General features: G+C 60.9%; 53 protein-coding genes and 1 pseudogene (1 of these 54 only partly in view). 18 read left to right on the top strand and 36 right to left on the bottom strand.

The window, feature by feature from the left end; all coding sequences use genetic code 11:
* Positions 1-145: 145 nt before the first annotated feature.
* Both dcd and ACZ0AZ_RS15210 read left to right on the top strand, forming a co-directional pair.
* Positions 146-712, top strand: coding sequence for a dCTP deaminase (gene dcd / locus ACZ0AZ_RS15205; protein ID WP_007940589.1), 567 nt, complete (start codon positions 146-148; stop codon positions 710-712).
* A gap of 107 nt (positions 713-819) precedes the next feature.
* Positions 820-1,026 (top strand): hypothetical protein, encoded by a 207-nt coding sequence (locus ACZ0AZ_RS15210; RefSeq protein ID WP_039762600.1) that lies wholly within the window; start codon positions 820-822, stop codon positions 1,024-1,026.
* 44 nt (positions 1,027-1,070) lie between these two features.
* Here ACZ0AZ_RS15210 and pdeM read toward each other — a convergent pair whose 3' ends face one another.
* The 10 genes from pdeM to ACZ0AZ_RS15260 all read right to left on the bottom strand — a co-directional run bounded on the left by pdeM (position 1,071) and on the right by ACZ0AZ_RS15260 (position 14,330).
* On the bottom strand, positions 1,071-1,727 hold the full coding sequence (gene pdeM / locus ACZ0AZ_RS15215; protein ID WP_463571025.1) for a ligase-associated DNA damage response endonuclease PdeM: 657 nt from the start codon (positions 1,725-1,727) through the stop codon (positions 1,071-1,073).
* A complete protein-coding gene (locus ACZ0AZ_RS15220) occupies positions 1,721-4,210 on the bottom strand; it encodes a ligase-associated DNA damage response DEXH box helicase (protein ID WP_463570791.1) in 2,490 nt (829 codons plus the stop codon). Before ACZ0AZ_RS15220 ends, pdeM begins: the two co-directional genes overlap by 7 nt.
* 193 nt (positions 4,211-4,403) lie before the next feature.
* On the bottom strand, positions 4,404-5,168 hold the full coding sequence (locus ACZ0AZ_RS15225; protein ID WP_039762605.1) for an ABC transporter ATP-binding protein: 765 nt from the start codon (positions 5,166-5,168) through the stop codon (positions 4,404-4,406).
* Between the two features lie 12 nt (positions 5,169-5,180).
* A complete protein-coding gene (locus tag ACZ0AZ_RS15230; protein ID WP_463570789.1) occupies positions 5,181-6,299 on the bottom strand; it encodes a succinylglutamate desuccinylase/aspartoacylase family protein in 1,119 nt (372 codons plus the stop codon).
* Between the two features lie 28 nt (positions 6,300-6,327).
* Complete coding sequence (locus ACZ0AZ_RS15235; RefSeq protein ID WP_039762607.1) at positions 6,328-7,038, bottom strand: ABC transporter permease; 711 nt, start codon at positions 7,036-7,038, stop codon at positions 6,328-6,330.
* The gene (locus tag ACZ0AZ_RS15240) at positions 7,035-7,763 is read right to left on the bottom strand and encodes an ABC transporter permease (protein ID WP_039762608.1); all 729 of its coding nucleotides are present in this window, start codon (positions 7,761-7,763) and stop codon (positions 7,035-7,037) included. The genes ACZ0AZ_RS15235 and ACZ0AZ_RS15240 overlap by 4 nt, the downstream gene beginning before the upstream one ends.
* 56 nt (positions 7,764-7,819) lie before the next feature.
* Entirely contained in the window at positions 7,820-8,602 is a 783-nt protein-coding gene (locus tag ACZ0AZ_RS15245; RefSeq protein WP_039762609.1) for a transporter substrate-binding domain-containing protein, read from the bottom strand.
* A gap of 369 nt (positions 8,603-8,971) precedes the next feature.
* Entirely contained in the window at positions 8,972-10,660 is a 1,689-nt protein-coding gene (locus ACZ0AZ_RS15250) for an ATP-dependent DNA ligase (protein WP_463537666.1), read from the bottom strand.
* The gene (locus ACZ0AZ_RS15255) at positions 10,657-11,691 is read right to left on the bottom strand and encodes a ligase-associated DNA damage response exonuclease (protein WP_024011903.1); all 1,035 of its coding nucleotides are present in this window, start codon (positions 11,689-11,691) and stop codon (positions 10,657-10,659) included. Before ACZ0AZ_RS15255 ends, ACZ0AZ_RS15250 begins: the two co-directional genes overlap by 4 nt.
* A 188-nt stretch (positions 11,692-11,879) precedes the next feature.
* Positions 11,880-14,330, bottom strand: a complete 2,451-nt coding sequence (locus ACZ0AZ_RS15260; RefSeq protein WP_463537667.1) for a penicillin acylase family protein — start codon at positions 14,328-14,330, stop codon at positions 11,880-11,882.
* Positions 14,331-14,530: 200 nt separating this feature from the next.
* Between ACZ0AZ_RS15260 and ACZ0AZ_RS15265 the strand changes: the two genes are divergently transcribed.
* Positions 14,531-15,088 (top strand): cysteine hydrolase family protein, encoded by a 558-nt coding sequence (locus ACZ0AZ_RS15265; RefSeq protein WP_463537668.1) that lies wholly within the window; start codon positions 14,531-14,533, stop codon positions 15,086-15,088.
* A 145-nt stretch (positions 15,089-15,233) separates the two neighbouring features.
* Here the strand turns inward: ACZ0AZ_RS15265 and ACZ0AZ_RS15270 are convergent, their stop codons facing one another.
* The 4 genes from ACZ0AZ_RS15270 to ACZ0AZ_RS15285 all read right to left on the bottom strand — a co-directional run bounded on the left by ACZ0AZ_RS15270 (position 15,234) and on the right by ACZ0AZ_RS15285 (position 17,028).
* Complete coding sequence (locus ACZ0AZ_RS15270) at positions 15,234-15,437, bottom strand: SEC-C metal-binding domain-containing protein (protein ID WP_003198420.1); 204 nt, start codon at positions 15,435-15,437, stop codon at positions 15,234-15,236.
* A gap of 5 nt (positions 15,438-15,442) precedes the next feature.
* Positions 15,443-15,928: an LEA/WHy family protein gene (locus tag ACZ0AZ_RS15275; RefSeq protein ID WP_463537669.1), complete on the bottom strand. Its 486-nt coding sequence runs from the start codon at positions 15,926-15,928 to the stop codon at positions 15,443-15,445.
* A gap of 121 nt (positions 15,929-16,049) precedes the next feature.
* Entirely contained in the window at positions 16,050-16,526 is a 477-nt protein-coding gene (locus tag ACZ0AZ_RS15280; RefSeq protein WP_116658542.1) for a YchJ family protein, read from the bottom strand.
* Positions 16,527-16,530: 4 nt separating this feature from the next.
* Positions 16,531-17,028 (bottom strand): DUF6231 family protein, encoded by a 498-nt coding sequence (locus ACZ0AZ_RS15285; RefSeq protein WP_463537670.1) that lies wholly within the window; start codon positions 17,026-17,028, stop codon positions 16,531-16,533.
* A 199-nt stretch (positions 17,029-17,227) separates the two neighbouring features.
* Here ACZ0AZ_RS15285 and ACZ0AZ_RS15290 point away from each other — a divergent pair, with 199 nt between their 5' ends.
* The 4 genes from ACZ0AZ_RS15290 to ACZ0AZ_RS15305 all read left to right on the top strand — a co-directional run bounded on the left by ACZ0AZ_RS15290 (position 17,228) and on the right by ACZ0AZ_RS15305 (position 19,929).
* A complete protein-coding gene (locus tag ACZ0AZ_RS15290; protein ID WP_024011908.1) occupies positions 17,228-17,923 on the top strand; it encodes a PA1041 family peptidoglycan-binding anchor lipoprotein in 696 nt (231 codons plus the stop codon).
* A 90-nt stretch (positions 17,924-18,013) separates the two neighbouring features.
* Positions 18,014-18,736, top strand: a complete 723-nt coding sequence (locus tag ACZ0AZ_RS15295) for an OmpA family protein (RefSeq protein WP_463570787.1) — start codon at positions 18,014-18,016, stop codon at positions 18,734-18,736.
* Positions 18,737-18,896: 160 nt separating this feature from the next.
* The gene (locus tag ACZ0AZ_RS15300) at positions 18,897-19,178 is read left to right on the top strand and encodes a DUF1145 domain-containing protein (protein WP_016771375.1); all 282 of its coding nucleotides are present in this window, start codon (positions 18,897-18,899) and stop codon (positions 19,176-19,178) included.
* Positions 19,171-19,929, top strand: a complete 759-nt coding sequence (locus tag ACZ0AZ_RS15305) for a collagen-like triple helix repeat-containing protein (RefSeq protein ID WP_129998832.1) — start codon at positions 19,171-19,173, stop codon at positions 19,927-19,929. Before ACZ0AZ_RS15300 ends, ACZ0AZ_RS15305 begins: the two co-directional genes overlap by 8 nt.
* Positions 19,930-20,129: 200 nt before the next feature.
* Here ACZ0AZ_RS15305 and ACZ0AZ_RS15310 read toward each other — a convergent pair whose 3' ends face one another.
* Complete coding sequence (locus ACZ0AZ_RS15310; RefSeq protein WP_129998833.1) at positions 20,130-20,594, bottom strand: CopD family protein; 465 nt, start codon at positions 20,592-20,594, stop codon at positions 20,130-20,132.
* A gap of 98 nt (positions 20,595-20,692) precedes the next feature.
* Here ACZ0AZ_RS15310 and dinG point away from each other — a divergent pair, with 98 nt between their 5' ends.
* The 6 genes from dinG to ACZ0AZ_RS15340 all read left to right on the top strand — a co-directional run bounded on the left by dinG (position 20,693) and on the right by ACZ0AZ_RS15340 (position 29,291).
* Positions 20,693-22,837 (top strand): ATP-dependent DNA helicase DinG, encoded by a 2,145-nt coding sequence (dinG, locus tag ACZ0AZ_RS15315; RefSeq protein WP_024011911.1) that lies wholly within the window; start codon positions 20,693-20,695, stop codon positions 22,835-22,837.
* A gap of 95 nt (positions 22,838-22,932) precedes the next feature.
* Positions 22,933-25,401: a beta-galactosidase gene (locus tag ACZ0AZ_RS15320; protein WP_463537671.1), complete on the top strand. Its 2,469-nt coding sequence runs from the start codon at positions 22,933-22,935 to the stop codon at positions 25,399-25,401.
* Between the two features lie 210 nt (positions 25,402-25,611).
* Positions 25,612-26,757 (top strand): serine hydrolase domain-containing protein, encoded by a 1,146-nt coding sequence (locus ACZ0AZ_RS15325; RefSeq protein ID WP_463537672.1) that lies wholly within the window; start codon positions 25,612-25,614, stop codon positions 26,755-26,757.
* A 113-nt stretch (positions 26,758-26,870) separates the two neighbouring features.
* On the top strand, positions 26,871-27,974 hold the full coding sequence (locus tag ACZ0AZ_RS15330; protein ID WP_039762626.1) for an OmpA family protein: 1,104 nt from the start codon (positions 26,871-26,873) through the stop codon (positions 27,972-27,974).
* Between the two features lie 24 nt (positions 27,975-27,998).
* Positions 27,999-28,646 (top strand): pyridoxamine 5'-phosphate oxidase, encoded by a 648-nt coding sequence (gene pdxH / locus ACZ0AZ_RS15335; RefSeq protein ID WP_076566258.1) that lies wholly within the window; start codon positions 27,999-28,001, stop codon positions 28,644-28,646.
* 180 nt (positions 28,647-28,826) lie between these two features.
* On the top strand, positions 28,827-29,291 hold the full coding sequence (locus ACZ0AZ_RS15340; RefSeq protein WP_016771369.1) for an outer membrane lipoprotein: 465 nt from the start codon (positions 28,827-28,829) through the stop codon (positions 29,289-29,291).
* 71 nt (positions 29,292-29,362) lie between these two features.
* Here ACZ0AZ_RS15340 and ACZ0AZ_RS15345 read toward each other — a convergent pair whose 3' ends face one another.
* From ACZ0AZ_RS15345 to nhaA, 5 genes and pseudogenes are all read right to left on the bottom strand, one after another.
* Positions 29,363-29,614, bottom strand: a complete 252-nt coding sequence (locus ACZ0AZ_RS15345; RefSeq protein WP_310406850.1) for a pyocin S6 family toxin immunity protein — start codon at positions 29,612-29,614, stop codon at positions 29,363-29,365.
* A 20-nt stretch (positions 29,615-29,634) separates the two neighbouring features.
* The gene (locus ACZ0AZ_RS15350; protein ID WP_129998836.1) at positions 29,635-29,880 is read right to left on the bottom strand and encodes a colicin E3-like toxin immunity protein; all 246 of its coding nucleotides are present in this window, start codon (positions 29,878-29,880) and stop codon (positions 29,635-29,637) included.
* Positions 29,881-29,929: 49 nt separating this feature from the next.
* Positions 29,930-30,166, bottom strand: a complete 237-nt coding sequence (locus ACZ0AZ_RS15355) for a DUF7683 domain-containing protein (RefSeq protein ID WP_463537673.1) — start codon at positions 30,164-30,166, stop codon at positions 29,930-29,932.
* Positions 30,163-31,369 (bottom strand): annotated as a pseudogene (locus ACZ0AZ_RS15360) (S-type pyocin domain-containing protein). The gene ACZ0AZ_RS15355 and the pseudogene ACZ0AZ_RS15360 overlap by 4 nt, the downstream one beginning before the upstream one ends.
* A gap of 172 nt (positions 31,370-31,541) precedes the next feature.
* Positions 31,542-32,726 carry a Na+/H+ antiporter NhaA gene (gene nhaA / locus ACZ0AZ_RS15365; protein ID WP_463537674.1) on the bottom strand — a complete coding sequence of 395 codons (1,185 nt, stop codon included), beginning with the start codon at positions 32,724-32,726 and terminating at the stop codon, positions 31,542-31,544.
* 250 nt (positions 32,727-32,976) lie between these two features.
* On the opposite strand from nhaA, the gene ACZ0AZ_RS15370 reads away from it, so the two are divergent.
* Entirely contained in the window at positions 32,977-34,071 is a 1,095-nt protein-coding gene (locus ACZ0AZ_RS15370) for a PLP-dependent cysteine synthase family protein (protein WP_129998837.1), read from the top strand.
* Between the two features lie 133 nt (positions 34,072-34,204).
* Here ACZ0AZ_RS15370 and ACZ0AZ_RS15375 read toward each other — a convergent pair whose 3' ends face one another.
* From ACZ0AZ_RS15375 to ACZ0AZ_RS15385, 3 genes are all read right to left on the bottom strand, one after another.
* Positions 34,205-35,818: an NAD(P)/FAD-dependent oxidoreductase gene (locus ACZ0AZ_RS15375; RefSeq protein ID WP_310406856.1), complete on the bottom strand. Its 1,614-nt coding sequence runs from the start codon at positions 35,816-35,818 to the stop codon at positions 34,205-34,207.
* Between the two features lie 96 nt (positions 35,819-35,914).
* Positions 35,915-36,568, bottom strand: a complete 654-nt coding sequence (locus tag ACZ0AZ_RS15380; RefSeq protein ID WP_463537675.1) for a COG3650 family protein — start codon at positions 36,566-36,568, stop codon at positions 35,915-35,917.
* Positions 36,569-36,628: 60 nt separating this feature from the next.
* Complete coding sequence (locus tag ACZ0AZ_RS15385) at positions 36,629-37,228, bottom strand: short chain dehydrogenase (RefSeq protein WP_039762641.1); 600 nt, start codon at positions 37,226-37,228, stop codon at positions 36,629-36,631.
* Positions 37,229-37,332: 104 nt separating this feature from the next.
* Here ACZ0AZ_RS15385 and ACZ0AZ_RS15390 point away from each other — a divergent pair, with 104 nt between their 5' ends.
* A complete protein-coding gene (locus ACZ0AZ_RS15390) occupies positions 37,333-38,247 on the top strand; it encodes a LysR family transcriptional regulator (protein WP_463537676.1) in 915 nt (304 codons plus the stop codon).
* A 110-nt stretch (positions 38,248-38,357) separates the two neighbouring features.
* Here ACZ0AZ_RS15390 and ACZ0AZ_RS15395 read toward each other — a convergent pair whose 3' ends face one another.
* The 9 genes from ACZ0AZ_RS15395 to ACZ0AZ_RS15435 form a co-directional block, all read right to left on the bottom strand.
* Positions 38,358-38,834 carry a DoxX family protein gene (locus ACZ0AZ_RS15395; RefSeq protein WP_129998841.1) on the bottom strand — a complete coding sequence of 159 codons (477 nt, stop codon included), beginning with the start codon at positions 38,832-38,834 and terminating at the stop codon, positions 38,358-38,360.
* The gene (locus ACZ0AZ_RS15400) at positions 38,831-39,589 is read right to left on the bottom strand and encodes an HvfC/BufC N-terminal domain-containing protein (protein ID WP_463537677.1); all 759 of its coding nucleotides are present in this window, start codon (positions 39,587-39,589) and stop codon (positions 38,831-38,833) included. Before ACZ0AZ_RS15400 ends, ACZ0AZ_RS15395 begins: the two co-directional genes overlap by 4 nt.
* Complete coding sequence (gene bufB / locus ACZ0AZ_RS15405; RefSeq protein ID WP_463537678.1) at positions 39,586-40,473, bottom strand: MNIO family bufferin maturase; 888 nt, start codon at positions 40,471-40,473, stop codon at positions 39,586-39,588. Before bufB ends, ACZ0AZ_RS15400 begins: the two co-directional genes overlap by 4 nt.
* A 25-nt stretch (positions 40,474-40,498) precedes the next feature.
* Positions 40,499-40,804: a BufA1 family periplasmic bufferin-type metallophore gene (locus ACZ0AZ_RS15410; protein ID WP_016771358.1), complete on the bottom strand. Its 306-nt coding sequence runs from the start codon at positions 40,802-40,804 to the stop codon at positions 40,499-40,501.
* Between the two features lie 291 nt (positions 40,805-41,095).
* Positions 41,096-41,797 (bottom strand): ABC transporter ATP-binding protein, encoded by a 702-nt coding sequence (locus ACZ0AZ_RS15415; protein WP_003222380.1) that lies wholly within the window; start codon positions 41,795-41,797, stop codon positions 41,096-41,098.
* Positions 41,798-42,565 (bottom strand): high-affinity branched-chain amino acid ABC transporter ATP-binding protein LivG, encoded by a 768-nt coding sequence (gene livG / locus ACZ0AZ_RS15420; RefSeq protein ID WP_016771357.1) that lies wholly within the window; start codon positions 42,563-42,565, stop codon positions 41,798-41,800.
* On the bottom strand, positions 42,562-43,818 hold the full coding sequence (locus ACZ0AZ_RS15425) for a high-affinity branched-chain amino acid ABC transporter permease LivM (protein ID WP_016771356.1): 1,257 nt from the start codon (positions 43,816-43,818) through the stop codon (positions 42,562-42,564). Before ACZ0AZ_RS15425 ends, livG begins: the two co-directional genes overlap by 4 nt.
* Positions 43,815-44,738 carry a high-affinity branched-chain amino acid ABC transporter permease LivH gene (gene livH, locus ACZ0AZ_RS15430; protein WP_016771355.1) on the bottom strand — a complete coding sequence of 308 codons (924 nt, stop codon included), beginning with the start codon at positions 44,736-44,738 and terminating at the stop codon, positions 43,815-43,817. The genes ACZ0AZ_RS15425 and livH overlap by 4 nt, the downstream gene beginning before the upstream one ends.
* Positions 44,739-44,967: 229 nt before the next feature.
* Positions 44,968-46,095 (bottom strand): branched-chain amino acid ABC transporter substrate-binding protein, encoded by a 1,128-nt coding sequence (locus ACZ0AZ_RS15435; protein WP_016771354.1) that lies wholly within the window; start codon positions 46,093-46,095, stop codon positions 44,968-44,970.
* 351 nt (positions 46,096-46,446) lie between these two features.
* Between ACZ0AZ_RS15435 and ACZ0AZ_RS15440 the strand changes: the two genes are divergently transcribed.
* On the top strand, positions 46,447-46,752 hold the full coding sequence (locus ACZ0AZ_RS15440) for a DUF2288 domain-containing protein (protein WP_016771353.1): 306 nt from the start codon (positions 46,447-46,449) through the stop codon (positions 46,750-46,752).
* Between the two features lie 284 nt (positions 46,753-47,036).
* Here ACZ0AZ_RS15440 and ACZ0AZ_RS15445 read toward each other — a convergent pair whose 3' ends face one another.
* On the bottom strand, positions 47,037-49,235 hold the full coding sequence (locus tag ACZ0AZ_RS15445; RefSeq protein WP_236168012.1) for a hypothetical protein: 2,199 nt from the start codon (positions 49,233-49,235) through the stop codon (positions 47,037-47,039).
* 196 nt (positions 49,236-49,431) lie between these two features.
* Between ACZ0AZ_RS15445 and ACZ0AZ_RS15450 the strand changes: the two genes are divergently transcribed.
* Positions 49,432-50,328: an NAD(P)-dependent oxidoreductase gene (locus ACZ0AZ_RS15450; protein ID WP_463537679.1), complete on the top strand. Its 897-nt coding sequence runs from the start codon at positions 49,432-49,434 to the stop codon at positions 50,326-50,328.
* Here ACZ0AZ_RS15450 and ACZ0AZ_RS15455 read toward each other — a convergent pair.
* Entirely contained in the window at positions 50,219-52,501 is a 2,283-nt protein-coding gene (locus ACZ0AZ_RS15455) for a putative bifunctional diguanylate cyclase/phosphodiesterase (protein WP_463537680.1), read from the bottom strand. The two genes, ACZ0AZ_RS15450 and ACZ0AZ_RS15455, sit on opposite strands and share 110 nt — an antisense overlap.
* Before the next feature lie 150 nt (positions 52,502-52,651).
* The gene (locus ACZ0AZ_RS15460) at positions 52,652-53,020 is read right to left on the bottom strand and encodes a YkgJ family cysteine cluster protein (RefSeq protein ID WP_016771350.1); all 369 of its coding nucleotides are present in this window, start codon (positions 53,018-53,020) and stop codon (positions 52,652-52,654) included.
* Between the two features lie 301 nt (positions 53,021-53,321).
* On the opposite strand from ACZ0AZ_RS15460, the gene ACZ0AZ_RS15465 reads away from it, so the two are divergent.
* Positions 53,322-54,671 carry a spinster family MFS transporter gene (locus ACZ0AZ_RS15465; protein ID WP_463537681.1) on the top strand — a complete coding sequence of 450 codons (1,350 nt, stop codon included), beginning with the start codon at positions 53,322-53,324 and terminating at the stop codon, positions 54,669-54,671.
* A gap of 162 nt (positions 54,672-54,833) precedes the next feature.
* Here the strand turns inward: ACZ0AZ_RS15465 and rapA are convergent, their stop codons facing one another.
* Positions 54,834-55,597: the 3' end of an RNA polymerase-associated protein RapA gene (gene rapA / locus ACZ0AZ_RS15470; protein ID WP_415763440.1), read on the bottom strand. The gene runs 2,083 nt beyond the window's last position; 764 of the gene's 2,847 nt are visible here — the last part of the coding sequence; its start codon lies off the right edge, out of view; the stop codon is at positions 54,834-54,836.

Consider the following 55,597-nt stretch of genomic DNA (forward strand, 5'->3'; position numbering starts at 1 on the left):
GGATCGGCGGTGCGACGGTTCGTCGCCACATCGCGTAAATACGGGGTGTTCGCCGAGAATTGCGTTGCGCACTTTGAACGAGACGACGCGCCCGGTAAGATGCCGGACAGAATTTTTCCACCTCGCTATTCAGGACAAACCCGCCATGAGCATCAAATCGGACAAGTGGATTCGCCGCATGGCGCAGGAACACGGCATGATCGAACCGTTCGTCGAGCGCCAGATGCGCGGCAGCGACGACAGCCGGGTGATTTCCTACGGCGTGTCGAGCTACGGCTACGACGTGCGTTGCACCAACCACTTCAAGGTGTTCACCAACATCAACTCGGCCATCGTCGACCCGAAGAACTTCGACGCCGGCAGCTTCGTCGACATCCACAGCGACGTTTGCATCATTCCGCCGAACTCCTTCGCCCTGGCCAGCACCGTCGAGTACTTCCGCATTCCGCGCAACGTGCTGACCATCTGCCTGGGTAAAAGCACCTACGCGCGCTGCGGCATCATCGTCAACGTCACTCCGCTCGAGCCTGAGTGGGAAGGCCACGTGACGCTGGAGTTCTCCAACACCACCAACCTGCCGGCGAAAATCTACGCCAACGAAGGTGTGGCGCAGATGCTCTTCCTCGAATCCGATGAAGAGTGTGAAGTTTCCTACAAGGATCGTGGCGGCAAATATCAGGGCCAGCGTGGCGTAACCTTGCCGCGTACCTGATCGACCATCCGACGGATGTCGGGAATTCTTTGGCGGGCAGACACTCTATGGGGTGTACTGCCCGTTTTTGTTACACACGAATTCGGGCCTTCACTGAGGAGTGCCCTATGAAGATCGACCCGCGAATCAGCGCTGAACTGGCAAGGCTTGAGCCCAATCAGATAGGCGTTCTGGCCTGGTCGCTATTGGCGAATCCGTCTTTGAGCCTGTCCGGCGTGCCCGGCCAGCCCGATCCCGATACTCCCAACGAACAACCGACCGAACCAGGCGAGCCTACGCTGCCGGACGAACCGCCTCCGGCGCCTGTCGCCTGATCCATTGACATGAATATGGCCCGTCAGTCTGATCGATTTGCGATCTAGCTGACGGGCCATATTTCGTTGTCGCCGATCACGAAGACCTTGCAGCTATCGTCGCGCTCGACCTCATAGCCGCCGGTAAACGCACCGAAGGCCGGCATCAGGCTGATGCGCTCCCCCAACCTGAAGCAGACCAGGCGCAAGCTCTGCCGACCTCTTCCGTGCAATCGATAAACCGGATGCACGTGGCCCGCGAGCACGTGCCGCTCGGGGTGCGCATCGGGCTCATGCTGCAGGGCGAATGGCCCGAGCAATAGCGGCTCGGGCACCACGCGGATATTCAACGAGGCCGGTGGGTCACCTGCGCGTTTATCGTGGTTGCCGCGAATCAGCGTCATCGGCAGATCCGCGTGCCGTGCTCGCCACTCTGCCAGCGCATTGAGTGTGGTTGGGACATGTGAGCCAGGCCCATGCAGGAAATCGCCCAGGAAGATCAACTGGCGACACGGCAACCGCGCCAGCAACGCGTCAATCGCCTCGATGTTGCTCGCGGTCGTGCCATGTGGCACTGGCTGGCCGAGGCTGCGATAGGCCGCCGCTTTGCCGAAATGCACGTCGGCTATCAGCAGTGCCTCCTGCGCTGGCCAGTAAAGAGCTTTCTCCGGCAGTAACCACAACTCTTCGCCGGCCAAGCGCACCGGGTACGCGCTCACGATGATTTACCGTGGTCAGCGGTTTTTTCCAGGTCACCGACCATTCTTCTGATCCTGTCAGCCAGTTTTTCCGAACTCATGCTTTCGCGCATCCGCTCCACCAGCAGCGGAAAGCCTAGTGGTGTAGGACGTTTAACCTGATGCACGTCCAGTTTCATTTGATTGATGCGCTCCAATGTCTGTTCCAAACGGCGAATATCCAGTTCTTCGCGAAGGACCTCTTCCCCGGCCTGGGCCAGCAGCAGGTTGTCGGCGTCGTATTGTTTGAATACCTGGAAAAACAAGCCACTCGACGCCTGCACCTGGCGGGTACTCTTCGGTGCGCCCGGATACCCGGCGAACACCAGCCCGGCGATGCGCGCAATTTCGCGGAAGCGGCGCAACGCCAGTTCACCGGCATTGAGGCTGGCCAGCACGTCCAGCAACAGGTCATCGGCGTTGAACAGGTGCGCGTCGAGATGCGCGGCCCAATCCACCGGCGTGGCGCTGAGCAATTCCAGGCCGTAATCGTTGACCGCGATCGAGAAGGTCACCGGTTGGCGCTGACTGACGCGCCATGCCAGTAAGCTCGCCAGTCCCAGATGCACCTGACGCCCGGCGAACGGATAAAGGAAAAGATGCCAGCCTTCGCGGGATTTCAGCACTTCGGCGAGCAGATTCTCGCTGGTGGGCAAGCCGGACCAGCGTATCTGCGTCTCCAGCAGCGGCCGCAACGCGTGCATTTCCGGGCCGTTGAATTGCCCCTGAGCAGCGGCGCTGAAGCGCGCCACCACCGCTTCGGCCAATTCGTTGGATAACGGCATGCGTCCGCCATTCCAACGTGGCACAGCGGCTTTTTTTGCGGTGCTGCGTTTGACGTAGGCGGTCATGTTTTCCACCCGCACCAGCTCGAGCAAGCGGCCGGCGAAGAGGAAACCGTCGCCAGGTTTCAGTCGCGCGATAAAGCCCTCCTCGACGCTGCCCAGTTGTTTGCCACCGCCGCCCTTGCTCCAGAATTTCAGGTTGATGCTCGCGTCGCTGACAATGGTGCCGATGCTCATGCGATGGCGCCGCGCCAGTCGCGCATCCGGCACACGCCAGACGCCGTGTTCGTCCGGTTCGACCCGGCGGTAATCCGGATAAGCTGTAAGAGACATCCCGCCATGGCGTACGAACGCCAGCGCCCAGGCCCAGTCCGCCGCTGTCAGGTCACGATAAGCCCAGGCACCGCGGACTTCTTCGTACAAGTCTTCAGGAATAAAGCCACCGCCGAGGGCCATGCTGACCAAATGCTGGACCAGTACATCCAGCGGCTTGTGCGGTGACAGGCGCGGCTCGATGCGCCGTTGCTCGACGGCGTCGCGTGCGGCGACCGCCTCGATCAGTTCCAGGCTGTGGGTCGGCACCAGCGTTACCCGCGAGGTGCGCCCCGGCGCGTGGCCGGAACGCCCGGCACGTTGCATCAACCGCGCTACGCCTTTCGCCGAGCCGATCTGCAGCACGCGCTCGACCGGCAAGAAATCCACGCCCAAGTCCAGGCTTGAGGTACACACCACCGCTTTCAGTTGACCATTCTTCAATGCCTGCTCGACCCAGTCGCGGGTGTCGCGTGACAGTGAGCTGTGGTGCAACGCAATCAGCCCGGCCCAGTCCGGCCGCGCTTCCAGCAGTGCCTGATACCAGATTTCCGATTGCGCGCGAGTGTTGGTAAACACCAGGCTGCTGGCGCAGTCATCGAGTTCGGCCACCACTTGCGGCAGCATCTTCAGACCGATGTGGCCGGCCCAGGGAAAACGCTCGATGGCCGGTGGGAGCAGGGTGTCGACCTTCAGCGTTTTTTCGCTTTGCCCCTGAACGCTGACGCCGCCGCCCTGTGGGATCAGCACTTGCTCTGCGTGGGATTGATTACCGAGGGTGGCGGACACGCCCCAAACGATCAGTTCCGGCTGCCAATGACGCAGCCGGGCGAGGGCCAGTTGCAGTTGCACGCCGCGTTTGTTGCCGAGCAACTCGTGCCATTCATCGACGACGATCATGCGCAGGCTCGACAGCGCCGTGCGCGCATCGGCGCGGGCCAGGAGCAGGGTCAGGCTTTCCGGGGTGGTGATCAGCGTTGTCGGCAAGCGCCGCCCCTGACGGGCGCGTTCGCTACTGCTGGTGTCGCCGGTGCGCAGGCCGATGGTCCATGGAATCTGCAAATCATCGACCGGGCTTTGCAGTGCGCGGGCAGTGTCGGCGGCGAGGGCGCGCATCGGCGTAATCCACAGCACTGTCAGCGGTTCGGCCGGCGGTTTGCGTTTGCTCGGTGTAGCCACGGGCGGATGCAGGCGGGCGAAGCGGTTGAGAGCAGCAAACCACACCGCGTAGGTTTTGCCGGCGCCGGTGCTGGCGTGGAGCAATCCGGATTCGCCGCTTTTCACCGCCGCCCACACCTGTTTCTGAAAGGCAAACGGCTTCCAGTCGCGAGCGCTGAACCAGGTTTTTGCAAAGTCGGGGGATTTCGCCATGCCGGCTGCGTGCGCTCTGGAGGTGTTGTTTCAGAGACAGCGAAGCGGGGGGACAAGTTTAACTTTGTCGGTCGGTGGATTCCCCCTGTGGGAGCGAGCCTGCTCGCGAATGCGATGTCACATTCAACATTGATGTTGACTGATAAACCGCTTTCGCGAGCAGGCTCGCTCCCACACAGGGTTGGGTGCCAACTTATTTAAGATTGCCGCTGAGGAACTGCTTCAGCCGTTCGCTTTTCGGGTTGCCCAGCACTTCTTCCGGCGCGCCTTCTTCCTCCACCAGACCCTGATGCAGAAACAGCACCTGATTCGACACCTTGCGCGCAAAACTCATTTCGTGAGTGACCATGATCATCGTCCGGCCTTCTTCGGCCAGACCCTGAATCACTTTTAACACTTCGCCAACGAGTTCCGGATCGAGCGCCGAAGTCGGTTCGTCGAACAGCATCACCTCCGGCTCCATCGCCAGTGCCCGGGCGATCGCCACGCGCTGTTGCTGGCCGCCGGAGAGAAACGCCGGATATTGATCGGCAACCCGCGCCGGCAAACCGACCTTGTCCAGATAACGCCGGGCGCGATCGTCGGCCTCCTGTTTGCTGCAGCCCAGCACCCGGCGCGGGGCCATGGTGATGTTTTCCAGCACGGTCATGTGGCTCCACAGGTTGAAATGCTGGAACACCATCGCCAGCCGCGTGCGCAGGCGTTGCAGTTCATCGGCGTCGGCGACGTGCATGCCGTGGCGGTCGGTGACCATGCGGATCGATTGGCCATCAAGGCTCATGGCGCCATCATTGGGCTGTTCGAGAAAATTGATGCAGCGCAAAAAGGTGCTTTTGCCCGAGCCACTGGCACCGATCAGGCTGATCACGTCGCCGGTCTTGGCCTTGAGCGAAACGCCTTTGAGCACCTGATGATCGCCATAGCTTTTATGCAGGCCTTCAACGGTCAGTTTGTACATGGACGAGCATCCTCAAGGCGAAAGTAGGTAGCCGCTGCGATAGGCTTCGGCGCCCGCGACGTGGGCGATGACCATGCCGGCAGTGGCCATGCGCCGCAGCGAGCGCGCGTACAGCAGGCCGGCGGCAGTGCAATGAACAGGGGTGACCTTGTCGTGGATCGGGTCGATGATTTCGGCGATCTGCTGCCCGGCCTGCAGGTATTGGCCGGGGGTGGCGCAGTACACCAGCAGGCCGCCGACGGGCGTGGTCACCGGTTCGACACCGGCCAGCGGCGTGGCCGGGTACGGCAGCGGCGGTTGCGGTTTGGTCTCGCCGACGATGGCGTCGAATTGGATCAGGTAATCGATCAGCGCCTGACAGTCGCGGCTGGCCAGCGGGTGATTGACGTCGCCCTGGCCGCGCAACTCGACGGTCACCGAGAAACTGCCCAGCGGAATCTCGAACTGCTCGCCGAAGCGCTCGCGCAATTGCCACCAGAGCAGGGTGAAGCATTCATCGAATGACTGGCCGCCGGAATCGGTAGCGAGCAGGCTGGCCTGCGCTTCGATATAGCGCGCCAGCGGCTCGACCTGCGGCCACGCCTCGGGCGTGGTGTAGAGGTGCACCACCGATTCGAAGTCGCAGTGCAAGTCCAGCACCATGTCTGCATCGCAGGCCAGGCGTTGCAGGGTCAGGCGCTGGGATTGCAGTTGCGTGGTCGGCGTCTGGCGGGCGAGGGCGCTGCGCAGGCTGGCGCGGATCAGTTCGAGGTTGTGCTGCGCATCATCATTGAGTTGGCCTTCGATGGCGTTGCCGATTTCCTCGCTGAGGTCGACGAACCAGCGATTGAAGTTCTGCCCGCTCTCCAGTTCGTAACGGCCCAGCGGCACGTCCATCAGCACCTGTTCGAGGCCGACCGGGTTGGCCACCGGCACGAGGACGATTTCGCTGCGCAGGCGGCCGGCGGCTTCCAGCTCGGCCAGGCGCTGCTTGAGGTGCCAGGCGACCAGCATGCCCGGCAGTTCATCGGCGTGCAGCGACGCCTGAATGTAAACCTTGCCCTTGGCCTGCTGTGGGCCGAAGTGGAAGCTGTGAATCTGCCGTGCGGTCCCCGGCAGCGGGGCCAGCAAGTCATGGATCTGGTGGCGCATTGTTATCTCTTTATTTTTGAAGCCAGTGCTAGTGAGTCGGCCCGAGGAAGGCCAGCCAGCGGCGTTCGGCGAGGCGGAACAGGCCGACCAGCGCAAACGTAATGGTCAGATAGATCAGCGCGGCGATGCCGAATGACTGGAAGGTCAGGAAGGTCGCCGAGTTGGCATCCCGCGCGACTTTCAGGATATCGGGAATGGTCGCGGTGAACGCCACGGTGGTCGAGTGCAGCATCAGGATCACTTCGTTGCTGTAGTAAGGCAACGAGCGGCGCAGTGCCGACGGCATGATCACGTAGGCGTACAACTTCCAGCCGGTCAGGCCATAAGCCTTGGCCGCTTCGACTTCGCCGTGGTTCATGCTGCGAATCGCCCCGGCGAAAATCTCCGTGGTGTACGCGCAGGTATTGAGCGCGAAAGCGAGGATCGTGCAGTTCATCGCGTCGCGAAAGAAACTGTCGAGGATCGGCTGTTCGCGCACGGCGGCGAGGCTGTAGATGCCCGTGTAGCAGATCAGCAACTGGATATACAGCGGCGTGCCACGGAACAGGTAGGTGTAGAACTGCACCGGCCAGCGAATGTAGAAGTGCGGCGAAACCCGCGCGATCGACAGCGGAATCGAGACGATGAAGCCGATGCAGATCGAGGCGGTCAGCAGCCACATCGTCATCGCCAGCCCGGTGATGTTCTGGCCGTCGGTATAAAGGAAGGCTTTCCAGTATTCCTGCAGGAGTTCGATCATCGTACGGCCTCCCGGGCACCGGCGGCGTAGCGGCGTTCGAGCCAGCGCAGGATGAAGTTCGAAGCACTGGTGATCAGCAAATAGATCAAGGCGGCAAGGACCAGAAAGTAGAACAGTTGATAGGTGCTTTTACCGGCGTCCTGCGCTGCCTTGACCAGATCGGCGAGGCCAATGATCGACACCAGCGCGGTGGCCTTGAGCATGACCATCCAGTTGTTGCCGATGCCTGGCAAGGCAAAACGCATCATTTGCGGAAACACCACGAAGCGAAAACGCTGGCCACGTTTGAGGCCATACGCGGTGGCGGCTTCGACTTGGCCACGCGGCACCGCGAGGATCGCGCCACGGAAGGTCTCGGTGAAATAAGCGCCATAAATGAAGCCCAGCGTCAGCACGCCGGCACTGAACGGGTCGATTTCGATGTATTCCCATTCCATGTAGTCGGTCAGCGACGTCAACCAGGTTTGCAGGCTGTAGAAGATCAAGAGCATCAGCACCAGATCCGGCACGCCGCGAATCAGCGTGGTGTAGAGCTGTGCGGGCAGGCGCAGCAGTTTGACTTTCGACAGTTTGGCACTGGCGCCGAGCAGGCCGAGCAACACGGCGACCAGCAGCGACATCGCCGATAATTTGATGGTCATCCAGGTGCCTTGCAGCAGCAACGGGCCGAAGCCCTGCAGACTGAAGGAGGCCAGCCCCAGATTTTGCAGAAGGGTTTCAAACATAAATCAGCAACCTGAACGGATGGAAAAGGCGCCCATCGAGGATGGGCGCCGGGGCATTATTTGCCGCTGTACAGATTCAGATCGCCAAAGTGTTTCTTTTGAATTTCGGCGTATTTGCCGTCGTCGTGTAACGCTTTGATACCTTTATCCAAAAGTGCTTTCAGCTCAGTGTTACCTTTCTTGATACCGACAGCCGTTTTGGCTGGCAGCAACTCGCTGTCGACCGGCTGGCTGATTTCATACTCGGCGCCTTTTGGCGACTTCAGAAAACCCAATTCGGCTTGCAGCATGTCCTGGATACCGGCGTCGAGACGACCGGAAGTCAGGTCGGAATACACCTGATCCTGGTTCTGATAGGCCTGGGTTTTCACGCCGGCCTTGTCCAGTACGGCTTTGGCGTAGGCTTCCTGAATGGTGCCTTGCTCATAGCCAACGGTTTTGCCCTTGAGCGAAGCGACATCGGCGGTGATGCCGGAGCCTTTCTTGAACACGTAAGCGGTCGGGCCGGAAAACAGTTCGCTGGAGAAGTCGATGACTTTCTCGCGGGCCGGGGTCACGGTCATCGACGAGATCACACCGTCGAACTTGTTGGCCTTGAGGCCCGGAATCATGCCGTCGAAATCGCTTTCGACCCACTTGCACTTGACCTTCAGTTCGGCGCAGATCGCGTTGCCCAGGTCGATATCGAACCCGACCAGGCTGCCGTCGGCCGCTTTCGACTCGAACGGTGCGTACGAAGGGTCAACGCCAAAGCGCAGCTCTTTGTATTCCTTGGCCAGCGCGGAGCCGGCGGAAATGCACAACGCCAGTGCAGAAAGGGTCAGCAATGCTTTTTTCATTATTCAATCCCTAAGAACCAATATGAGCGCTTGTGGCGCAGAATTATTGTTACTGCAACGCTTACGACCTGTAGAAAGTAGCAATTTCCGAACCAGAGTGCCGAACAGGTGTTTTAAAAGGTCGAGTGCAGAGAGGCAAGGGTAGTTGAATGCACGGAAACGGGCATTGCTGTTTGCATGCACTGTTTTGGATCAAACGCGTAGCTCGGAGCAGTTGAAACTGTGGCGAGGGGCTTTATCCCGATCGGCTGCGCAGCAGGCGCAAAAACCTGAGTGCACGATTTCAGGGGGAAATTGCTGGGGGCCGCTGCGCCGCCCAGCGGGGATAAATCCCCTCGCCACAGGGTTCTGCGATGTGTCGAGAATGAATCAGGCGAGCAAGTCTTGCAGGGTAGCGAGACTGTCCGCTTCTTCGACGGTCTTGTCCTTGCGCCAGCGCAGCATGCGCGGAAAACGCACGGCGATGCCGCTCTTGTGCCGGCGCGACAGGGCGATGCCTTCGAAGCCGAGTTCAAAGACCAGACTCGGCTTCACACTGCTCACCGGGCCGAATTTTTCCACCGTGGTTTTGCGCACGATGCTGTCGACCTGGCGCATCTCTTCATCGGTCAGCCCCGAATACGCCTTGGCGAACGGCACCAGCGAGCGCTGGCTGGATTCCGGCGGGCCGTCCCACACGGCGAAGGTGTAATCGCTGTACAGACTGGCGCGGCGGCCGTGTCCACGCTGGGCATAAATCAACACGGCATCGACGCTGAACGGGTCGACCTTCCACTTCCACCACACGCCCATGTCCTTGGTGCGGCCGACGCCATATAGCGAATCGCGGGCCTTGAGCATCATGCCTTCAACGCCGAGTTTGCGTGACGCTTCGCGCTGGCGGCCAAGGTCGAGCCAGTCTTCGCCGGTCAATACCGGCGAGGGCAGCAGCACCGGGCTGTTGCAGCGCGCGATCACTTCCTCGAGTTGCGCCCGGCGCTTGACCTGCGGCTGGTTGCGCCAGTCTTCGCCCTGCCATTCCAGCAGGTCGTAGGCGAGCACCACCACCGGCACTTCTTCGAGAATCTTCTTGTCGAGCGTCTTGCGACCGATGCGTTGTTGCAGCAGGGCGAACGGTTGCACGGCCGGCGGCTCATCGGATTGCGGATCGAAGGCATCTTCGGTGGTTGGATGGGTGCTCTTCCACACGACGATTTCGCCGTCGATCACCGTGCCGTCGGGCAAGCCGTGCACCAGCACATCGAATTCAGGGAAGCGCTCGGTCACCAGTTCCTCGCCGCGCGACCACACCCACAGCTTGCCGTCGCGTTTGACCACTTGCGCACGGATGCCGTCCCACTTCCACTCCACCTGCCAGTCGCTGGCCGGGCCGAGCAATGCTTCGAATTCCTCCACCGGTTGCGCCAAGGCATGGGCGAGAAAAAACGGGTAGGGCTGACCGCCGCGCTGGGCATGTTCGTCGGCGGATTCCGGGGCGATGAGTTTCAGGTAACTGGCGGCGTTGGGACGGTTCGACAGATCGGTGTAACCGACCAGACGCTGGGCCACGCGCTTGCTGTCGAGGCCGGCCATCGACGCCAGAGCGCGGGTGACCAGCAACTTCGACACGCCGACGCGGAAACTCCCTGTGATCAGCTTGATGCACAGCATCAGGCTCGGCCGATCCAGTTGCGCCCACAACATTGGCAATTGCCGCGCCAGATATTCCGGGGTTTCACCGCGCAGTGGCAGCAGCTTGTCTTCGATCCATTCGGCAAGACCGGCCTCGGAGCTGTGCGAATTTTCCGGCAGCACCAAAGAAATGGTCTCAGCCAGATCGCCGACGGCCTGATAGCTTTCTTCGAACAACCACGGCTCCAGTCCCGAAACTTCGACCGCCAACTCTCGGAGGATGCGCACCGGTACCAGTTGTCGCGGCCGGCCACCGGAGAGGAAATACACCGCCCATGCGGCATCTTGTGGCGCGGCCTGCGCGAAGTACGCCTGCATCGCCGCCAGTTTGGCGTTGCTCGACGTGGTGGCGTCGAGTTCGGCATATAACTCGGCGAAGGCTTTCATGGGGAGGTCTCGGCGACGGTGGGTTCGGTGGCGATGTTGTCGTCTTCGTCATCGCCGTATTCGGTGGTGAAGCCTTGTGCATCGAGGCCCTGTTCGCGCAAATGGCGCACGAGCACACCGATCGAGCCGTGGGTGACCATCACCCGTTCCGCGCCGGTCTGGTTGATCGCCCACAGCAGACCGGGCCAATCGGCGTGGTCGGAAAGGACGAAACCGCGATCGACGCCGCGCCGCCGCCGGGTTCCGCGCAGGCGCATCCAGCCGCTGGCAAAGGCATCGCTGAACTCGCCGAAACGGCGCATCCAGGTACTGCCGCCCGCTGACGGCGGCGCAATGACCAGCGCCTGACGCATGATCGGATCGCTTTTCTTCACGTCGCCGGCGTAGATCGTCGGTGGCAGGTACACGCCGGCATCGCGATAGACCCGGTTCAACGGCTCGACCGCGCCGTGGCTGAGAATCGGCCCGAGGGTTTCGTCGATGCCATGGAGAATCCGCTGGGCCTTGCCGAAGGAATAGCAGAACAGCACGCTGGCCTTGCCGGCGGCGATGTTGGCCGCCCACCACTGATTGATCTCGGCGAAGATCTGCGCCTGCGGCTGCCAGCGATAGATCGGCAGGCCGAAGGTCGATTCCGTGATGAAGGTGTGGCAGCGCACCGGTTCGAATGGGGTGCAGGTGCCGTCCGGCTCGACCTTGTAATCCCCCGATGCAACCCAGACCTCGCCACCGTATTCCAGCCGCACCTGTGCCGAACCGAGGACATGCCCGGCCGGGTGAAAACTCAAGGTCACGCCGTGGTGGGTCAGGCGTTGGCCGTAGTCGAGGGTTTGCAACTGGATGTCCTGACCCAGACGCGCGCGCAGAATCCCGGCGCTGGCGCTGCTCGACAGGTAGTGCTGATTACCGGTGCGCGCGTGATCGCCATGGGCATGGGTGATCACCGAACGCTCGACCGGCCGCCACGGATCGATATAGAAATCCCCGGCGGGGCAGTAGAGACCTTCAGGTCGGGCAATAACAAGATCCATGTCGTGACCGGAATGGGGGGCTTGTTAACTATGAGGCGGGCGTGAAGCTGGAAGTTCGATCGGCTTTAAGGGGGATGCAAAGCCAATGTGGGAGCGAGCCTGCTCGCGAAAGCGGTTTACCAGACACATCAATTCTGACTGTGCCGCCGTCTTCGCGAGCAGGCTCGCTCCCACAGGGGGAACTGCGTTTACTTGCCGGGGGTGAGGGTCAAGCGGGCCTTGCCATACACCCGGTCAAAGTTCTGCGGCTGCATCGGCAAGCCGATGTACTGACCTTTCAGCCACGCATCGATCCCGTTCAGGTAGTTCGGACTCAGTGGATTGCCCGACTGCCCCGTACCGTTCTGCGCCATCAGCGGTTCGCTCTGGCCGAAGTCGACGATAAAGCGCATCGACGGCGCGCGCGTGGTGACGAAGTCCTGGCCCCAGGCAAACGCCGAGCCGTTCAGCGTGGTGTGATCGCCACCAGCCGCCAGCGGCCCGCGCACAGTCTGACCGTTGCTGTTTTTCCACGCATAGCTGTGCAGTTTGCCCCACTGCCAGGCGCGGTGATCGCCGCCCAACTGACTGTCGCCAGCCGTAATCGCCGCAGCGAGGCTACGGGCGAGAATCACCGCTTTGTCTTCCTTCTGCGGCGTGCGCAGGTCATCCCAGAACGGACTGTCCTCACGTCCCAAGAGATGATCGGCCTGCGCCGCGTAGGACAGGTCGCCATTGGCGACAAAGGCCTTCCACGCCGGGCTCGACTCAGGCCCCAGTTCGTCGAGGAAGGTCTGCTTCATGCTTTCCTGCAAAAACAGCTCGTAGATTGCCGCATCCGCCGAGGTCGGGCTGAGCTTGCCGTCGAACGCCATCAAGCGTGTGAAGGCTTCGTGAGCCTTGCTGCGTTCGGCGTCCGGCAGGGCGTCGATCGCCTGTTTCAGCGGTTGCTTCATCCCCGGTGCTTCGAAGACTTTTTTCAGCTTGGTGGCGAAAGTGGTGGTCTGGTCGTACTGCATGGCGATCACGCTGCGGCTGTCGTGCTTGCCGCTGCCAGCCATTTCCGCCAAGCGTTCGCCGCGCTCCGGTGCCGCCCAGGATTTCGACAACTGCATGCCGTAGCCGTCGGGGATGACGCGCTGGTTGGCGGTGCCGAGCCAGCCTTGTGCCGGGTCCTGATCGTAGGGGTGCAGCATCGGGTCGGCGTAACCGTCCCAGTCGTAGCGACCGTCCCAGCCCGGCGAGGGCAGCAGGCCTTCGCCTTCGCGACGGTTGGGGAAGCGCCCGGTGACTTGCCAGCCAATATTGCTTGCGTCGGCGAATACCAGATTGAGGGTGATGGCGCGGATTTCGCGGCTGGCGTCCGAGGCGCGCTCGACGTTCTGCGCGCGGGTGAGATCGAAAAAGGCATCCAGGGTTTTGTCGTCGGTGAAGCTTGGCGTCTGCAGGGCGAGGCCGAAACCGCTGCCTTGCGCCGCTGCCTGGGCACTGTTGAGCAGCGCGCCGTGGCGGGTTTCGTAAACGGCTTCGCGAATCGGTCGCTCGCCTTTGACGAAGTAGGTTTCGTTGCGCACACCCAGCGGCTGCCATTTGCCGTTGACTTCATAAGTGAGGCTGCTGCCCTGACGGCGGATTTTCTCGAGGAACAGATCCTGGTTATCGCCGAGCACGCTGGTCATGCTCCACGCCACTTTGCCGTTGAAGCCGCCGAGCACCATCGGCAGACCGGCAACCGTGACGCCGGCCGCCTGATATTTCGGCGCGCGGATCTGCACGAAACTCCACAGCGACGGTGCGGCCAGCGGCCCGTGCGCATCGCTGGCCAGCAGGCTCTTGCCGCTGCGGCTGCGTTGCGGGGCGATCGCCCAATTGTTCGCAGTCGGCGTGGCGAGCAGGTTCAGCGCCGACAGTTGCTGGCTGGCGTTGCTCAATTCCGTCAGCCCCGGAATCTGCCCGTTGAGCTTGAGGCCTTGCAGCTTATCGGCTTCAGCCACTGGCAGGTTTTCATCGGGTGCTGACGGGCTCAGCCAGGCGAGTTTGTCAGTGGTCACGGTTTGCGCGAGCACCAGCGACTGGATTTCCTCCGGCAGGTTGGCTGACTGGCTGAAATTCAGCAGGGCGAAAATCAACGCCGAATCTTCCGGTTTCCAGTATTCGGGCTTGTAACCGCTGGCGGCGAGATCGCCCGGCAACTTGTCGGCGTAGCGGAACAGGTAGGCGTTGACGCCCCGTGCATAGACCTCGAAGAAGCGCTTGAGCCGTGGCGACGAGGCCTTGTACAGCTCGCCGGCGCTTTTCTTCAGATTGACCGCGCGCATGTAGCGATCGGCATCGAGCATCGACGCGCCGGACATTTCCGCTAACCGGCCCTGAGCCAACAGGCGCAGGGTGACCATCTGGTTGATGCGGTCGCTGGCGTGGACATAGCCGAGGCTGAACAGCGCGTCATGGAAGCTGTTGCTTTCGATCAACGGCATGCCCATCGCATTGCGCCGCACCGACACGTTCTGCGCCAGGCCCTTGAGCGGTTGCACGCCGGAGGTCGGCGGCAGGCTGTCCTGGGCGTTCCAGGTCTGGCAACCGGACAGGCCGAGGACACCGGCCACTGCTGCGGCAACGCCGAACCGGGGAAGAAAATGTGTAAGGGCTGGCGAGGCCATGGCGAAGCTCCTGCGGGGTATAAGGCTGGGGGCGCAATAAAGCCGCTACGTTAGTGACGGCGCGAGGGCCGCGCAAGCGGGGCGAGCGGTTATTTGTGCAGTTGTCGGCTGATCGGTCAGGGCTGTGGCGGTTGCTTGTGGGAAAGCCCTGATGTTGAACTACGGAACAAGTCCCAAGACCTGTCAGGAGAAAGATCGCTATGCAGCTTCAAAGCAACACTGCGCTGATCATCATTGACCAGCAGAAAGGCATCCTGCATCCACGTCTGGGGCGGCGGAATAATCCTCAGGCCGAAGAGCGAATGCTTGCGTTGCTGGCGCATTGGCGCCGGAGCGGGCGCCCGGTGATTCACGTGCAGCACTTGTCGCGCTCACCTGATTCGGTGTTCTGGCCGGAGCAGGACGGAGTGGAGTTTCAACCGCGCTTTGCGCCGCAGGAGGGTGAATGGCTGATTCAGAAACAGGTGCCGGATGCGTTTTGCGCCAGTGGGTTGGAAGCTCAGTTGCGTGAGGCTGGGATCGGGCAATTGATCATCGTCGGTGTCGCGACCAATAACTCGGTTGAATCAACGGCGCGCACCGCAGGCAATCTGGGGTTCGACACGTGGGTGGCGGAGGATGCGTGCTTTACCTTCGACAAGGCCGATTATTTCGGCACACCGCGAACAGCGGAAGAGGTGCACGGGATGTCGCTGGGGAATCTGCATGGGGAATATGCGACGGTGGTCAGTAGTGTGCAGGTTTTGGCGGCAGGCTGAAGTTTTGTAGTGGAGGCGCCGCCGCCTTCGCGAGCAGGCTCGCTCCCACAGTGACCATATTTCTTCAGATGAAACGCGATCCCTGTGGGAGCGAGCCTGCTCGCGAAAGCGGTGTGTCAGGCGAAGAAGACCTTCGCCAGTGACATCAAGCGCCGTGGCACTTCTTGAATTTCTTGCCGTTGCCGCATGGGCAAGGGTCGTTGCGGCCGACGTCTTTCAGGGCGTTGCGCACCGGTTCCTGGTGGGCGTGGCCGCAGTTCGGGCCGTGGACATGGCCATGGTCGTGATCGTGATGGTGGTCATGATCGTGGTTGCAGTCAGGGCCATGGACATGGGGTTGCTGGGTCATCGAGGTCACTCCGGAGTTAGATCGGCGGGGATTATCACGCCATTGCGCTCAAGGTGCACGTAGTGGGCGATGAATAAACCTGTTTCCATTTCCCCCTGCAATCGATACGGAATCTGCTGACCAGGATTTTTCAGCAACTTCACCACCTGTTTGATCTTCGGCCACAGGTTGGTGCGGATCGGCACTTTGAGGTAAGCGCTGCGCTTTGGCCCGACGGTAAACCAGTGCTCATGCTCGCCTTCGGTGAGCAGCATGTCGGCCAGGTGAATCCGGTATTCGAGGCCGCGCACGGTCAGGTCGCTGTCGTTGGGATTGTCGACGCGAAAGTGCAGGATGAATTTCTGCTCAAGCAGCTTGGCCCGCACCACCTCGACTTTCACCAGATGCACGGCAGGCTCGACGCTGTCATCGCTGAACCACGAGGCACAGCCGCCGAGGTTTACGATCAGCATCAACAGCAGACAATGTAATGTGCGCCGGCGACCAAGCATGGTGTTACTCCCTTTGGTGCCAGTCTAGACCTAAAAAGATCGCAGCCTCCGGCGGCTCCTACAGAGTGAACGCAAATCCTGTGTAGGAACTGCCGAAGGCTGCGATTTTTTGATCTTCAGCTCAAGCGCCGAAATAACCCGCACAACACTTCTTGAACTTCTGCCCGCTGCCGCAAGGGCATCCGTCATTGCGTCCCAGCTTCATCTGCACCGTGGGATCGATGAAATACCAGCGCCCGGCGTTCTGCACGAATGAAGAGCGCTCGCGATGGCTGTGCTCGCCCTGGCTGTCGTGCCAGCGCGCGGTGAAAGTCACAAACGCGTGTTCCGGCTGGCCGCCGAACACTTCCGAGCTCTCGACCTCAAGGCCAAGCCAGGTGCTTTGGGCACTCCAGTCGCTGATCGATTGCCTGTTCAATCCCGCTTGCTGGGCGGGCAGGGTAGTCGCCACCAGATAGTCGATCAGCCCCAGCACATAAGCGCTGTAGCGCGAGCGCATCAAGGCTTCGGCACACGGTGCCGGGTGGCCGTCATGATATGGGCCGCAGCAGGCGTCCAGCAGATTGCCGCTGCCGCAAGGGCAAATGGCTGTACTCATTGCATTACCACCAGTATTTCCCGAAGTTTTCCGGATTGGCCCAGAAGCGTGAATTGAGCCAGTCGGGCACTTGTTTGTAGTCAAGCAGATCGTAGGTGAACAGGGTCAGCACCTGCTCTTCGCGCTGGAAGCGCTCGCTGGCCTGCAGGGCCAGCGAATAGAAATCGGTTTCCTGCCAGCCGCTGGCTGCCAGATCCGCCAGCACCGCGATGCGGCTGGCGTTGAGATTGCGGATGCCGCCCAACAGATTCAGGCCATCGCGCTTGGGCAAATGTTCCAGGCAATCGACTACCAGCGCCAGCTCGAAGCGTTGCGCGGCCAGCTCAGCCGGCAGTGCGCCGGGTGCGGCATGGGCGACCACGGTGCCGGGGTGCGCGTCCTTGAAAGCGCTCAACGCGGGAAATTCGCTGGCGCCGATCAGCAGCAGACGGGCCGGGGCGTAGCGATCCAGCAAAGCGGCCAACGCTTGTTGTGGCGTGCGCGAAGAAATGGCGGCGTTCATCGAAGCTCCTCAGTCAGACCGCCAAGACTAGCCTGCCAGACCGCGTCGGCAAAGCTCCCGGTGGCGGCGGTTTTCGCCAAAAGAGGCAAACCCCTGTGAACACGGTCGCAAACAGCGGTGGCCTATTGCTGGCGGAGATTAAAACTCCGGTCTTTACTCCCTGAATCGGTTTCAAGCCGATCCCTCAGGAGAAAACTAGATGAGCATAGTTCGGACAGCATTACCCTTGGTTCTGCTAACCAGTGTGTTGACTGGTTGTGCAGGTTTGCAGAAAACCGACTGGCCGACCTGTGCGGCGGTCGGTGGTGTGGTCGGTGCCGGTCTCGGCGCGACTGAAAGCGCTTCGTGGGCCGGCTACGGTGCGCTGCTGGTCGGCGGCACGGCAGCGGCCTATTGCTGGGTGCACGGCGATGGCGATGAAGACGGCGATGGTGTGCCGGACAGTCGTGACAAGTGCCCAGGCACGCCAAAAGGCGTGCAGGTCGATGCTGACGGTTGCCCGCCGCCGACGCCTGCGCCAGTGGTCGAAGAAGCGGTAGTGGTCAAGGAAGAAACCATCGTCATTCGTGATGTGCATTTCGAGTTCGACAAAGCCACGCTGACCGGCCCTGACAAGCAAGTGCTGGACAAGGTCGCCGATCGCCTGAAACAGGAGTCCTCTACCGCGCAACTGACCGTGACCGGTCACACCGACAGTGTCGGCAGCGATGCCTACAACAAGAAACTGTCGGATCGGCGTGCGCACTCGGTGGTGGAATACCTGATCCAGCAGGGCGTGCCGCGTGCCAGCTTCGTTTCGGTGTCGGGCCTTGGTGAAAGCCAGCCTGTCGCTGACAACAAGTCGGCCGATGGTCGTGCACAGAACCGTCGCACCGAAATCAAAATCGTCCGCTAGCCCCTCTCGCATCCGCGGCTTGTGCAGTCGCGGATGCGGGTCTTTACTCCTGTGTAACCGGTATGGGCCGGTACACAGGAGCGTTCACAAATGCGTGTTTTCTCAAGGTCCGTCATGCCGGTGCTGCTGCTTGGCAGCTTGCTCACCGGTTGTGCCACTCACAGCGATGGCACCGCCCCCCTCAATCAACGTACGTGGCCGATCTGCAGCCTGCTTGGCGGCCTGGTCGGCGGCGGTCTTGGCGCCATTGAAAGTGCCGGCTGGGCCGGCGGCGGCGCGGCATTGGGTATCGTCACCGGCGGGCTGATCTGTTACGCCCAGGATGGCGACGAGGACAGCGACGGCGTGTTTGACCGCCGCGACCGTTGCCCGGACACGCCGGAAAATACCGAAGTCGATCATCGCGGTTGTCCGCGGCCGCAGTATCCAGTCGCAGGGAAACCGGTCGAACCGGCGCCGCAAACCGAAGTGATCACCTTGAGTGACGCCGGCAATGTGCTGTTCGATTTCGACAAGTCTGATCTGACTCCAGCGGCAAAAGCCCAGCTCGATACCTTGATGGACAAGCTGCGCAATGCCGATGTGGTCAGCATCAAAGTCATCGGGCACACCGACAGCAAAGGCTCCGACGCCTATAACCAGGCATTGTCGGAACGCCGTGCGAGCATTGTTGCGGCGTACCTGCTGAGCCAGGGCCTGGCGCCGAACAAACTCACCAGCGAAGGTCGGGGCGAGAGTGAACCGGTGGCCGACAACGCGAGCGATGAAGGCCGCGCGGAAAATCGCCGGGTCGAGCTGCACATCAATCGGTAGGAAACCTCTGTGGTGCGCAGGCTAGAGCTGCCGGGTCGAAATTGTCGGCCCGGCAGCCATTTCCTCGGCGTTTGCACAAATTTCATTTTTCCCTCTGGCTTATCCCCCGCAGAAGCCGGTACTGTGCGTGCAAAGAATAATTCGCAACACGGGGGAGCGTATGAAGGTGTTCTGGGGGCTGGGGCGTTTGCTGACCCTGCTGTTCTGCTGCGTGGTACTGGCCAATCAGTTGGTGCCGTTTGTTCATCCGCTGCATCTGCTGGTCAATCTGGCCGGTGCTCTGTTGTTGCTGATTCATTTACTCGAAGTGCTGCTGTGCAACCGCAGCCTCAAGGGCCGTCCGCACCCTTGGCGTGATCGTGGTCGCATCCTGTTGTTCGGCGTTTTCCACCTGCAAACCATCCCGGCCCCGGCCGCTCCGGAGGCTTCTTCCCATGCGTAAACTTTGCCTGCTCGCTGCATTCATCAGTCCACTGGCCTGCGCCCAGGTGGTCAATGTGCAAAGCAATTCGCTGATGCGTTTGCCCAACACCACCAGCACGCTGCAACTGGAGAAGCTGGAAGTCGCCGATTACGGCACCTTGCTGATCCCGTCCAACGTGACTGAGTTGAACATCGATGAACTACGCCTCGGCCACGAAGCGCGCATCGCCATCGTTCCGGCTGAACAAGCGCTGGAAGTGAAGGTCAAGCGCGCTGAATTGAGCGAGGGCAGCCAGATCACCGCACGCGGCGCCCCCGGCACTTATGAAAAAGCGGCCCGGGCCGGGCGCAATCTGAATCTGCAATTCCAGGCCCTGAGCGCGCCGCAACTGACGGTCGATGCCCGTGGCGGCAGGGGCGCGCCGGGTTTCGTCGGCCTCGACGGCGGCAACGGCGAAGATCCGGGCTGCACCTATGGCTCGGCCGGCCACGGTGCCGATGGCAGTGACGGCAGCGATGGCCAGCCAGGCGCGCCGGGTGCGCTGGTGCGCCTCGCCGTACCACGGGATTTTCCGGTCGAGCTGATCAAAGTCAACGTGGCTGGCGGTGCCGGCGGCCCGGCGGGTGTCGGTGGGAAAGCAGGGAAGGGCGGCAAATCCAAGGGCTGCCTGGTGTACCGCGCAGATGGCGGCAAGAACGGCAAGGCCGGCGTGGATGGCCAGCCGGGGCCGGAGGGAGCGGCGGGTTCGGTTACCGTGCAACGGCTCTAAAACTGCGACCCACTCTCTGATCAATAAAATGCTTTGGTGAGTGAAGATCTTTGGTGAGTGAAATTATGTGGCGAGGGGATTTATCCCCGCTGGGTCGCGAAGCGGCCCCGCTCTAAAAATCAAAAGCGGGACTGCTACGCAGCCCAGCGGGGATAAATCCCCTCGCCACAACTGTGTTCACAGCAGAAAAATAGTGCGATTCAGAGCATCGGTCTCGCCGCCGCCACCGCCACCAGCACCAAGCCGACCAGCAGATTAAGCCCCACCACCCGACGAATCCGCCCCAGCACTGCCGCACCCGCCGGCCAATCCTTCGCCTCAACCGCCGTGCGTAACTCCGGTAGCATCAACCCCTGAATGCGGATGAACAGCGCCGTCATCACCACATACAAACCGATCATCACCTGCACATACTTCGGCGCGGTCTCGAAGCCGACCTGCTGCAGATGCAACATGCCCACGCCGCTGATCGGCAACAGGATCACCGCGACCCAGACCCAACGGAAAAAACCTTGAAACACTTCCACCCACAGGGTCAGGCGAGCGGGGCCGTCCAGCGCCTTCACAGCCGCAGGGCGCAAGACCATCCAGGCGAAAAACATGCCGCCGACCCACACCAGAGCGGCAAGGACATGCAGGGGGTAAACGAGGCTAAAAGGTGTCATTGGGTCACTCCGTTCTGCGCGGGATCGATTAGCGGGGTATGATAGCCGCCGAACCAAACTACTGAAAATTTATCCAGCGTTTTTGCGCCCGACACTCAATGATCAGCACTGAACTCAAAACCACGATCCAGGGCGCCTATTCGCGTTTTCTAGAGGCCAAGAGCCTCAAGCCGCGTTACGGCCAGCGCCTGATGATCGCCGAAATCGCCAAGGTCCTCGGGGATATCGATACCGACGATGAAGGCCGGCGCAGTGGCGACCCCGCGATTGTCGCGGTGGAAGCCGGCACCGGTACCGGCAAGACGGTGGCGTACAGCCTGGCGGCGATTCCTACGGCGAAACTGGCCGGCAAGCGTCTGGTGATAGCCACCGCGACCGTCGCCCTGCAAGAGCAGATCGTCTACAAGGATCTGCCCGACCTGATGCGCAACAGCGGGCTGAATTTCAGTTTCGCCCTGGCCAAGGGCCGTGGCCGCTACATGTGCCTGTCCAAGCTCGACATGCTGTTGCAGGAAGGCCACGCGCAAACCGCCACCGCGCAACTGTTCGAGGAAGAAGGCTTCAAGATCGAAGTCGACGAGGCCAGTCAGAAGCTGTTCACCAGCATGATCGAAAAGCTCGCCGGCAATAAATGGGACGGCGACCGCGACAGCTGGCCGAACGCGCTGGAAGACGCCGACTGGGCGCGCCTGACCACCGATCACAGCCAGTGCACCAACCGTCATTGCCCGAACTTCGGCCAGTGCGCCTTCTACAAAGCTCGCGAAGGCATGGGCAAGGTTGACGTGATCGTCACCAACCACGACATGGTCCTGGCGGATCTGGCGTTGGGCGGCGGCGCCGTGCTGCCGGACCCGCGCGACACCATTTACGTGTTCGACGAAGGTCACCATTTGCCGGACAAGGCCATCGGCCACTTCGCTCATTACACGCGCCTGCGCTCCACCGCCGACTGGCTGGAAACCACCGCCAAGAACCTGACCAAATTGCTCGCGCAGCATCCGTTGCCGGGTGATCTCGGCAAGCTGATCGAGCAGGTGCCCGAGCTGGCGCGGGAGATCAAGACCCAGCAGCAGTTCATGTTCACCGCCTGCGAGCAGATCGCCGATTTCAAACCCGGCGAAGACGTCGAAGGCCGCGAACGTCCGCGACATCGCTTTGTCGGCGGGGTGATTCCCGAGGACATGCGCGAGATGGGCATCGAGCTGAAAAAAGGCTATTCGCGCCTTAACGATCTGTTCCAGCGCCTGACCGACCTGCTCAAGGAAGGCATGGACGGTGAGGTCAATATCGGCATCGCCAGCAATCAGGCCGAAGAATGGTATCCGCTGTTCGGCAGCCTGTTGTCCCGTGCTTCCGGCAATTGGGAACTGTGGACCGCGTTCACCGCCGAAGACCCGGAAGACAGCCCGCCGATGGCGCGCTGGCTGACCCTGGCCGAAAGCGGCTCGCTGTTCGACATCGAGGTCAACGCCAGCCCGATTCTGGCGGCGGAAACCTTGCGTCGCAGTTTATGGAATGTCGCTTACGGCTGCCTGGTGACCTCGGCGACGCTGACGGCGCTGGGCACTTTCGACCGTTTCCGCATGCGCGCCGGTCTGCCGAAAAAGGCTGTCACGGCGGTGGTGCCGAGCCCGTTCCACCATGCCGATGCCGGCGTGCTGCGCGTGCCGGACCTGAAGGCCGACCCGCGCGATGCCGCCGCCCACACGGCGGCGATCATTCGCGAGCTGCCCGATCTGGTCGAAGGGTCGCGCGGCACGCTGGTGCTGTTCTCCTCGCGTAAGCAAATGCAGGACGTGTTCGACGGTCTCGACCGCGACTGGCGCAAGCAAGTGTTCATTCAAGGCAACCTGTCGAAACAGGAAACCCTGAACAAGCACAAGGCGCGAGTCGATGGCGGTGATTCCAGCGTGCTGTTCGGGCTGGCCAGTTTCGCCGAGGGGGTCGATTTGCCGGGTGCCTACTGCGAGCACGTGGTGATCGCCAAGATTCCGTTTTCGGTGCCCGACGATCCGGTCGAAGCCGCCTTGTCGGAGTGGATCGAGGCGCGTGGCGGCAATCCGTTCATGGAAATCTCTGTGCCCGATGCCTCGCTGAAACTGGTTCAGGCCTGCGGCCGTCTGCTGCGTACCGAAGAAGACCGCGGCACCATCACTTTGCTCGACCGGCGTCTGGTCACTCAGCGCTACGGCAAGGCGATCCTCAATGCGTTGCCGCCTTTCCGTCGTGAAATATCCTGAGACTCGGGTGGGCCGATTGGCCCACCGCGTTGTCTATCTCTCTGCCACCGCTGTTCCACTGGCCTTGACTGGTCGTTAGGGAGAACTCCGTTCTTATGATCCGCCGTTCGTTGCCCGCTGTTTTCGCCTTGATCTTTGCCGCGCCGCTGCTGGCCGCGCCCGCCGGTCAGCAGACGCTGTTCAACTTCGTACGCCCGGCCGACGTGGTCAAGGTCGCCACGGAAAACGCCGACCTGCCCCAGGCCAATGCCGAACAGACCGCAGAAGGCGAAGTGCTGCGCCGGGTGACGTTCAACCCGGTCGCGCGGCCGACCTTGCGCCTGACTCCGCAGACCGGCGCTTGGGACTGGTCGCAGTCCGGCATGATGACTCTGCGACTGCAGAGTGCGATGAACTGGGCGGTGACGGTTTATGTGCAGATCCAGAGCAACGATGGCCGCACTCTGGTCAGCCGCGTCGATCTGCCGGCCGGCCCCGCGCAGACCTTGCTGGTGCCGCTGGTGGCTTCGACGCCGCTGAGCCAGGGCATGAAAGCCGGGCCGCCGATGCCGATGACCGTCGATGGCCAACGCATTCTGCTGGCCAGCAGCACGGGCGAGATCGATCGCAGTCAGGTGGTTTCAGTGAGTCTGTCGATGGATCAGCCGAAAGTTGCGCAGAGCCTGTTGCTCGAGCGGTTCGGCGTGCAGGACGGCGAATCGGTGACGAAGGCGGTGTACGGCAATCTGGTCGACGCTTACGGGCAATCGACCCGCAGCAAATGGCCGGAAAAAGTCAGCAGCGACGAGCAACTGAAAAACGCCGCCAGCAAAGAGCAGCAACAACTGAACAGTTGGCTGGCCGAGCGCGAAAAGTCCTCGCTGGACAAGTTCGGCGGCTGGAACAAAGGCCCGGCGTTCAAGGCCAGCGGTTTTTTTCGCACGGAAAAACGTGACGGCCGCTGGTATCTGGTGACCCCTGAAGGCCACCCGTTCTATTCGCTCGGCGTCAACACCGTCAGCCCGCAAGTCAACCAGACCTACGTCGCTGGTCGTGAGTACATGTTCGAATCGTTGCCGAAGAACGACGACCCGCTGGCCGCGCATTTCGGCGAGGGCGACAACCGTGGCGGCAACGGTGCCGATCAGGGCCGTGGCTACGGCAACGGCCGCTGGTACGACTTCTATGGCGCCAATCTGCAACGCCTGTACGGCGAACCGTGCAAGGCGGACAGCGACAACAAGGCCGGGATTGCCGAAGCGGCGAAGGCGGGCGCGGCTGAGGCCGGCTCGGTGCAGGCTGCTGAGACTGCAACGGTGCCTGCCGAGCCAAAATCCGGTATTGCCGAAGCGGCGCAGACCGATGCGGTGCAAGCGTCCAGCGAGGAAACCGCCCCGTGCAAAGCCACTATTGAAGAAGAACGCTGGACCCGCCATACCCTCGATCGGCTGCAAGCCTGGGGCTTCAACACGGTGGGCAACTGGAGCGCGCCGTCGCTGGCGGATGCTGAGCGCGTGCCGTACACCTTGCCGCTGTCGATCGTCGGCGATTACGCCAGTATCAGTACGGGCAGCGATTGGTGGGGCGGGATGCCGGATCCGTTCGATCCGCGTTTCGCCATGGCCACCGAGCGCGCCGTGGCCATTGCCGCCCGCGATCACCGTGATGATCCTTGGCTGATCGGTTATTACGCCGACAACGAACTGGCCTGGGCCGGCCCTGGCGACGATCCGAAGGCTCGTTACGCGTTGGCCTACGGCACGTTGAAAATGACCACCGACGTGCCGGCCAAGCGCGCCTTTCTCAAGCAATTGCGCGACAAGTACCGCAATCAGGCCGGGCTGTCCAAGGCCTGGGGCATCGAGTTGCCGGCATGGGAATTGATGGAAGACCCTGGCTTCGTGCCGCCGCTGCCAAACCCGGAGCATCCGGAGATCGAAGCGGATTTCAAATACTTCCAGAAGGTCTTCGCCGATACCTATTTCAAGACCATTTCCGATTCGCTGAAATGGCACGCGCCGAACCAGATGCTGCTTGGCGGCCGCTTCGCTATCAGCACGCCTGAGGCCGTGGCGTCCTGCGCGCAGTATTGCGATGTGTTGAGCTTCAACCTGTACACGCTCAAGCCGCAGGACGGCTACGACTTCGCCGCGCTGGCAGCGCTGGACAAACCGCTGCTGATCACCGAATTCAACTTCGGCTCAGCTGACCGGGGCCCGTTCTGGGGCGGCGTGACGCAACTCGCCAAGGAAGAAGATCGCGGCCCGGCCTATGCCAACTTCCTCAAACAGGCGCTGAGCGAACCGTCGATTGTCGGCGTGCACTGGTTCCAGTATCTCGACCAACCGGTGACCGGGCGTTTGCTCGACGGCGAGAACGGCCATTTCGGTCTGGTCGGGGTGACCGATCTGCCTTATCAGGGTTTTGTCGAGGCAGTGCGCAAAAGCAATCTGCAGGCGCTCGAGCAACTGGGCAAGGAGGCGCAGAAAACCCCGGCGGCGGAAGTTGAAGGCGGGCGCAAGGCCGAGGCTGGCAAAGCGCCGGGGGCTGCACAGGCGGGTGGGCATTCGGGGAATGGTCACTAGGTTTCAGATCGCGTTATCGTTCTTCGCGAGCAGGCTCGCTCCCACAGGGGAACTGCGCTGCTGTTGAGATCCACTGTGGGAGCGAGCCTGCTCGCGAAGGGATCACCATAAATTGCCGATCAACCGTCTGGCCCGCGCCTGTTCCCAAATCCCTCAAGGGCTGGAACAATGCGGGCCACTTTGTAGAGCGTTTTCGCGGGGGAGTTGCGGGTGCAGATTCAGGGACATTACGAGCTTCAATTCGAAGCGGTGCGCGAGGCTTTCGCCGCACTGTTCGACGATCCCCAGGAACGCGGCGCAGCCCTGTGCATCAAGGTCGGTGGAGAAACCGTTCTCGACCTCTGGTCCGGTGCTGCCGACAAGGACGGCGCCGAAGCCTGGCACAGCGACACCATCGCCAACCTGTTCTCATGCACCAAGACCTTTACCGCCGTTACCGCGCTGCAACTGGTGGCCGAAGGCAAGTTGCAACTCGACGCCCCGGTTGCCCGCTACTGGCCGGAGTTCGCCGCCGCCGGCAAAGAATTCGTCACCCTGCGCCAATTGCTCTGCCATCAGGCCGGCCTGCCGGCCCTGCGCGAACTGCTCGCCCCTGAAGCCCTGTACGACTGGCAAACCATGGTCGACGCCCTTGCGGCCGAAGCCCCATGGTGGACGCCCGGCACCGGTCACGGTTATGCCGCGATCACCTACGGCTGGCTGGTCGGCGAATTGCTGCGCCGCGCCGACGGTCGTGGGCCGGGCGAGTCGATCGTCGCTCGGGTCGCTAAGCCGTTGGGCCTGGATTTCCATGTGGGCCTGGCCGACGAAGAGTTTCATCGCGTGGCGCACATCGCCCGTGGCAAGGGCAACGCCGGCGACGCTGCGGCTCAGCGCCTGCTGCAAGTGACCATGCGCGAACCGACGGCCATGACCACCCGCGCTTTCACCAATCCGCCGTCCGTGCTGACCAGCACCAACAAGCCGGAATGGCGACGCATGCAGCAACCGGCGGCCAACGGCCACGGCAACGCGCGCAGTCTCGCCGGGTTCTATGCCGGCCTGCTCGATGGCAGCCTGCTCGAGAGCGAGATGCTCGAAGAGCTGACCCGCGAGCACAGCCTCGGCGACGACAAGACTTTGCTCACCCGCACTCGCTTCGGCCTCGGCTGCATGCTCGATCAACCGGACGTGCCCAACGCCACCTACGGCCTCGGCCCGCGCGCGTTCGGCCATCCGGGAGCGGGCGGCTCGATCGGTTTTGCTGATCCTGAGCACGATGTGGCTTTCGGTTTCGTGACAAATACCCTGGGGCCTTACGTTTTGATGGATCCGCGCGCGCAAAAGCTGGCGCGGGTGCTTGCCACTTGTCTGTAAAGCTTCAACAAAGGTTCCAGGGTCGGAACCTCGAAGGGATTTTCGTTTCAAAACGGCTGTTTATCCGGGCGAAAGTGCTCTGATTTTTCATTACTTCATTTTGTGGATTTTCAATGTCATCTAAAAAGACCCTCGCCCTGGCCCTGTGTGTAGCGATCACCGGTTGCGCACAGAACCCGAAAAACGATGCAGACGGCGGCAGTTGGTGGCCGTTCGGTTCTTCTGACAAAGTCGCGGCCAAAGATCCGGCACCGGCTCCGGCTCCTTTGAAACCAGCGGCGACTGCGCCAGTGGCCAAGGCTGAGAGCAGCAACCCGTGGTACTGGCCGTTCGGTTCCAGCGATGAAGCGGTCAAGGCTGATCTGAAGGCCGAGGTCAAACCTGAAGCCAAACCGGTCGAAGTGGCCAAAGCCGAGGCGCAGTCCAATGGCAAATGGTGGTGGCCGTTCGGCGGCAAGGATCAGCCAACTGCCAAAGCGGTGCCTATGCCGGATCCGAAGGTCACTCAAGCCTGGCTCGACGACTACGAGCCGCGTCTGCGTGAAGCGGTGAAAGACAGCAATCTGCAACTCGAGCGTCGCGATAACGTACTGGTGGTGACGGCGCCGGTCGAAGGCTCGTTCAACCCGGACCGCCCGGCGATGCTGCTGCCGGTCACGCTTGGCCCGTTCACTCGCGTAGCGAAAATCCTTGAAGCCGACCCGAAAACTGCGGTGCTGGTGCTCGGTCACAGTGACACCAGCGGTGCGGCGCCGGCCAACATCAAGCTGAGCCAGGAACGTGCACAATCGGTTGCAGCGATCTTCCGCCTCAGCGGCTTGCAGCGCGACCGTCTGATGCTGCGCGGCATGGGTTCCGAAGCGCCGCGTGCGGCCAACGACAGCGTTGAAGGTCGCGCCTTGAACCGTCGTGTCGAACTGCTGGTGACGCCGCAAAACACCATGGTTGCACTGCTGAGCAAATACAACATGCCGGCGCCGAAGCCGGTGACGATGGTTGCTGCGCAAGATGTCAAGCCAGTGGCCAAACCCGCCACCCCAGCGCCTGCTGCCAAGAAAGCTGCTGCCCCGGCGGCGAAAAAAGCGCCAGCCAAAAAAGCTGCCGCCAAGGCTCCAGCGAAAAAGGCGCCGGCCAAGACTCCGGCGAAAAAGACTGCGCCAGCCAAAGCCGCCGCGACTGACAAGAAAGTCGCCGCAGCCGACGCCGCCAAGAAGTGATCCGCTAACGAAAAGGAATCCGCCATGACCCAGGCTCTGGCCGATATGCGTCGCGACTACACCCGTGACGGTTTGACCGAGGCGCAAGCCCCGGCCGAGCCGTTTGCGCTGTTTCACCAGTGGTTCGCCGATGCGGTGAAAACCGAGCAGGCGCCGGTCGAAGCCAACGCCATGACCTTGGCCACGGTCGATGCCGACGGTCGACCGCATTGCCGCATTCTGTTGCTCAAGGGCCTGGACGAGCAGGGCTTCACCTTCTTCACCAACTACGACAGCGCCAAGGGCCAGCATCTGGCGGCCAATCCGTTTGCCGCCATGACTTTCTTCTGGCCAACACTGGAGCGCCAGGTGCGCATCGAAGGGCGGGTGGTGAAGGTTACGCCGCAGGAGTCCGATGCTTATTATCAAGTGCGGCCGCTGGGCAGTCGCCTCGGCGCCTGGGCCTCGCCGCAGAGCCGGGTCATCAACGGCCGTGGCGAGCTGGAAGATTTGCTCAAGGCCACGGAGCAGCGCTTCAGTGACAGCCAGCCGCACTGCCCGGAACATTGGGGTGGTTACCGCTTGTTGCCCGAGCGCATCGAGTTCTGGCAGGGCCGTCCGAGCCGCCTGCACGATCGCCTGAACTACCGCCTCCAGGGCACCGAGTGGATTCTGGAACGACTGGCACCCTGAGCAGTCTACCGAGCGAGATAAACGCGGATGGCGCAGGATCGCTGATTTGACGCTACCTTGAGTGGACGCTCGCGGGCATCTGTACCAGGCCTGAATGGAAGCCAATTTTATCCGGATGGTGTCGTGACAGGCGCCAGGCCACGGGGTTTAATGAACACATGTTCTTTTGGAGTTGATGCTATGCGTAAGTCTGTTCTGCTGGTTGCTTCCTTTTCGACGATGGCGATGTTGCTGACCGGCTGCCAATCGAGCCTCACCGGCGACTCCTACTCCCGTGACGAAGCGCGTCGTGTACAGACGATTCGCATGGGCACCATCGAATCCCTGCGACCGGTAAAAATCGAAGGCACCAAGACCCCGATCGGCGGCGCAGCAGGCGCAGTGGTCGGCGGCGTCGGCGGTAGCGCCATCGGCGGCGGCAAGGGCAGCATTGTCGCTGCAGTCATCGGCGCAGTGGCCGGCGGCCTGCTTGGCTCGGCCACCGAAGAAGGCCTGACCCGCACCCAGGGCGTGGAAATCACCGTCCGCGAAGACGACGGCAGCATGCGCGCCTATGTGCAGCAGGTTCAGGAGAATGAAGTATTCCGCGTTGGCGAGCGGGTACGGATTTCCACCGTTGGCGGAACCAGCCGCGTTTCGCACTAAGCGAGAAGCCGGGTAAAAGAAAACCCCGATCAGGTGACTGGTCGGGGTTTTTCTTTGCTTGAATTGCTCATTCAGTATGTGACGCAGGTGCCCATGAAGTATTCGAGGCCCTTTGGAAAACTGACGTTGAGCAGGTTTTCCAATGCGGTTACCTGATCCTGAGTCAACAACAGCTCGCCGGGTTCCACCTCATCCAAGGGCTTGGATTCAATGAGCTGAGCCACTTTTTCATTTATTTCGCTGCCTGTGATATCCAGCTCGAATTGCAAGGAGTCATCTTGGACTTCGTCAGTAAAGAATCCGGTAATCGAAAGAAAGCGCATGAAGAACTCATCCCGGTTATTTAACTGTAATCGAACGAAATCTGGTAGTCGCAGGTATTGAGTGTGATTTGATGTTGAAAGTACGGCTGAATGCTAGTTACCCACTTTTCGATGACGTTGAAGCCGCCATTATTGATGTTGCCTTCCACCGGAATACTCAGAGCATTCAAAACTGATTCATCGTCCCCCAGATCTTTTGACGATTCCTCGCCCTGAATTTCTAGGGTTGCTGTGTCGTACCACTCCAGCCTCAATACCAGACCCATTTTTTCCTCGCAGATACTTTGATGTTGTCTTCACATTGCTCGCTTACGGCTAATCGGGGCCGTTACATGTCAGTTGAAAGTAATAGCGTGAATCTGCGATTGATATCTGCATCAGTTTTTCAAAGGCTTGAACTTGTTTCTGATTCAAATCGTAGCCTTCCCACCCTTGCTGCTTGGTCGTCCAACCCATAATCGACTTAATGTGCTCTGCATGCTCTTTGGGTATTTCGGTTACCGATACTTGGTCATCAGTCTGCTTATCAAAAGCTTCTATCAAAAATCTCAAGGCTCAACGCTCCGTTTTTTTCCTTTCTTCGAGTTTTTATTCTTTTTTGTAGACGTGGGCTCACCAGTCGCTGGATCGAATTCCCCGATGTGGTTTCCCCGAGGATCATATTTTTCAATCGTTCCGTGCATGGAGTCCCATTCAAGAATATGCCCTTTGGCGGTTTTCCATCTTTTGCGTTTTGAACCACCGCCTTGGACTACTGTTTTACGGCCGACGATTCTGGCATCGGGAAAAGCCGGCAGTATGTCAGGCGGCGGATGATATTCGTGATCCCCAGCGCGAGTACTGATGACGATGTAGACCGGTTTAATACTAGATCCGGCCGGAAATACCAAAATAAAGTCTTTGTACTCCGGCGGATAAACCGGATTCACCAGTATCCCGTCCGCCGCTTTCGTCGGTGGATAGACCCAGATATGCGGTGCCTGCGGGGCAGCCTCCAGCGCTGGAATGCCGAGAATGTCCGAGCCATCCACCGCCGGGGTCCAGAGCAGTTCGACGCCTTCACCCAGATCCGCAACGAACCGGTCGCCGCGTGCAGTGAATTGCACGACATCGACCATTTCCCAATCGCGGTTCTTGCCGGTGTAGAAACCGTAACCCTTGAGCGTGCCATCGGCCTGTTGCTCGACGCGCAGGCGCACGCGGGTTCGGGCTTGTTTGAGTGTGCTTAGTTGCTCATCGGTGTAGAGCGCGCTGTCGCCCAGGGTGGATGGCATCAAAAGCGCAACCAGGCCCACCAAAGGCGCAGCCGCTGCGCTCGATACGAGCGCCGGCAGCGCTTCAAAAGCCGAGCCTGCCAGGGCCAGACTGCCGAACCCGACCGGGATGGCGTTGGCGCTGATTTTCTTGAGAGGAACGCCGCTTGGGTCGGCTTCGCGAGCGCCGAGCAGAATCAGCTCGCCGTAATCCTTCAGGCTGTCGGTCGGCACCATGCCGGAAGGATTGCTGTAATCAATGATCGCATCCGGCAACTTGCAGGACTTGGCGAATACACAGCCGGCACGCACGGCTTCAGGTTTTCGCCGCCACTTCACGGCTGCGCTCGAACGCCTCCTGCCGCGCCAGCATCGCGTCGTAAGCGTTTTGCCCGGCTTCGCGCTCGGCCAGTTCGGCGGCCGTCATATACCGCCAGGTAACGTGATGTCCGTCGCCCTGCGGTGGGTTTTGCACCCGGGGAATGTCCTTGTTCCGCGCCACTGATCGTCCCTTCGTTCATCATCTACAGCCCCTCGGAAAGGGGCTGCACGACGTTATCGAAGCGGGGAAAGTGTGGCTGTAGGACGGGTCGCTAATGACGTGGGGATTGTTCGCTGCGTAACTGTGAGGCGGTAAATTTGCGGCGAGGGGTCAAGCTCCCTCGCCACAAGGATTATTGCGGTTGTGAATTCTTGCGACTCGCCGCCGCCGTCACCGCATAACCAATCACCGCCGCGAGGATCGAGCCGGTGAGGATGCCCATGCGATCCATGCCGGCGTAATCACTCACGCCGGGTTCGAAGGCCAGCGAGCCGACGAACAGGCTCATGGTGAAGCCGATGCCGCAGAGAATTGCCACGCCGAGGACCTGGCCCCAGTTGGCGCCTTGGGGCAGGGCGGCGATGCCGATCTTGACCGCCAGCCAGGTCAGGCCGAACACGCCGACGGTCTTGCCCAGCAGCAGGCCGATGGCGATGCCCATCGGTACGTCGTGGGTGAAGCTTTCGACGGTGACGCCGCTCAGCGACAGGCCGGCGTTGGCGAAGGCGAACAGCGGCAGGATGCCGTAGGCGACCCAGGGGTGCAGCGCGTGTTCGAGGGTCAGCAGCGGCGACGACTCGGCGTTTTTCGTGCGCAGGGGAATGCAGAAAGCCAGGGTCACGCCGGCCAGTGTCGCGTGGACACCGCTCTTGAGCACGCAGACCCAGAGGATCAGGCCGATGATCATGTAAGGGCCGAGTTTGACCACGCCGAGCCGGTTCATCGCCACCAGCGCGGCAATGCACGCAGCCGCCAGGCCAAGGGACAGGGTCGAGAGTTCGCCGGAATAGAAGATTGCGATGATGACGATGGCGCCGAGGTCATCGATGATCGCCAGGGTCATCAGGAACAGTTTCAGCGACACCGGCACGCGTTTGCCGAGCAGGGCCAATACGCCGAGGGCGAAGGCAATGTCGGTGGCGGTCGGAATGGCCCAGCCACTCAGGGCGGCGGGGTTGTCGCGGTTGAGGAACCAGTAGATCAGCGCTGGCACCAGCATGCCGCCGATCGCTGCTGCGCCGGGCAGGACGATCTGCGAGGGCTTGGACAACTGGCCGTCGAGCACTTCGCGTTTCACTTCCAGGCCGATCAGCAGAAAGAACATCGCCATCAGGCCGTCATTGATCCACAGCAGCAGGGGTTTGGCGATTTTCAACGCGCCGATCTGCGCCACCACTGGAGTGTCGAGCAGGCCGGTGTACAGCCACGACAGCGGTGAGTTGTTGATGATCAGCGCGAGAACGGCTGCGGCGATCAATAGCAGACCGCTGGCGGCTTCCAACTGAAAGAAACGCGTGAAAGTGCTACGCAGAGGCAAGGTCGCTCTCCATCGAATCGTGAAAAAGGTGAAACACCCTAACCCGTACCGTTAGTTGTTAAAACAAAAGTTATATTCTTTTTTGTTATATGTCGTTACAGGCTGTCTGGTTCGGGCAGCACTGAGCCTAGCAGTTGCCTGACACATTGAGACTCAGCTGTATCTTTGCCGCCTGCGGGATTTTTCCTAAGCTTGTGACAGACCTTTTCAGAAGACCGATCTTCTGGCTGATTCAACGAGAACCGAAACCATGAGCGACAACCGACAGTGGGCCCGCGAAGCCATCCGCATCATTGAGGCGGACTTCCAGCGCAGCGCCGACACCCACCTGATCCCCTTGCCGCTGCCAGGTTTTGCCGGCATCGAATTGTATTTCAAGGACGAGTCCAGCCACCCGACCGGCAGCCTCAAGCATCGCCTGGCCCGTTCGCTGTTCCTTTACGCGCTGTGCAACGGCTGGCTCAAGCCCGGCGCGCCGGTGATCGAGGCATCCAGCGGCTCGACGGCGATCTCCGAAGCGTATTTCGCGCGCATGCTCGGTTTGCCATTTATCGCGGTGATGCCCGCGACCACCTCGAAAGAGAAGATTGCCCAGATTGCCTTTTACGGCGGGCAGAGCCATCTGGTGCAGGATCCGACGCAGATCTACGCCGAATCCGAGCGCCTGGCCCGCGAGCATGGCGGTCACTTTATCGACCAGTTCACTTACGCCGAACGTGCCACCGACTGGCGAGCGAACAACAACATCGCCGAGTCGATCTTCCAGCAGATGCGCTACGAAAAACACCCTGAGCCGACCTGGCTGATTTCCAGCCCCGGCACCGGCGGCACCACCGCGACCCTCGGCCGTTACGTGCGTTATCGCCAGCACTGCACCCGCGTGTTGTGTGCCGATGCCGAACGGTCGGTGTTCTTCGATTTCTACCAGACGGGAGATGCCAGCCTGCGCCTGGAATGCGGCTCACGCATCGAAGGCATTGGCCGGCCTCGGGTCGAGGCGTCGTTCCTGCCCAAGGTGATCGATGCGATGGTCAAGGTGCCGGACGCCTTGTCGCTGGCGGCCATGCATTATCTGGCGCAGCGTTTGGGGCGGCATGTCGGCGGGTCGAGCGGGACCAATCTGATCGGTGCGCTGATGGCGGCGCAGCAGATGAAAGCGGCGGGGCAGTCGGGATCGATCGTGGCGATCCTGTGCGATGGCGGCGAGCGTTATGCCGACACTTATTACGACCAGGAATGGTTGAAAGCGCAGGGTTACGAACTGGGTGAGTTGATCGCAGCGGTGGCGGCGAGTGCCGAGCGCGGGGAGGTGCTGCCGACCTCGGTGCTGCGCGCCAACATCTGACACACCCCAATCAAATGTGGGAGCGGGCTTGCTCGCGAAGGCGGTGTGTCAGGCGATAAACGAATCGACTGAAACGACGCTTTCGCGAGCAAGCCCGCTCCCACAGGGGGTGTGTTGTGTCAGCTAATGCTGATTAGTCAGTGAGACCGAGGATATCCCGCGCCACCGCCTCGGCAATGCGAATCCCGTCGACACCCGCCGAGAGAATTCCGCCGGCGTAGCCCGCGCCTTCACCGGCCGGGAACAGGCCTTTGACGTTCATGCTCTGCAGCGACTCGTTGCGGGTGATGCGCAGCGGCGACGAAGTGCGCGTCTCGATTCCCGTCAGCACCGCGTCGTGCAGCGAATAACCGCGAATCTGCTTCTCGAACGCCGGCAAGGCTTCACGGATCGCCTCAATGGCAAAGTCCGGCAGCGCCAGCGCCAGATCGCCCAGCGCGACGCCCGGCTTGTACGAAGGCTCGACTTCGCCCAGCTCGGTCGACGGCTTGCCGTTGATGAAGTCGCCAACCAGTTGCGCCGGGGCCTTGTAGTCGCTGCCGCCAAGGATGAACGCGTGGGACTCGAGGCGCTCCTGCAACTCGATACCGGCGAGCGGGCCGCCCGGAAAGTCGACTTCCGGGGTGATGCCGACGACGATGCCGGAGTTGGCATTACGCTCGTTACGCGAGTACTGGCTCATGCCATTGGTGACAACGCGATTCGGTTCCGACGTCGCCGCGACCACAGTGCCGCCCGGGCACATGCAGAAGCTGTACACCGAACGGCCGTTCTTGGCGTGGTGCACCAGTTTGTAATCGGCAGCGCCAAGTTTCGGGTGGCCGGCGTATTTGCCCAGACGCGCGCGGTCGATCAGCGATTGAGGGTGCTCGATGCGGAAACCCACCGAGAACGGCTTGGCTTCCATGAACACGCCACGGCTGTGGAGCATGCGGAAGGTGTCGCGGGCGCTGTGGCCGAGGGCCAGGACCACGTGTCTGGAATGCAGGGTTTCGCCGCTGGCCAGCTGCACGCCGACCAGTTGGCCGTTTTCGATCAGCACGTCGCTGACGCGCTCCTGGAAGCGCACTTCACCGCCCAGTTCGCGGATCTGCTCGCGCATGTTTTCGACCATACCGGTCAGGCGGAACGTACCGATGTGCGGCTTGCTGACGTAGAGGATTTCCTCCGGCGCGCCGGCCTTGACGAACTCGTGCAGGACTTTGCGGCCGAGGAACTTCGGGTCCTTGATCTGGCTGTACAGCTTGCCGTCGGAGAACGTACCCGCGCCACCCTCGCCGAACTGCACGTTGGACTCGGGGTTGAGCACGCTTTTGCGCCAAAGGCCCCAGGTGTCCTTGGTGCGCTGACGGACTTCGGTGCCGCGCTCGAGAATGATCGGTTTGAAGCCCATCTGCGCCAGCAGCAGGCCGGCGAAGATACCGCACGGGCCGAAACCGACGACGATCGGCCGCTGGCCGAGATCGCTCGGTGCCTGGCCGACGAATTTGTAGCTGACATCCGGCGCCACGTTGACGTTACGGTCGTCGGCGAACTTGCCCAACACCCGGGCCTCGTCGCGTACGTTGAGGTCGATGGTGTAGATGAAGCACAGTTCGGAGGACTTTTTGCGCGCGTCATAGCTGCGCTTGAACAAGGTGAAATCGAGCAGATCATCGCTGGCGATGCCCAGACGCTGCACGATGGCGGCGCGCAGGTCTTCTTCGGGATGGTCGATTGGCAGCTTGAGTTCAGTGATTCGTAACATGGCGGGGATCCGGATTCGCGGGGCGCACAACTGCGCCAAGGCGTTTGAAGGCGGCGATTATAAGCCGCCGCGAGCGGATCCGTGGGGGAAAAACGATCAGTCGTTGCGTGCGCCGCCGAAATAGCCGCAGCCGCGTTGCACCTGACCGTCGATACGCAACTCGGCGCTCATGTGCTGCACGCTGCCGGTGCTGCTGTCGACGCAGCGCTGTGGCGCGACCCACAATTCAATGCGCTGGTTGTTGGCTTCGCTGCTGAGATTGAAGCGGCCGTCGCCCAGTTGTTCTTCCACATACGGCACGGCCAGCGGCGGCTGGCCGTCGCGCTCGATGACCATGCCTTTGCCGCTGACCTTGACGTTCCACTCCGGGGCATGGCCGGCGGCGCGCAGGATCAGCAGTTTGAAATTCGGATCATCGCAGGCCGTGCCCGAGCGTTCTACACGATACAACTGGACAAGGTCGAGACGGTCGCCGGAGACCTTGCCGCGCACATCGGCAAACAGCTTGCCCTGCTCGTCGGCCAGGGTGGCGGCCTCTTGCAGGACGCTGGTGCCGCCGATGTCGTTGACCACCAGTTGCCGCTGATCCTGGCACGGCTGGAACACCAGTTTGCCGTCGGCGGCGGTCAGTTGCCCCTGCATGCGCGTTTGCCCGGCATGGGACACACTTTGCCGCTGACCGTCGAACAACTGGCAGGCGGCAAACAACGGCAGCAGGGCAACGAGGACGATCGAACGGGCAACACGCATCTTTGGCTCTCCAGACAAGTGCTGCCACGTTACGCAGCCTGACCGTTCATCACAAGGGCCTTAACCCACGTGAAATGTCTGACCGGTTTGCAGGCCTTCGACACTTTTCGCGTAGGCCAATGCCACTTCCGCTGCAGGAACCGACTTGAAGCCACGGAAGTAGGGCGCGTATTTGCCCAGGGCTTCGGTCAGCACGGTCGGGCTCACCGAGTTCACCCGCAGGCCACGCGGCAGCTCGATGGCGGCGGCGCGGACGAAGCTGTCGAGCGCGCCGTTGACCAGCGCTGCCGAGGCGCCGCTGCGAATCGGGTCGTGGCTGAGCACGCCGGTGGTGAAGGTGAACGAGGCGCCGTCATTGGCGAACTCGCGGCCGATCAGCAGCAGATTGACCTGGCCCATCAGCTTGTCTTTCAGGCCGAGGGCGAAGCTGTCCCCAGTCATCTCGTCCAGCGCTGCAAACGTCACGTTGCCCGCCGCGCAGATCAACGCATCGAACTTACCGGTCTGTTCGAACAGCTTGCGGATCGACGCGCTGTCGCTGATATCCACTTGCAAGTCACCGCTGTTGCGGCCGATACGAATGACCTCGTGGCGTTGCGACAATTCTTTGTCCACCGCCGAACCGATGGTGCCGCCGGCGCCTATCAACAGAATCTTCATCGAGCTGTACCCCAATTGAGTGAATGAGGTTTCAGTGTAGGGTGGTTTTTTCCGCGGATAAGCGCACTAATAGGCAACCTTTGGTTTTCAAATGGAAACAATCCATGAGCGAAATGGATGACCTTGCTGCGTTTGCCGTGCTGATCGAGGCCGGCAGTTTTACCTTGGCCGCGCAACAGTTGGGCTGCAGCAAGGGCCAGTTGTCCAAGCGCATCAGCCAGCTCGAAGCCCAATTCAGTGTGGTCTTGCTACAACGCACGACTCGGCGCTTGAGCCTGACGGCGGCGGGGGCGGCGCTGCTGCCGCAGGCTCAGGCGCTGGTGGCTCAAGTCGAACGCGCGCGGCAGGCGTTGGCACGTTTGAAGGACGACATGGCCGGCCCCGTACGCATGACGGTTCCGGTTTCGCTCGGCGAGACCTTCTTCGATGGCTTGTTGCTGGAGTTTTCCGGGCAATACCCGGAGGTGCAGATCGAGTTGGAGCTGAACAACAGCTATCGCGATCTGGCCCGCGATGGCTTTGATCTGGCGATTCGAGCCGAAGTGGCCAATGACGATCGGCTGGTGGCCAGACCTTTGTTGGCGTGGCACGAAATGACCTGCGCCAGCCCGGCTTACCTCAAGCGTTTTGGCGAACCGCAAACGCCGCTGGACCTGGCCGTGCATCGCTGCTTGCTTAACAGCCATTACAGCGGGCGCGAAGAATGGCTTTATCACCAGCAGCACGAACTGCTGCGGGTGCGGGTCTCAGGCCCGTTCGCCAGCAACCATTACAATCTGCTGAAAAAAGCCGCGCTGTCCGATGCCGGCATCGCCCGTTTGCCGTCGTATCTGCTGCAAACCGAATTGGCTGACGGCCGCTTGCGCTGGCTGCTGCGCGATTACCAGACACGACGGATGCCGATGTATCTGGTGCACCCGTATCAGGGGGGATTGCCGAAACGCACGCAGGTGTTGGCGGATTATTTGATGGGCTGGTTCAAGCGCAGTGGCGAGGCGCTGGATCGGCTGCAGCGCTGATGTGATTTCCCTGTGGGAGCGAGCCTGCTCGCGAATGCGTCAGTATCAGTCGATACCGATGTTGAATGACACACCGCTTTCGCGAGCAGGCTCGCTCCAACAGGTGGATCTTATTTTGCGAAACGGCGGGCAAACAGGTGATCGATCGACAATTTGCCCGGCCCGGTCGCCATCAGGTACAGCAACACCGCCGCCCAGGTGCCGTGGGTCGGGTAGGCATCCGGGTAGACGAACAGTTGGATAGTCAGGGTCATGCCGAGCAGTGCCAGCGCCGAAAACCGCGTCGCCAGGCCGAGCAGGATCAGCAGCGGAAACACATGCTCGGCAAACGCCGCCAGATGCGCGGCAATTTCCGGCGACAGCAGCGGCAGGTGGTACTCGCTTTGAAACAGCGGAATCGTCGAGTCCGCCAATCGCGGCCAGCCCAGTTCAAAATTGCCGTCAATCAAATCGATGGCGAGTCCTTCGACCTTGGTTTGCCCGGATTTCCAGAACACCGCAGCAATGGAAAAACGCGCGATGAAGGCAATCAGGCTGTGCGGGATTTTTTCGAACAGCGCGATGACGCGCAGGATCAAAGCGTTCATGGCAACTCCTTGTAATTGAGCTGGGTGATCGCGTTATGCGCAATCAGTAAGGCGAGGGTTTGGGCGAGATCGAACGGCGGGCTGTTCCCTGCCGCCGCGAGCAGTGGCGAGCCCTGTAGCAGATGATGAAGGAACACGCTCGCACCCGGCTCAAGCGCAAACACCTCAACGTCGAGACCATTGCGCAGCACCAGAGCGTGCTGGCCCTGGTTCAGGCCGATTCCCGCCAGACCTTGCTCCTGCTGGTGCGCGGCCCAGATCGCGACAACGGCGTAGGCTGAGTCGAGCAGGTGCAGAGAGGGATGCAGTTCGAAACACAGTTCACTCAGCGACTGCGGATCGGTCAGCGCGGCGCTGACTTGCTCCGGCCGGATCGGCTGCGCATCGGCGGCGTGGTAGGCGAGGGTGCGCAAGTGCTCGAGTCGCGCAACATCGGCCACATAGGGCACACCGGCGATGGGTTCGAATTGCCCGATGAAATCGGCGAAGTCTTCGCCGTAGCGGCTCATCAACGGACTTTGCGGCGGCTGACCGCGTACGAAAATCGCCGCCATGGCGCGGAAGAATTCCTCACCGACCAACTGCTGCACCACCGGGTAGCTATCGGCCAGCGCATTGATCAGCGAACTCTGCACGTTGTTGCGGTACACCGCGAAACGTCGCGACGGATCAGCGCCATTGCGGCTGCACAGGCCCTTGGGATACGGCAGTTGCACATTGAGCAGGGCGGCGGCGAAGTCCGCTTGCGTACTCATGCCGCACGCTCCGCGCGGCGCAACAGCTTTTCGGCTTGCTGCGCTTCGGCGAGCAATACGTCAAAGGCCGGCACGTGATTATCACGTTCAATCAGCGTCGCTATCGGGCCAGTCCGTTGCAGCACCAGGCGGTACAGATTCCAGACGGCCTGATCAATCGGCGCGCCGTGATCGTCGATCAGCAAACGATCGCCGAGGTTGTCACAATCTTCAGCGAAGCCGGCCAGATGAATCTCGCCGACCGCGTGCAATGGCAGTGCGTCGAGGTAGGCGAGCGGATCACGCTGATGATTGATGCACGACACGTAGACGTTGTTGACGTCGAGCAACAAGCCACAGCCGCTGCGGCGGATCACTTCGGCGATGAACACGGGCTCGTCGATCGTCGAATGCTCAAACGCCAGATAGGTCGCCGGGTTTTCCAGCAGCATCGGACGTTTGAGCGTGTTCTGCACTTGGTCGATGTGCGCACAGACGCGATTGAGCGTCGGCGTGTCATAGGCCAGTGGCAGCAGATCATTGAGGAACACCGGGCCGTGGCTCGACCACGCCAGATGTTCGGAAAAGGCTTGCGGTTGATAGCGCTCGATCAGCTCGGCGAGGCGTTTGAGGTGCTGGCCGTCCAGCGGGCCTTCGCCACCGATCGACAGGCCCACGCCGTGCAATGACAGCGGGTACTGTTGGCGAATCAGACCGAGAAAATGATGAAAAGGGCCGCCGGCTACCATGTAGTTTTCGGCGTGGACCTCGAAGAAACCGAGGTCCGGTACGGAGCCGAGCACTTCGAGGAAGTGCCCGGTCTTGAGCCCCAGCCCGGCGCGGGCAGGGAGCTCGGTGCGAGCTGCCTGAGTGCGCGGCAGGGACGGTTCGTGATGACTGAACATGGGCGTCACTCAGGCAGGCCGTGGATCAGGACTTGGCTTTGAAGGCTTCGAGCTGACCGAAACCGGTCGGCGAGGTTTTGCTTTCAGTGGTGGCGCAGGTGCCTTTCGGAACGAGCTTCCAGGCGTTGGCCTGATAGTCCATTTTCGCCGTGCCGGCGCAGGTAGTCCCGGCACCTGCGGCGCAATCGTTCTTACCCTTCATGGCCACGCCGAAGCATTTTTCCATGTTGGCATCGGCGGCCTGGGCGGTGGAGACAGTGGCGATGCTCAGAGCGGAACCGAGGGCCAGAACCAGGGCGGTAGCGGACAGGGTACGGGTAGTCGCAGTCATGATGTTTCTCCAGTTTTTTATCAGGGTTTCTGCAAGCGGTTTGCGCTTGCTTGTCCCTCTAGAGAACGGGTGGGGGGATGCGTTACAGGCGGGGCGAGAAATTTATGAAAAATTTCGGATTCAGCTGTATCCCTGTGGGAGCGAGCCTGCTCGCGAAGGCGGTGTGTCAGGCACCCATAATGTTGAATGACAGAGCGCTTCGCGAGCAGGCTCGCTCCCACAGGGTTACCTTGGTGGTGCTCAGGAAACAAAAAACGGCCCGAAGGCCGTTTTTTTGTGCAGCGATAACACTCAACCGCCGAGGTACGCCTCGCGTACCTTCGGATCGGTCAGCAGCGCTTCACCGGTGCCTTGCATGACCACGCGGCCGTTCTCCAGAACGTAGGCGCGGTCAGCGATTTTCAGCGCCTGGTTGGCGTTCTGCTCGACCAGGAACACCGTCACACCGTCCTTGCGCAGCTGTTCGATGATGTCGAAGATCTGCTGGATGATGATCGGCGCCAGACCCAGCGATGGCTCGTCGAGCAGCAGCAGCTTGGGCTTGCTCATCAGCGCACGGCCGATGGCGAGCATTTGCTGTTCGCCGCCGGACATGGTGCCGCCGCGCTGGTTGAAGCGTTCTTTCAGGCGTGGGAAAAGTCCGAGAACCTTGTCCATCTGTTCCTGATAGTCGCCCTTGTCGGTGAAAAATCCGCCCATCGACAGGTTTTCTTCCACGGTCAGACGGGCGAACACCCGACGCCCTTCCGGGACCACGGCGATGCTCTTGCGCATGATCTGCGACGAGTCCTGTCCGACCAGTTCCTCACCCATGTAACGGATGCTGCCGCTGTGCGCCTGCGGCGAACCGCACAGCGTCATCAGCAGCGTGGATTTGCCGGCACCGTTGGCGCCGATCAGCGTCACGATCTCGCCCTGACGGACTTCGACGTTGACGCTGTGCAGGGCCTGGATCTTGCCGTAGAAGGTGGAAACGTTTTCGAACTGCAGCATTTACGCTTCCCCCAGGTAGGCTTTGATCACTTCAGGATTGTCGCGGATCTGTTCCGGCGTGCCGTCGGCCAGCGGCGTGCCCTGATTGATCACGACGATGTGATCGGAAATGCTCATGACCAGTTTCATGTCGTGTTCGATCAGCAGCACGGTGACGTTGTGCTCTTCGCGCAACACACCGATCAACGCCTTGAGGTCTTCGGTTTCCTTCGGGTTCAGGCCGGCGGCCGGTTCGTCGAGCATGAGAATCCGCGGGCGGGTCATCATGCAGCGGGCGATTTCCAGACGCCGTTGCTGGCCGTAGGCGAGGGTGCCGGCGGTGCGGTTGGCGAACTCTTTGAGGTTGACCTTTTCCAGCCAGTACTCGGCAAATTCCATCGCCTCGCGCTCGCTTTTGCGGAACGCCGGGGTCTTGAACAGGCCGGACAGGAAGTTGGTGTTCAAGTGACGGTGCTGGGCGATCAACAGGTTCTCGACCGCAGTCATGTCCTTGAACAAACGCACGTTCTGGAAGGTCCGCACCACGCCTTTGAGGGCGATCTTGTGGCCCGGCAGGCCCTGGATCGGCTCGCCGTCGAGCAGGATGCTGCCGCCGGTAGGCTGATAGAAGCCGGTCAGGCAGTTGAACACGGTGGTCTTGCCGGCGCCGTTCGGGCCGATCAGTGCAACCACCTGCTTTTCCTTGACGGTCAGCGCCACGCCGTTGACCGCGAGCAAGCCGCCGAAGCGCATGCTCAGATTTTCGACTTTAAGGATCTCGCGGCTCATTTGCGCAACTCCATGTGTGGGCGTTGCATCGGCAGCAGACCTTGTGGACGCCAGATCATCATCAGCACCATCAGCGCACCGAACATCAACATGCGGTACTCGCTGAACTCACGCATCATTTCCGGCAACAGGATCATCACGATCGCCGCCAGAATCACACCCAATTGCGAGCCCATGCCACCCAATACGACGATGGCAAGGATGATCGCCGACTCGATGAAGGTGAACGACTCGGGCGTCACCAGGCCCTGACGCGCGGCGAAGAAGCTGCCGGCGAAACCGGCGAACGCAGCGCCCAGGGTGAAGGCGGAGAGCTTGATCACGGTCGGGTTCAGGCCCAACGCGCGGCAGGCGATTTCGTCTTCACGCAGTGCTTCCCACGCACGGCCGATCGGCATGCGCAGCAGACGGTTGATCACGAACAGCGCGGCCAGTGCGAGCAACAGCGCAACCAGGTAAAGGAAGATCACCTTGTTGATCGAGTTGTATTGCAGGCCGAAATACTCGTGGAACGTCTGCAGGCCTTCGGCGGCTTTGCGCTCGAAGGTCAGGCCGAAGAACGTCGGTTTCTCGATGTTGCTGATGCCGTTCGGGCCACCGGTGATGTCGGTCAGGTTACGCAGGAACAGACGGATGATCTCGCCGAAACCCAAGGTCACGATCGCCAGATAGTCGCCGCGCAGACGCAACACCGGGAAGCCCAGCAGGAAGCCGAACGTCGCCGCCATCAGGCCGGCAATCGGCAGGCAGATCCAGAAGCTCAAGCCGTAGTAATGCGACAGCAGCGCGTAGCTGTAGGCGCCGACGGCGTAGAAACCGACGTAACCCAGGTCAAGCAGACCGGCCAGACCGACGACGATGTTCAGGCCCAGGCCGAGCATCACGTAGATCAGGATCAGCGTTGCGATATCCACCGCGCCACGGGAGCCGAAGAACGGCCAGACCAGGGCGATCAGAATCAGCGCAATGATGAAATAGCGCTGGGTGGTTGGCAGGGTCAGGAAGTTGCTGGCCTTGGCCGGGATCAGCGGCATGCCCGGCGAGGAGCGCCAGGCCTTGCTGATCTGCTGGTTGAACAGCACGCGCAGGAACATCAGCACCGAGCAGATCGCGATGGTCGCGAGTACCGCAGGGCTGGTGTTGTGCACTTCCAGATTGATGCCGACGATGGTCAGTTTCAGACCGAGTACCGGGTAGGCCACCGCCCACACCAGCAAGGCACTGAACAGTGCCTGTTTAAGATTCCTAGTCATACTTTCTCAACCTCCGGACGGCCCAGAATGCCGGTCGGACGGAACAACAGCACCAGAACCAGCAGGCCGAACGCAACGACGTCCTTGTACTGGTCGCCGAAGATATCGGCACCGAACGCTTCCGCTACACCGAGCACCAACCCGCCGAGCATGGCCCCGGGGATGCTGCCGATGCCGCCCAGTACCGCAGCGGTGAAGGCCTTGAGGCCGACGAGGAAACCGGCGTTGGGGTTGATCACGCCGTATTGCATGCTCAGCAGCACTGCGGCAACGGCGGCCAGCGCAGCACCGATGACGAAGGTCAGGGCGATGATGTTGTTGGTGTTGATGCCGAGCAGGTTGGCCATCTTGATGTCCTCGGCACAGGCGCGGCAGGCGCGGCCCAGACGGGAACGGGAGATGAACAGGGTCAGGCCGAGCATGGCGATCAGGGTCACCACGAACACCACGATCTGCATGTAGGAAATCAGCACTTCTTGTGCGCCACCCGGACCGAAGGCGAAGTTGCCCGGGATCAGGTTGGGGATAGCTTTGTCCTTGGAGTCTTGCGCCAGCAGAACGGTGTTCTGCAGGAAGATCGACATACCGATGGCAGAAATCAGCGGGATCAGACGGTTGCTTCCGCGCAGGGGGCGGTAGGCGATCCGTTCGATGCTGTAACCGTAGGAACTGGTGACGACGATGCTGGCGATGAACGCCGCGGTCATCAACAGCGGGACACTGTCGAGTCCCATCATGGTCAGCCCGGCGATGGCGATGAAGGCCACGTAGGAACCGATCATGTATACCTCGCCGTGGGCGAAGTTGATCATTCCAATGATGCCGTAGACCATCGTGTAGCCGATGGCGATCAGGGCATACATGCTGCCAACGTTGAGGCCGTTAACCAGCTGTTGGAAGAAGTGATAGAGGTCAGGCATTACAGCGCTCCTAAAAACCTGTACGCATTTCACTGGTGGAGTCATTTTCCCGCCCGGCCCCGTGGATCTCTATCCACTTCGAATCCGGGTTTTGCCAGCGAACCGCTGATGACGGTTTTGAGATTTTCAGGTGGGCCGACTGGCGGATCACGCCAGCGCGGCCCATACATTCGCAAAACAAAGCCCACGGCACGCCGTGGGCTTTATTGGCAGTCAGTCGGGCAAGGCCTTACTGAGGCGAAACTTCGGTTTTAGGTTTGCCGTTGTGCCACTCGTACACGACAAATTTGAAGTCCTTCAAGTCGCCCTTGTCGTCGAAGCTCAGGTCGCCGGTCGGGGTCTTGAACGAACCGGCGTGGATGGCTTCAGCCACTTTGGTAGCGTCTTCGGACTTGGCCGCCTTGATGCCTTCGGCAATCACGGTCACTGCCGAGTAGGACGGGAACACGAACGGACCGCTCGGATCTTCCTTCTTGGCTTTGAACGCGTCAGCCAGGGCAACGTTGGCCGGATCCTGGTCGAACGATTTCGGCAGGGTCACCAGCAGGCCTTCGGACGCATCCTTGGCGATCTGGGTGATCGAGTCGTTACCCACGCCTTCCGGACCCATGAAGCGGGCTTTCAGGCCTTTTTCCTGAGCCTGACGCAGAATCAGACCCAGCTCCGGGTGGTAGCCGCCGTAGTAGACGAAGTCGACGCCGGCTTGCTTGAGCTTGGCGATGATGGCGGAGAAGTCTTTATCGCCGGCGTTGACGCCTTCGAAGACGGCAACCTTGGTGCCTTTCTTCTCGAGGGTCGATTTCACGGCGGTGGCGATGCCTTCACCGTACTGCTGTTTGTCGTGCAGCACGCCAACCACTTTCGGTTTCACGTGATCGGCGATGTAGTTGCCGGCGGCAGGGCCTTGGGCGCTGTCGAGACCGATGGTGCGGAAGATCATTTTGTAGCCACGGGCGGTGATGTCCGGGCTGGTGGCAGCCGGGGTGATCATGATCACGCCTTCGTCTTCGTAGATGTCCGAAGCTGGCTGGGTGGAGCTGGAGCACAGGTGACCGACCACGAACTTGACGCCGTCGTTGACGACCTTGTTCGCTACCGCTACCGCTTGTTTTGGATCGCAGGCATCGTCGTATTCAACGGCTTCGAGTTTCTTGCCGTCGACGCCGCCCTTGGCGTTGATCTGCTCGATGGCCATTTTCGCGCCACTGAACTGCATGTCGCCGTACTGGGCTACTGGACCGGTTTTAGGACCGGCGATACCGATTTTGATGGTGTCAGCTGCGAACGAATGGCTGGCAACCCCGGCCAGAACCATAGCGGCAAACAGTTTGGAAATCTGCTTAGTAGCCTTAGTCATAGTGCTCCACTCTTACTGTTGTATTTTTTAGAGTTCTGGCGCCGTAGCAGCAGAACCGGGTCAGATATCTTTGCGATACCCTCCGGAAAATGCCCCGGCAACTGTACCGGTACAGTGTAGAGCGCCGCTTGATCAACTGGGAAGCGGGCGCCACGGGGCAAAACTTGGGGGTGTCGCATTTTTGAATGAAAGAGACAGAATTGCGGCGGGGCAATCGGGGGCATATATCCCAAAAGGCAGCATTCCCTGGCGTTCCTGCTCTTTTCGTTCGGTGCAGCGATTTGCAACCGGGTTTTTCTGCCGGACCACCGACGTTATCATTCGCGTCGATTTCTTTTCCGGACAGCTCCCATGAATCAAGAACCTAGCACCCTCTATGCCAAGCTGCTTGGTGAAACGGCATCTATTACCTGGAAAGAGCTGGAGCCGTTCTTCGCCAAGGGTGCCCTATTGTGGGTCGACCCTGACCTGGATTTGATCGCCGCCGCCGAGGCCGTGGCCTCGGATGAAGGCGAGAAAGTCGCGGCCTGGCTGGCCGACGACAAGGTCGCCAAGCTGTCTGAAACGCGGGCACTGGATATTTTCGAACGTGATCCGCAGCTGTGGGCCGTGGTGGTTTCGCCGTGGATTCTGATCCAGGAAAGGGCGGCCGTGTAATTGCCCGCACTCTTTTGGTGCCTCGATTGCCGCACCGCAAGTGTGTAGCGGAGTAGCGTGATGGCACCTTGCCGTGGAGAAATGCCACGCCTCACGGTGACGTAAACGTAACGGGAACAGTTTATGGAGCGGCCTGAGGGTCGCTTAATTGTTTCTGGATGTTGGGAGGCCTGAGATTTTCGGCGAATTAGCCGGCCCCTTCGCGAGCAAGCTCGCTCCCACAGGGCAATGTATTCCAAATGTGGGAGCGAGCTTGCTCGCGAAGGGGGCTACTCGGTGCTGGATCAGACCGAGAACGTCTTCCCGGTATGGTTATTCAGCGAAATCACCTTGGTCTTGCCAATCCGGTGGCGGTAGATCTCGCGCAGGTACTTGATCGACTTCTTCACGCAATCACGCGACAGGCGAATGTCATTGATCGAGACGAACTTGTCCTTGTCGTTGATCAACTCACGGTATTTCTTTTCGTACATCGGTTTGATCGCGTACCAGTTGGTATCGAGAATCTTCGCCGGGTTTTCGAACTCATTGAGCAGGTCGTCGATCCGCTCTTCGTCGAAGTCTTCCTGAATGATGAAGTCGAGAATCGAGTTATCCAGCGTCTCGTCGAAACGGTACGGATTCTTCGCGAAGCAGCGCTTGATGAACGCCACGATCAGCGTGAGGAAGTCGTCCGACAGGCACGGGCTCTTGGCTATCAGGGTGGTCAGCGACAGGTTGGCCGAAGCGCCGATAACCAGCGCGTAGCGCTTGAGCGTGGTGTTGGGGAACAGGCTGTTGAGGTGGGTCTTCAACCGGTTCAGGTCCATGTACGACAGTTTGTAGTCTTTCGGCAGCGAGACGATCGAGACCACCGACGAGCAATTCTTGAAGAAGTGCAGGTCGTGCAGCGCGGCGGCGTCGTAGCCGGAATTCTTGTACTGCTCCAGCGAAGCGCGATAACGCTTGGATTCGATCGGCAGCAGGCTGATGCCTTCGATGGCCTGAGTGACCTTGTTGAAGTGCGGCAGGTCGATCGAACGGAAGAACAGGTCGTCGATGTTCAGGCGCTGCGGCTCTTTGTCGAAGACCTTGAACTTGTCGCTGCTCGGCGGCGGGGTTTCCGGGACTACCGATTCGGCGTAGGCAATCGCCACCGGCCCGGCCAGACTCATGAACAGGTCGTTGGCGTCCAGGCGGATGGTTTCGCCGATGTCGATGCCGGCACGGCGGAAGTAGTTCTGGTCGTAGTCGGTGGTGACTGCCTGCGCCGTCAGAATATTGAAGATCTGCTGCGAGATGTACTGGTTGGCGTGCTTCTCCATGGCATTGACATCAATGTTCTGGATATTGCCGTCATCGCTTTCTTCGGCGTAACGCATGATGTCGTTGGAGATCAGCATCATCGCATTCCACGGGCGGATACGCCCCATCACGCTGGCTTCGCTGCTGTCTTCGTTGGCGAAGTTGTAGGAGAAATCCCATTCCTCCGACAGGTATTTGCACAGCAGGCGCCCGGCGTTGATGTGCAGCGCCTCGGACATTTCGCTGCGGTGGTCGGAAATGTTCGGCAGCACGCAGATGCCGCTGGTGAAGATCGGCTCGAACACAAACGAATGACCGCTCTTGCCGTCATGCTCGTCCATCGGCTTGGTGTCGAAGGTCTTGTTCATGTACGAGTGCTGCTGGGCCAGACCGAACTCCGAGGCCATGCCCGAACCGGTACCGCCGCCGGCACTGAAGATCGAGAAATACAGGCGCGACTGGTTGGCCTTGATCCCGCAGCTGTCGATCAGGTACGAGTGGATCATTTTCCAGTCGGGGCTGGAGAAGCGCTGGGTGTCTTTGTTGAGGATGATCTTCGCTAGGTACTGGCCGAGGATCGGCGCATTACCGGCGCCACCGGCGTGGACTTCGGACAAGTCCATGATCTTCATTTTGCTGTAGTCGCGCAGGAAGCCGCTTTTCTCGCCCTTACGCGAGAAACGGATGCGCCCGGCGATGTCCTTGTCGAGGTCGCCAAGCATCACCAGCGGTTCGACCAGAAACACCGGTTTGGTCGATTTGCTGGTGCCGATGCGCAGGTTGTTCTTGATCCACTGCGCCGGGCTGTAGCCCTTGTCGGCCAGACGCCGGTCGGTCGGGCGGTCTTCGTTGTTGAATTCGTTGAGGTAGAACTTGCGCGCGTTGTACACCAGCTCCGCCACGTCGAGGGCGATGTTGGAGCCGCAGCGACCGAGGCCGATCAGGCACACCGAGGGAAATTCCTGATCGTTGTGCTGCTCGTTGTCGCCTTCCTGATGCGCCGGGCGCGGGAACACCGAATCGCGCAGGCCGTCGAGGTTATCGAGGATGCGGTCAGTGTTGGTTTCGGTGAAGTACAGATATTGCTGCGTCGACAGCGGACGCGAAGGCGGCGTCGGTCTGGATAATGACGCGCTGTTCGCGGCGGGGCTCAGGGTCAGATCGGCTGTTGCACTGGCGGGGTTGTTTTTAGAGGTCATGGTGCGCCATTTACCTGGACTGGGTTGGCCCGCCGAACAGTGCCGGCGAACCTCACGGAATAAGATCTCGCGTCTTGTGTGCGCGAATACGGCCCGGGCGTCGTAGTGCTGGCTCGTCTGATCGCCGGGCGGAATCCTTTCCTGATCGTTGATGAATCGGCCATGATTCGGTGATCTTTAATTGAAAAGAGGCGAAATGATGTCAACGCTACCTTCGTTGGGGTTTGCCGGAATCGGCCTGATGGGCCTGCCCATGTGCCGGCGTCTGCTGGCCGCGGGTTATCCGCTGACGGTGTGGAACCGCAACCCGGACAAGTGTGCACCGCTGGTTGCGGCCGGCGCCCGCCAGGTATCGAGCCCTGCCGAACTGTGCGCACACGCCGACATCGTCATGCTGTGTCTGGCCGACACTGCCGTGGTGCGTGAAGTGGTGTTTGGCGCTGGCGGTGTTGCCGAAGGTGCGAAAAACGGCCAGCTATTGGTGGATTTCTCCAGTCTTGAACCGACCGCGACTCGCGAGATGGCCGCAGCGCTGGCCGAGGAAAGCGGCATGGGCTGGCTTGACTCCCCGGTGTCCGGCGGTGTGGTCGGCGCCGAGGCTGGCAGTCTGGCGATCATGGTCGGTGGTGCAGCGGCAGATCTTGAGCGCGTGCGCCGGGTGCTGCTCAGCCTCGGTCAGCGCGTCACGCATATGGGCGGCGTCGGTGCCGGCCAGGTGACCAAGGCCTGTAACCAGATGATCGTCGCGTGCAATGCACTGGTGATTGCCGAAGTGGTGGCGCTGGCCGAGCAGGCGGGGGTCGATGCCAGTCTGATCGCCGAGGCGCTGGCCGGTGGCTTTGCCGATTCCAAGCCCTTGCAAATCCTTGCCCCGCAAATGGCCGAGAGCCGTTTCGAACCGATCAAGTGGCACGTGCGCACGCTGCTCAAGGATCTCGACACGGCGGTGAAATTTTCCCGCGAGCAGGGCTCGGCGACGCCAATCAGCGGATTGGCCGCACAATTGATGCGCCTGCATGGGGCGCAAGGCTTTTTAGCGAAGGATCCAGCGACGCTGGTGCAAATGTATCGCGCGCCAGACTCAACGGATTGACCCCGAGGACGGGTTTGCGCTGGTTGATTTCATCGAGCACCGCGCGTAATTCGTCCAGCGGCACCGGGCGGCTGAGCAGATAACCCTGAATGAAATCGCAGCCCGAACGCTCGAGAAACTCGTATTGCTCCAGGCTCTCGACGCCCTCGGTGACCACCTGCAAATGCAGGGTGTGAGCCATGACGATGATCGCCTGGACGATCTCCATGTCCGCCGTGGCGGTGGGGATGTCGAGGATGAACGAGCGGTCGATTTTCAGGGTGTTCAGCGGCAGACGCTTGAGGTAGGCCAGCGACGAATAGCCGGTGCCGAAATCATCGATCGACAGCGACACACCGAGGGCGCGGATCTGCCGCAGCAGCACCAAAGTGTCGGCGATATTGCCCATCAAGGCGTTTTCGGTGACCTCCAGTTCCAGGCGTTCCGGGGCAACGCCCGCCGTGTGCAAGGCGTGCTCAATCTCCTCGGCCAGCTCTTCGCGCGCCAGATTCAGCGGCGAGCAGTTCCAGGCGATTTTCAATTCGGCACAACCATGCCGCGACAGCTCGCCGAGATCCTTGCAGGCGCGGCGCAGCACCCAGTTGTCCAGTTCGGCAATCAAACCGTTATTCTCGGCGATACCGATGAAGCGATCCGGTGTAAGCAAACCGTGAACCGGATGCTGCCAGCGAATCAGGGCTTCAAGCTTGGTCACGCGCCCGGTTTTCACTTCGAAGATCGGCTGGTAGTAGAGCATCAGCGCGTGGTCTTGCCGCAGCGCACTGCGCAGTTCTTCTTCCAGTTGCAGCTCGAAACTGGCGCGGGTCTTCAGGCTGGAATTGAAGAAGTGCAGACCGTTGCGCCCGGCGCCTTTGGATTGGTACAAGGCCAGGTCGGCGTGTTTGAGCAGCTCTTCGCAAGTGGTGCCGTCTTCGGGAAACAGGCTGATGCCGATGCTGGTGGTCATCACCATGCGCCGGCCGGCCAGTTCGATCGGCTCCTTCATCTTGTGCATGATGCGCTGGGCCATGCCGCGCGCCTCTTCGCGGTCGCGCAGGCTGATGAGGATGCAGAATTCGTCGCCGCCAAAACGCGCGACCACGTCTTCATGGCTGCGCACCGAGCTCTTGATGTGTTGGGCGATGACTTTGAGCAGCGCGTCACCGGCGTCATGGCCGAGGCTGTCGTTGATGCGCTTGAAGTGGTCGATGTCGAGAAACATCACCGCGAGCATGCCGCCCTCGCTGGTTTTCTGGCTGAGTTTTTCGGCGAACATCTGGTTGAAACCACGGCGGTTGATCAGGTTGGTCAGCGCGTCGTAATTGGCCGCTTGCTGCAAAGACATGCGCGCCTGATCGAGTTGGCTGAGCAAGGCGTTGACCCGGCGCAGGTCGTTTTCCTTGTTCTGCAGCTTTTTGTCGGCGAGGGCGGCGCTGATCGCACTGCCGAGGATCAACAGGATGATCAGCGCCACGGTCAGGCCCAGTTGCAAATGCCCGGTTTCACTGCCGCTCGCTGCCAAGGCACCTTCGGGAAGCACCAGATCCAGCGCAGCCATGCCGGTGAAGTGCATGCTGATGATGCCGGCGCCGAGAATCAGCGCCGCGCTGTACTTGAGCAATTGATGCGCGACCCCGCTGCCTTCGCTCAAATAGCGGGCTACCCACAGCGCAGTGAAACTGGCGCCGATGGCAATCAGCACCGACAGCGCGAACAGCCCTGGCTGATAGTAGGCGGTGGCGCTCGACTTCATCGCTGCCATGCCGACGTAATGCATGCCCGCGATGCCCAAACCGATGACACATGCGGTCTTGAGGCAATGCAACGCGCTCGGCTGCACCTCACTGAGGGTATGCATGGCCAGCCACGAGGCGAGCAGGGCGATCAGTAACGACAAGAGGGTGATGCCGAGGTCGTACTGAATATCGATGGGGGTCTGGAAGGCCAGCATGCCGACGAAGTGCATGGCCCAGATGCCGCCGGCCAGGCAGGTCGCGCCGATCCAGCGCCAGATTCGCCGCGACCCCGGGTCTTCGGCATGCACCAGGCGCTCTGCCATGTCCAGGGTGGCGAAGCTCGCCGCGCAGGCGACCAGATAGGCCACCATCACCAGCAAAGGGTTGTGGCTGCAATCGAGGAGAATCTGCCCGCTCGCCGGCAGCTCGGCAACAAACTGCAAACCAAGCCACTCCATAGCATGCCCCGTCTCGGATTCATCTGGCCCTTGCGTCAATCAACGCAGGCGAATGAAAGCAGTATAGAGGCGGTTTTCCGGCTGCAAGCCGTAGTGGCACATTGGTGGTAATGATTTTGCCATTAGCCTCATAGCGATTCGCGCTAAGGCTCAGGCAATGCGCTCCAGCGGCAGATCGTTCCAGTGTGGCGGCAAGGGTGGCAGGCCGTGGGCGGCGCGGGCCTTGTCGCAGTCGGGGTTGTGCTCGCCGTTCTCCCAAGACGCCTCGAACTCGCGGCAGGTGCTCGAACGTTTGTCATAGATCGTGCACGCCACAGCGCTGCCGACCTCACCCGCCAATGACGTGCAACGCGTCGGTTTGCGGTCGGTGCCGATCATTGCCACTCGGCTTGGAGTGATCTGCGCAACCAGTTCATCGGGCACCGTCCCGCCAGCGGATGAGCACTCACCCCAGAAAAAAGACACACGAAAATGGGAACAGCAGGCACCGCAATTCAGACACGGACTGGCTTCGGACATGGGCGGGGGTATCAAAGGGATTGATCGGAAGATCCGGACGGATCCGGCGGCCATTCTAGGCTTTGCGATGGCGTTGGGAAGGGGGGCACGAAACTATTTTTTTGTCGCCGGATTTTGCCGCGAAAGCCCCGTATGGCGGGGGATTCCAGAGTTATCAAGGGCTTACGTTTCGTTACAGTGCGATGGGTCGATATCAGGCTGACGAATGATGACAGACAGCCCCCGCGCGGCTGACTAGATTGCAGGTTCCGGGCTCGACGCGCTGGCAGTGAAGCCCTCATAACAATAAAGAGACGGACCCATGCAGAACTCGACCCAAGCGGCGAATGCCTGGCGCATTCTGTTCCTGCTGTTCCTCGCCAACCTGTTCAATTTCTTCGACCGCACCATCCCGGCGATCATCATCGAACCGATCCGCATGGAATGGCATCTCAGCGACTTTCAGCTGGGCATCATCGGCACCGCGTTCACCATCGTCTACGCCGTTGCCGGTCTGCCGCTGGGGCGCATGGCCGACACCGGTTCACGTAGCAAACTGATGGGCTGGGGCCTGGCGACCTGGAGTGCGCTGACTGCGGTCAACGGTATGGTCGGCAGTTTCTGGAGCTTTTTGATCGTGCGCATGGGCATCGGCATCGGCGAAGCCAGTTACGCACCAGCGGCCAACTCGCTTATCGGCGATCTGTTTCCGGCACACCGTCGCGCGCGGGCGATGGGTATTTTCATGCTCGGCCTGCCGCTGGGGCTGCTGCTGGCGTTCTTCACCATCGGCGCGATGGTCAAGGCCTTTGACAGCTGGCGCGCGCCGTTCTTCATCGCTGCCGTGCCGGGGCTGATCCTCGCGGTGTTCATGTTCTTCATCAAAGAGCCGAAACGCGGCGCAGCTGAAACCGTGCAGGTCTCGCAGGAGAAAGTCGATAAACCGATCCGCCGCGTCCTCGCCGTGCCGACCTTCCTGTGGCTGGTGATGGCCGGGCTGTGCTTCAACTTCGCGACCTATGCCTGCAACTCGTTTCTGGTGCCGATGCTGCAGCGCTATTTCCTCATGCCGTTGCAGGAGGCGGCGGTGGCCACCGGCGTGATCGTCGGCGTCACCGGACTGGTCGGGCTGACCCTCGGCGGCTGGATTGCCGACAAGATTCATCAGCGTTTCGCCAGTGGGCGGCTGTTGTTCGCCGCGTTCAGCCTGATCATTTCAACCCTGTGCACGGCGTGGGCGCTGCATGCCGGGCGCATCGAGATTGGCGTGTTCGTCGCGGTGTTCAGTGTCGGCTGGCTGTTCGCCTACAACTTCTACACCTGCGTGTACACGGCGATTCAGGACGTGGTCGAACCGCGCCTGCGGGCGACGGCGATGGCGTTGTTCTTCGCCGGTCTGTATCTGCTCGGCGGCGGGTTGGGGCCAGTGGTCGTGGGTGGGCTGTCGGATCACTTCGCGCACACGGCGATGCTGTCGGCAGGAGCTGAACAGATGACCGAAGCGTTCAAGGCCGTCGGCCTGCATGACGCGATGTACCTGATCCCGGTGGCGCTGTTTTTGACCATGGTCTTTCTGTTTCTGGCATCGCGGTGTTTTGTCCGGGATGCGCAGCGGATGAAGGAGGGATTGGTGGCGGTGGTTGAGCCAGAAATTTCTGCGGCGACTGCTTGACCGTTTTCGCGAGCAGGCTCGCTCTCACAGTTTGAAATGCATTTCATTGTGGGAGCGAGCCTGCTCGCGAAGGGGCCATCTGCATCACCTGACAAATAACAGGCAAATAAAAAGGCCCGCATCACTGCGGGCCTCTTGGTTTTCAGCGGTGGAGCGGGGCGGTTAACCCGCTACCAGCACCCGAATCGCTTCCAGGCGCAACGCCGCTTTGTCGAGCATCGCCAGACCTTGCTCACGCTGAGTGCGCAACGCCTCCAGTTCGCTGTCGCGCACCGTCGGGTTGACCGCTTGCAAAGCGGTCAGGCGCGCCAGTTCTTCATCGGTGTCGGCAGCCAGACGACGGCGCGCTTCGGCCACACGCTCGGCGTGCCGCGGGGCGATCTTTTCTTCGCCGGCGTTGATCCGTGGCGTCAATTGATCACGCTGGGCCTGGATGAACTTGTTGGCGCTGGCCCGTGGAACGCTTTCCAGCTGGTCGTTGAGGGTTTCGAAGGACACCCGTGGCGACAGGTCGTTGCCGTTGGCATCGAGCAGGCAGCGCAGCGCCGCCGGCGGCAGGTAGCGACCCAGTTGCAGCGAGCGCGGTGCGACCACTTCGCTGACGTAGAGCAATTCGAGCAACACGGTGCCCGGTTTCAACGCCTTGTTCTTGATCAGCGCGACGGCGGTGTTGCCCATCGAACCGGACAGCACCAGGTCCATGCCGCCCTGCACCATCGGGTGTTCCCAGGTGATGAACTGCATGTCTTCGCGCGACAGCGCCTGATTGCGGTCGTAAGTGATGGTCACGCCTTCGTCGTCGCCCAGCGGGAAACTGGCGTCGAGCATCTTCTCGCTCGGCTTGAGGATCAGGGCGTTTTCCGAGTGGTCTTCGCTGTCGATGCCGAACGCGTCGAACAGGGTTTCCATGTAGATCGGCAGGGCGA

Source organism: Pseudomonas sp. AC239 (assembly GCF_979258545.1).

Excerpts from the sequence above, each read along its gene's own strand:
- ACZ0AZ_RS15295 (WP_463570787.1), top strand. The coding sequence starts at position 18,014 with ATGCGTGTTTTCTCAAGGTCCGTCATGCCGGTGCTGCTGCTTGGCAGC.
- ACZ0AZ_RS15265 (WP_463537668.1), top strand. The coding sequence starts at position 14,531 with ATGCAGCTTCAAAGCAACACTGCGCTGATCATCATTGACCAGCAGAAA.
- ACZ0AZ_RS15275 (WP_463537669.1), bottom strand. The coding sequence starts at position 15,928 with ATGCTTGGTCGCCGGCGCACATTACATTGTCTGCTGTTGATGCTGATC.
- ACZ0AZ_RS15345 (WP_310406850.1), bottom strand. The coding sequence starts at position 29,614 with ATGCGCTTTCTTTCGATTACCGGATTCTTTACTGACGAAGTCCAAGAT.
- ACZ0AZ_RS15300 (WP_016771375.1), top strand. The coding sequence starts at position 18,897 with ATGAAGGTGTTCTGGGGGCTGGGGCGTTTGCTGACCCTGCTGTTCTGC.
- pdxH (WP_076566258.1), top strand. The coding sequence starts at position 27,999 with ATGACCCAGGCTCTGGCCGATATGCGTCGCGACTACACCCGTGACGGT.
- ACZ0AZ_RS15410 (WP_016771358.1), bottom strand. The coding sequence starts at position 40,804 with ATGACTGCGACTACCCGTACCCTGTCCGCTACCGCCCTGGTTCTGGCC.
- ACZ0AZ_RS15330 (WP_039762626.1), top strand. The coding sequence starts at position 26,871 with ATGTCATCTAAAAAGACCCTCGCCCTGGCCCTGTGTGTAGCGATCACC.
- ACZ0AZ_RS15395 (WP_129998841.1), bottom strand. The coding sequence starts at position 38,834 with ATGAACGCTTTGATCCTGCGCGTCATCGCGCTGTTCGAAAAAATCCCG.
- ACZ0AZ_RS15435 (WP_016771354.1), bottom strand. The coding sequence starts at position 46,095 with ATGACTAAGGCTACTAAGCAGATTTCCAAACTGTTTGCCGCTATGGTT.
- ACZ0AZ_RS15230 (WP_463570789.1), bottom strand. The coding sequence starts at position 6,299 with ATGCGCCACCAGATCCATGACTTGCTGGCCCCGCTGCCGGGGACCGCA.
- ACZ0AZ_RS15440 (WP_016771353.1), top strand. The coding sequence starts at position 46,447 with ATGAATCAAGAACCTAGCACCCTCTATGCCAAGCTGCTTGGTGAAACG.
- ACZ0AZ_RS15305 (WP_129998832.1), top strand. The coding sequence starts at position 19,171 with ATGCGTAAACTTTGCCTGCTCGCTGCATTCATCAGTCCACTGGCCTGC.
- ACZ0AZ_RS15270 (WP_003198420.1), bottom strand. The coding sequence starts at position 15,437 with ATGACCCAGCAACCCCATGTCCATGGCCCTGACTGCAACCACGATCAT.
- bufB (WP_463537678.1), bottom strand. The coding sequence starts at position 40,473 with ATGTTCAGTCATCACGAACCGTCCCTGCCGCGCACTCAGGCAGCTCGC.
- ACZ0AZ_RS15425 (WP_016771356.1), bottom strand. The coding sequence starts at position 43,818 with ATGACTAGGAATCTTAAACAGGCACTGTTCAGTGCCTTGCTGGTGTGG.
- ACZ0AZ_RS15340 (WP_016771369.1), top strand. The coding sequence starts at position 28,827 with ATGCGTAAGTCTGTTCTGCTGGTTGCTTCCTTTTCGACGATGGCGATG.
- ACZ0AZ_RS15465 (WP_463537681.1), top strand. The coding sequence starts at position 53,322 with ATGCAGAACTCGACCCAAGCGGCGAATGCCTGGCGCATTCTGTTCCTG.
- ACZ0AZ_RS15380 (WP_463537675.1), bottom strand. The coding sequence starts at position 36,568 with ATGCGTGTTGCCCGTTCGATCGTCCTCGTTGCCCTGCTGCCGTTGTTT.
- ACZ0AZ_RS15255 (WP_024011903.1), bottom strand. The coding sequence starts at position 11,691 with ATGGATCTTGTTATTGCCCGACCTGAAGGTCTCTACTGCCCCGCCGGG.
- dinG (WP_024011911.1), top strand. The coding sequence starts at position 20,693 with ATGATCAGCACTGAACTCAAAACCACGATCCAGGGCGCCTATTCGCGT.
- ACZ0AZ_RS15225 (WP_039762605.1), bottom strand. The coding sequence starts at position 5,168 with ATGTACAAACTGACCGTTGAAGGCCTGCATAAAAGCTATGGCGATCAT.
- livH (WP_016771355.1), bottom strand. The coding sequence starts at position 44,738 with ATGCCTGACCTCTATCACTTCTTCCAACAGCTGGTTAACGGCCTCAAC.
- ACZ0AZ_RS15260 (WP_463537667.1), bottom strand. The coding sequence starts at position 14,330 with ATGGCCTCGCCAGCCCTTACACATTTTCTTCCCCGGTTCGGCGTTGCC.
- ACZ0AZ_RS15415 (WP_003222380.1), bottom strand. The coding sequence starts at position 41,797 with ATGCTGCAGTTCGAAAACGTTTCCACCTTCTACGGCAAGATCCAGGCC.
- ACZ0AZ_RS15460 (WP_016771350.1), bottom strand. The coding sequence starts at position 53,020 with ATGTCCGAAGCCAGTCCGTGTCTGAATTGCGGTGCCTGCTGTTCCCAT.
- ACZ0AZ_RS15370 (WP_129998837.1), top strand. The coding sequence starts at position 32,977 with ATGAGCGACAACCGACAGTGGGCCCGCGAAGCCATCCGCATCATTGAG.
- ACZ0AZ_RS15290 (WP_024011908.1), top strand. The coding sequence starts at position 17,228 with ATGAGCATAGTTCGGACAGCATTACCCTTGGTTCTGCTAACCAGTGTG.
- ACZ0AZ_RS15450 (WP_463537679.1), top strand. The coding sequence starts at position 49,432 with ATGATGTCAACGCTACCTTCGTTGGGGTTTGCCGGAATCGGCCTGATG.
- ACZ0AZ_RS15235 (WP_039762607.1), bottom strand. The coding sequence starts at position 7,038 with ATGATCGAACTCCTGCAGGAATACTGGAAAGCCTTCCTTTATACCGAC.
- ACZ0AZ_RS15285 (WP_463537670.1), bottom strand. The coding sequence starts at position 17,028 with ATGAACGCCGCCATTTCTTCGCGCACGCCACAACAAGCGTTGGCCGCT.
- ACZ0AZ_RS15400 (WP_463537677.1), bottom strand. The coding sequence starts at position 39,589 with ATGAGTACGCAAGCGGACTTCGCCGCCGCCCTGCTCAATGTGCAACTG.
- ACZ0AZ_RS15385 (WP_039762641.1), bottom strand. The coding sequence starts at position 37,228 with ATGAAGATTCTGTTGATAGGCGCCGGCGGCACCATCGGTTCGGCGGTG.
- ACZ0AZ_RS15245 (WP_039762609.1), bottom strand. The coding sequence starts at position 8,602 with ATGAAAAAAGCATTGCTGACCCTTTCTGCACTGGCGTTGTGCATTTCC.
- ACZ0AZ_RS15280 (WP_116658542.1), bottom strand. The coding sequence starts at position 16,526 with ATGAGTACAGCCATTTGCCCTTGCGGCAGCGGCAATCTGCTGGACGCC.
- dcd (WP_007940589.1), top strand. The coding sequence starts at position 146 with ATGAGCATCAAATCGGACAAGTGGATTCGCCGCATGGCGCAGGAACAC.
- ACZ0AZ_RS15375 (WP_310406856.1), bottom strand. The coding sequence starts at position 35,818 with ATGTTACGAATCACTGAACTCAAGCTGCCAATCGACCATCCCGAAGAA.
- ACZ0AZ_RS15220 (WP_463570791.1), bottom strand. The coding sequence starts at position 4,210 with ATGGCGAAATCCCCCGACTTTGCAAAAACCTGGTTCAGCGCTCGCGAC.
- ACZ0AZ_RS15350 (WP_129998836.1), bottom strand. The coding sequence starts at position 29,880 with ATGGGTCTGGTATTGAGGCTGGAGTGGTACGACACAGCAACCCTAGAA.
- ACZ0AZ_RS15250 (WP_463537666.1), bottom strand. The coding sequence starts at position 10,660 with ATGAAAGCCTTCGCCGAGTTATATGCCGAACTCGACGCCACCACGTCG.
- ACZ0AZ_RS15390 (WP_463537676.1), top strand. The coding sequence starts at position 37,333 with ATGAGCGAAATGGATGACCTTGCTGCGTTTGCCGTGCTGATCGAGGCC.
- ACZ0AZ_RS15310 (WP_129998833.1), bottom strand. The coding sequence starts at position 20,594 with ATGACACCTTTTAGCCTCGTTTACCCCCTGCATGTCCTTGCCGCTCTG.
- ACZ0AZ_RS15210 (WP_039762600.1), top strand. The coding sequence starts at position 820 with ATGAAGATCGACCCGCGAATCAGCGCTGAACTGGCAAGGCTTGAGCCC.
- ACZ0AZ_RS15320 (WP_463537671.1), top strand. The coding sequence starts at position 22,933 with ATGATCCGCCGTTCGTTGCCCGCTGTTTTCGCCTTGATCTTTGCCGCG.
- ACZ0AZ_RS15240 (WP_039762608.1), bottom strand. The coding sequence starts at position 7,763 with ATGTTTGAAACCCTTCTGCAAAATCTGGGGCTGGCCTCCTTCAGTCTG.
- ACZ0AZ_RS15455 (WP_463537680.1), bottom strand. The coding sequence starts at position 52,501 with ATGGAGTGGCTTGGTTTGCAGTTTGTTGCCGAGCTGCCGGCGAGCGGG.
- ACZ0AZ_RS15445 (WP_236168012.1), bottom strand. The coding sequence starts at position 49,235 with ATGACCTCTAAAAACAACCCCGCCAGTGCAACAGCCGATCTGACCCTG.
- livG (WP_016771357.1), bottom strand. The coding sequence starts at position 42,565 with ATGAGCCGCGAGATCCTTAAAGTCGAAAATCTGAGCATGCGCTTCGGC.